Here is a 57,671-nt window from a genome sequence, read left to right as displayed (position 1 = left end):
GCTTCCGAAAGCGCATGCAAACTAGAGACGGAAGAAAACTTTTGAATCGCAGAAGACGACACGGAAGACATATTTTAATCGATCTTTAATGAAAAGATTCGGGCGTTTGCATGGTTGCATTTCCGAAAGCCTCTCGTTTGTTAAAAAGCGGACAGTTTCAGTTTGTCATGAGGAACGGAAAATGTGTGACTGGCGATTTCTTAAAAATTTATGTTTTTTATCATAAGAGATCGTTTTCAAAACTTGGCATTACTGTTTCCAGAAAATTCGGCAAGGCTGTCGATAGAAACTATTTCAAAAGAATTATAAGAGAAGTCTTTCGTTTGAATCAATGCAAACTCACTTCGGTTCTTTTGGTCGTTTTCCCTAAGATTTATAAGAAAAAAGTCTCCTTTCGGGACGCATGTATCGATTTCGAGTCACTGCTTCCCTTTCTTATTCCTACTATTACTACGAGTGTTCCCGAATGTAATTCAGGGATGAAGACACCCGCTCCTTCATCGCTTCCGGAGCGTAGTTAAAAGCTAGTTCAGCGTGTTTAAGAGCCGCATCATGTATATCCACATCCAGATAAAATTGAGCTATCATCATTTCAATTCGCCATGTTTTTTCATTCCTATGACCACCAAAGTCAATAAGGTAATTTTTCAGAGGAAATAGGATATCTTCCGGGTTCTTTAAAGTATTTTTTCTGTAACGTCTAACCAATTCCTGAAATTCCAAAACAGCTATCGTAAAGCAATTTTTATCCGGATTATCTCTTTGAGAGTCTGTCAACCATTGTTTAATCTCATTGGACTCTTTCGAACCCATTTTCCCCTCATCAATGAGAAGACGAAATTTTTCTGATAAGAAAAATTCATCTTTGAGATTGACGCCCTCCTGAAGAACTAGACGCATGATCTCTTTAGAACCAATGTCTTCAGATAACAAATAAAGTCTTTTTAATTCATCAACGGATAAAGATCCCAATCCACTGCCGATGTTTTTTAACAAACGATTATTATCGATAATGCGTAAAAAAATATTCACTAACTCTTCCGGTAAATCATATGCCATTGCTCCTCGACAACGATAAATCTCGTTTTCATCGGAATCCAAAATAATGATGCACGGCAGCTCATCAACGGAAAAAGATTTCTTCAATTCAAGATTTTTTTTTGATAATTCAAAGGAATATTTTGAATGACGAGGAAAATTCAGCTGCAAACATAGAAATTCTTCTTTAAGCTTTGAAAATAATGATTCATTCGAAAAAATGTCCTTTCTTAATTTCATACTCCATGGAGACCAATCGGAACCGTCAAAAAACATTAGTATGTACTTGTTCTCTAAACGACTTTTTTGCAAAGCTTCCCGATAATCAGTAATCCAATGAGACTCCTCTATTTGACAAGCAAAAGAATCTGATGAACCGATCATAATAAAGACCGATACCAATAATTTTTGATGAAAAAAAAGAAACAACGGTTTTTTCAGAAAGCTCATATAACACTCTCACTAGAAATAAAAGGCCAAAACAATCCCTCTTATAATCGATAAAATTAAAAAAGCAGCTCCAAGTGTATAGACTTTTTTTCATTTAAAACACACCAAAAAATATTTTAAAAAAACTTCATTTATCAACTTTTCTTGTCTTAAGATATCATTTATTATAGGATTCATACTAAAAAACGTTTTAGTTTTAAATGAACGGACACAGGCGCATCCCAAACTTTCCGTTGTTTTTATACAACACTGAAACTCGTCGAAAAGAACGATTCATTCCCCGCGATACTTCCGTTTTAATGTATACCTGCGGACCTACCGTTTACGATTACGCTCATATAGGTAATTTTCGGACATATGTTTTCGAAGACGTTTTAAAACGCACACTACAAACATTCGGTTATGATGTTAAACAAGTCATGAACTTAACCGATGTCGATGATAAAACGATTAAAGGAGCAACTAAACAAGGTGTTTCTTTAGATACGTTTACGGCTCCTTACATAAGGGCATTTTTTGAGGATATCGAAATTTTAGGAATTTCTCCTGCAGCGGAATATCCCAGGGCCACGCATTACATTCCGCAAATGATTGAAGCCATCGATATTTTAAAAAAGAAAGGACGAGCCTATTCCGGAAACGATGGATCCGTATATTTTTCGATCGATAAATTGGATACGTACGGTCGACTCTGTAAACTGAGTGATTCTCATCACTCACACGCCGGAACATCTTCATCCGATGAATATGATAAAGACAACGTCTGTGATTTCACTCTTTGGAAAGCTTATGATCCCGAAAGAGACGGAGAAATTTATTGGGATAGTCCTTTTGGAAAAGGTCGACCCGGATGGCACCTCGAATGTTCCGTTATGGCAATGCAAATATTAGGTGAAACTATTGATATTCACGCAGGCGGAGTCGATAACATCTTTCCTCATCATGAAAATGAAATTGCTCAATCCGAAAGTCTTTCCGATAAAACCTTCGTTAAATATTGGGTTCATTCGGAACATCTCTTGGTCAACGGAAAAAAAATGTCTAAAAGTTTAGGCAATTTCTATCGTTTAAAGGATCTTCTCAATAAAGGATTTTCCGGCAAAGAAATCCGTTATGCTCTTCTTCAAAGTCATTATCGAACACAACTTAATTTCAGTGAAAAAATGTTAAAAGGCTGTAAACAAGCCGTTAAAAAATTGCAGGATTTTATTGAAAGAATAGAAAGCATTCCCGAAACAAAACTTTCCGAGAATCAAACAAGGACCAACAGCGATACGGAACTATTTTTAAGAACGTTTGCAAAAACCATGGCTAATGATCTTAACGTTTCCGAAGCTCTGGCCGCATTATTTCAATACATCAAAAAGATAACTGATCTTGAACAACTACTCGGTTATAATGAAGCCGTTACGATCTTGGGAGCATTGAAAGAAGTCAACCGAATTTTAAACGTGCTTTCCTTCAACAAGGGCAATTCGATAATTCCGACAACCATCCTTGAACTCATTGCCGAGAGAGAGATTGCCCGAAGTAATAAAGATTGGAAAAAATCCGATACTCTAAGAGACATGATCGCGGAAAAAGGATTTTCTATCGAAGATAAGGTTACGGGTTATCGAATCAAAAAAATAGAAATCTGAACTCTAATTATCTATTTTCATCATCGGGAAATAAAGAACATCTTTGATGGATGTCACATTCCCAAGAAGCATAATTAATCTGTCCAGCCCGATACCGATGCCACCGGCGGGAGGGATCCCTTGACAAATGGCCTCCATGAACTCCTCATCCAAAGGATGAGTCTTCGATTTATCTTGGCTTTGCATTTTCTTATTAAACTGATCTTCCAAAAGCTTTCTTTGCAATAAAGGATCGTTTAATTCAGAATACGCATTGCATAATTCCTTTCCCAGACAAAAACTTTCGAATCTTTCTACAACATCCTCTTTATTTTCTCTATGCAATTTACACAAGGGTGTAGTTTCTATAGGATGATCCGTAATATGGTGAGGCTGAATTAAACAATGCACCACTAATTCATCAAATAACAAAGCCATCAGTTCTCCTTTTGAAGCCCTATCAATCTCAGGGTGAGGCAACAGCGTTTGTTCTTTCAAAATATTTCTTAAAGTTTCCGGAGAAGATTTATTTATATCGATACCGGCATATATATGAATACTTTCTTCCATGGTCAAGCGTTTCCAAGGAGACTTAAAATTCAGCTCAATTTCTTGAATATCACCCGACACATCTTTAAATTGGGAATAAATAATCTTTGTCGTTCCTGTCAAAGAACGAACCAAATATTCCATTAGCTCTTCCATGAGTTTCATCATGTCATTATAATCCATATACGTACCATATGCTTCCATCATAGTAAATTCAGGATTATGAGTACGATCAATGCCTTCATTCCTAAAGACCTTACCAATCTCGTAAACGCGACGCATACCTCCTGCTAAAAGTTTTTTTAAAGAAATCTCCAAAGAAATGCGTAAAAACATATCGACATTCAAGGCATTAACATGAGTTTTAAACGGATCAGCCTCGGCACCACCGTAGGAATTTTGAATTATCGGAGTTTCCACCTCTATAAAATCCCTTTCATCCATAAAACGGCGAATTAAACCAAAGATTCGGCTCCTTAATAAGAAGGTTTGATAAACCTCTCTTGAGGAAATAAGATCCAGCCAGCGCTTTCTGTAACGAGAGGCCTTGTCTACAAGACCTGCATGTTTATCGGGTAGTGATAATAAAGACTTGGAAAGCAATTCTACTGACTCAGCCAAAACAGTCAATTCACCGGCATGCGTTCGAAAAAGAAAACCGCGAACACCTATGAAATCTCCCAAATCGAGTTTTTTCTCTATAAATTTAATAGACGTAACGTCTGAGTCGAGAGCCAACCCCGACACTTTCGAAAATTCTCTATTAAACATCACTTGAATAAGAACATTGCCATCCAATAACTGAGCAAAAGCATTTTTACCCATAGCTCTGAACAAAACTACTCTTCCGGCCACGGTTACTCGAGGAGTAGTTTTAGCAAATGCGTCTTCACTGCTGCCGACGATTGCCTCGTCAAAAGACTCTCTTATCTTTTTAACGTCTTGAACACCTTCATATATATGAGGGTAAGGATCGATACCGAGATCTCGAATTTCTCTAAGTTTATCTACACGATACAAAAAATCCTGTTGAGAATGGTAAGACGGCTTAAACATAACAACCCTCGGTTAAACGAAAAAGTAGAATCCAGAAGCGGTTATTAAATCGGAAAGACTTCAGGATTCATAAGCAATCGATACAAAATACAGAAGATCTTCGTTTTTTAAAAAGGAAAATCCATTCAATCCAAACGGATAACCTTTTAAGGTTAAAGCGTTCTGATATTTAATCGGCAGATTTAATTATCCAAACCTAAATTCTTTTTGAGGTAATTAACATATGCTTCTCCTCCCCCATGTCTAAATCCTTCTCTAAGAATAAGATCACCTTTTTTGTCAACTATAATTAGAGTAGGAAATCCAGTTACTCCATAGCGTACTCTTAATTTTTCATTTAATTGCACAAGGTCTTCGGGTAAAGAAGTTGTATGAGGGAAATCAACCTCCACCATACACAAATGTTGTTTCGCAAAATGTTTAAAAGCCTGTGTAGAAAAAATGACATCTTTCATTCGTTTACACCAAATACACCAATCCGAACCCGTAAAGAATAAAGTAAGATATTTATCCTCCTTATCGGCTATTTCTTCAGCTTCTTCATAACTCATCCATTGTATCTCTTCAGCGGCTTGCTTAGATGCCAGTATCGAGCTATTTTTAGCTTTTTGCTTTTTTGTTACGCCAGCCACACCGAAACAAGGTTGGTTCACAAATACAGACAGTACTAACAAAAAAAATAGTGACTTCATTCTCTCTCCTTTATTTTTTTGTCGCGAAATCCTATGATCCGCGACATTCATCCGAGTAAACGTATACCTCAATTGACAAACGAAATACAAACTATTTTCATGAGCAAGAACACTTCATCTTAAGGAAATTTCATGAATGTTTCCGATTCGATCCTTGACGTTTTTAAAGAAAATGCTTTTTTTTTCTTCAATGAAATGGTTTTATACTGGGAAACGGATTACTTGCTCAAAAACTCCGATTTAAAACCTCTTTGTATTTCGGATGTCAAAACTAAACCGACGCAGGAAAAATTGCCGCAATCGATAAAACGGACGGATAGTGAAATTCCGGTTCCGGCAACCAAAAGCCGAAAAACCGTTTCATCAAAAAATTCGGAACTATCGAATGAAGGAGATAATCGTCGAGATTTATCGACTAATTGGATTTTAAACCCCATGACGCATTGCCCTTCTACCGAAGATTTTTTAAACTTAGAGTTTAAATGTTTAAAAAGCATAAATTTAAGACAACTCCGTATTCCGGTTTGCCTGTATCTTTTTGCAGCCTCAACCTTGGAAATTCTTTTTTTTCAAAGATTAGTCAAATCAGTTACACAATTTTTCGTCCCCTGCCGTTTATCTTTGTCTCATGAAAAACAATTTAATTCGGAAGAGCACTTTGGAGACCATGAATTGATTCTCATTAAACAAGAGACTCTTATCGTTAATTTTCAAGATACTATCATCCATCAGCCTTATGAATATAAACAAAAAATTATAATTCCTTTGTTGTCTTTCGAAGATTATCAAAAAGATGTTCAAACCAAAAAAGCATTATGGATACAGTTACGACAACTAACTATGTCGGTTACGCCGAAGTAATCGTTAACGCTCTTATTAACCAAACTCTTGACTACGGAATACCTCGAGAGCTTGCAGATTCCATTAAAGAAGGATCTTGCGTAAACGTTCCTCTAAGAAACAAAAAAAAAGCCGGAATTGTAGTATCGCTTAAGCCTACTTCCCAATGTTTATCAAAAATTCTACCGATTACGGAAACCATTGAAAACAACATCGTTCTCACCTCCGATCTCATTGAATTGGCTTTATGGATCAGCCGTTATTATTTTGCTCCGCTCGGACAAATTTTAAAGTTGTTTCTCCCGGGATCCGTAAGAGAACCGGGTAATTGTCGACCTCAGGAAACAATTCAACTAATTAAAGATAAACAAGAAATTCTAACACTGATAGCCAGCAATAAACCTAAAGTAGGCAGTCAGGAAAAAATTTTAACAGTACTTTTAGAAAACGATAAACCTTGTCTTTCCTCAACTGAAGTTCTTAAAAGATCCGGAACAGTCAAAACTTCTTTAGTAGCTTTAGAGAAAAAAAATTTCATACGCATTACGAAAACAAATCACCCGGATCCTTGTAATTGTCGACCTCAGGAAACAATTCAACTAATTAAAGATAAACAAGAAATTCTAACACTGATAGCCAGCAATAAACCTAAAGTAGGCAGTCAGGAAAAAATTTTAACAGTACTTTTAGAAAACGATAAACCTTGTCTTTCCTCAACTGAAGTTCTTAAAAGATCCGGAACAGTCAAAACTTCTTTAGTAGCTTTAGAGAGAAAAAATTTCATACGCATTACGGAAACAAATCACCCGGATCCTTTTTTTCAAAACCTTGAATTTTTACCGATTTGTCCCAAAGAATTAAATCCTGAACAAATTCATTCCTTAGCGAAAATTCGTGCTTCTCTTGAAAATAACATTTTTGAAACTCATCTTGTCTTTGGAGTTACCGGAAGCGGAAAAACGGAAATTTATCTTCAAGCTATAGAACATGCTAAAAAATTACATAAAAGTACTATCATCCTAGTTCCCGAAATCGCTTTGACAGTTCATATGGTTGAACAATTTAAAGCTCGCTTTGGAACATCAATAGGAGTTCTTCATCATAAATTAAGTGATGAAGATAAAAATAAGACCTGGTGCAATGCTCTCAAAGGTAAACTTGATATTATCATGGGGCCCCGTTCAGCTTTATTCTGTCCCATGCAAAATCTCGGATTAATCATAGTAGACGAAGAACACGACATGGCTTACAAACAACAGGAAATGACTCCGTGTTACCACGCTAGAGATACCGCAGTTATGCGAGGGAAAATAATGGGAGCTACCGTTGTCTTAGGAAGCGCAACTCCAAGCTTAGAGACTTTTATGAACGCCAAGACAGGGAAATACCATCTTTCCGTTCTCAACCGGCAAGCAGAAACGCAAGACTCAAGTATTGTTTCTCTGATCGATATGAAACAGGAATTACCGAAAAATCCTTCCTCTGCTCTTCTCTCATCTACCGTCCTTAACGGAATTCAAGAAAGAATCGAAAAAGGAGAACAGAGTATTATCTTTTGTAACCGAAGAGGTTATTATACACAAGTATCCTGTAGAGAATGTGACACGGTTTTAAAATGCGAACATTGTGATATTACGTTAACCTTTCATAAAATAACCAACGAGTTAACCTGTCATTTATGCGGTTACTTACTAACGCCTCCTCCGAAATTTTGCGGCACGTGTAAAGGAGAAGTGAAACTCAGTTATACTGGTGTAGGAACTGAAAAAGTCGAAAGAGCTCTTCATGCGATATTTCCGAATATTCGTACTATCCGTATTGATTCCGATACTATACGTCAAAGAAACAGTTACGATGAGACGTTTAAACGTTTTGCTACCGGGAAAGCTGACGTCCTCATAGGAACTCAAATGATTGCCAAAGGTCTTCATTTCCCTTCCGTTACTTTATCCGTCATATTAAATGGGGATTCGGGTTTGCACATTCCGGATTTCAGAGCCTCCGAATATGTCTTTCAAGTTATCACACAGGTGGGAGGTCGAGCCGGAAGAAGTTCATTGCCTGGAGAAGTCTTAATACAAACCTTTAGTCCCGCGAATAAAACAATGGCTTTAGCTTCAGAAAGAAATTATTTAAAATTTTACAATGAAGAATTGGAAAATCGCCGTTGCTTCAATTTTCCTCCCTTTTTTCGCTTAATTAAATTCGTTTTTATGGGTAAAGATGCCGAATTAACTCGTAGAGAAGCGGAAAAAACACGTCGCAGTGTTGCTTTAGCTTGTAGAGGAGAAGAGACTATAGTTCATCCGACTATTCCTTGCGGTCATATTAAAATCAAAGATTTATTCCGTTATCAATTTCTGATTAAAACCCGTAACATTATGACCACAAACCGAGCCATTCAAAACGCTATGATAGAGTGCAAGCCTTGCACAAAAATAAAATTTTTTATCGACGTAGATCCCATTACTACATTTGTCTGAGGATTTTTTTTAAAAATTCGTCATACAATTTATGAAGCTTGTCTATTTCATCCTTGGTGTTAAACGCATGCAATGTCACTCTAACTCGACCCTGTTTCGAAAAAACTTGAGGGGAAGCGACTGGGTTTACCAAAAAACCTCGCTCAAAACAAAAATTAACAAAAGCGATAGCAGTATCGATAGTCCCCATATTTAACGACTGAAGAATACCGGGACTTGAAAAAGCGAAAAGATCTAAAAAATGTCTCCGTAATACGAGTAGATAATCACGTTGACGATCCGCTTGTAGCATCAAATCATAAGCACAATCGACAGCCACAAGATTATATAAAGGGAAAGCAGTGGAGAATCTAGAGGGATAAGAAAAATGAATCAAATATTCCTTCAGCTCTGCACCACCCAAAACGGCCGCTCCGAAAGTACCTAAGGCTTTTCCAAAAGTTACTACCACTCCGAAAATCTTGTCGCATAAATTCTGAGTAAAGCCCAAACCATTACCGAAAACACCTATGGCGTGGGCTTCATCCACAATTAATTTGGCATCATATTTTTGTGACAGCGCAATCAATTCCTCAAGAGGTGCCAAACTGCCGTCTTGTGAATATACCGAACTCACACCTATAAAAATATTCCTTCCATCGGGTCGAAATTTTATGAGTTGTTCTTCCAAATGCCCTAAATCGTTATGACTAAAAAAACCGTGCTTCCCCTTACCGAAAAGAACTCCGGACTTTAGGGAGATATGAACGTCTTCATCAAATAACAAAACATCTTTTTCGGAAACGGATAGAAAACATAGAGATTGATTGGCCATATAACCGCAATGACAAATCAGAGAGGTTGGATATCCATGAATATGAGCGATTTTATCTTCCAGAATATTCAAAAATTCCGCGTTTTTGGAATTGATACGAGAACCGGATGCTCCTTGAGTCGGTCCGTATATTCCCGAAAGAACACCATAACGGTCGGTAATCTTATCATATAATTCCTGCGAATTCGCTAATCCTAAAATATCATTCGAACGAAAATCCACCCCTTTGGGATTTCCAGGAAGAGGCGACACGGACCCCCTCAATTTTCCGAGATTAAGAATTTGATTGAACATCACGCAATAAACATCGGTTAAGATAAAAACAAAAGACGATTAAACAAGAAACAAGTCTCTAAGACACATGATCGTAGCTAAATGGGGAAAAAAAATCGAGAGAATAAACAGACAAGCATCAGTTCGAATCCATGCTCTCGGCTATCTTAGCTAATTCCTTATAATCGATTTTTCCTATCCCCAATACAGGAAGTCGACTCAATTGTTTAATGTAAGAAATTTTGATGAGATTACTTGTTTCTGCGTTCTTAAAAGCCGTAGCCACTTCATCGGGACTAATCTGAAAAGTAGTAAATAAATAAAGCTTGGCTTTTTCTCCCGGATATTCCAAGCCGTGAACCGCTAAACCCAAATTCTCTCCGGTAGACATTTTGTCCTTAAACGCATCGATAAGAATCTCTTCCACGGCAGCTAAGCTAATCATTTCACCTCCTATCTTAACGAATCGCTTTTGTCTGCCTTTAATAATTAAAGAACCGGTAGGGTCAAGAATTCCCAAATCTCCGGTTTTATACCACCGGTTACCTTCAAAGTCTATGAATGAACTGTCATCTAAAGTACCGTCGCAGTTCAGATAACCCTTAAATAAAGAAGTTCCTTTTATTATAATAAGTCCCATACACCCTTGAGACAATCGCTCAAAAGTTTCAGGACAAACGATCGCCAGACTCATATCTTTTATTTGAAGGCCCACTCCTCTTAGATTAGAACCTCTAGGAACAATCGTAATTACGGGAGAACATTCGGTTACGCCGTATCCTTGAATAATGTCCGTTTTAGGATTGATCGATTTCACCATCTCATAATGTGCCGCAGCAGCCGGTTCTCCCCCCAAGACAATTAATTCCACCAAATGAAGTTGCTCAGGATCCTTTAAACCATGAAGCAAATACATAAGAAAAGTTGGCGTCAAACAAATAATAGTCACTCCGTATTTTTCGATCGCACGAGCCAATGTTTTACCGTTAAGCGGATTCGGTTCGAAAACAATACGAATTCCAGCCAAAAGAGGTAACAAACAAGTGATATTGAAGCCTAAGGCATGAAAAGGAGGAAGTGCAGATAAAAAAATAGCTAGGTCTTCCTGAACCTTTAGATAATCCCCACTCGATCTTTGATTCGACAATAGATTATTATGAGTCAAGGGTACGCATTTAGGACTACCCTCCGTTCCGCTCGTAAACAATAAAACGGCTATATCAGTTTTACTAAACTCAATCTTGAATATTTTTTTTATGACATCGAAAGAACGAAAAGAAAGAAATCCGGCACGTAATTTTTGAAAAATAGATAGGGAAGACTTGATGTCTTCCAAATAAACCATGTTAAAGGGACTACTGGGAGGAAAGCCTTTTTCTTGTAATTTCGAAAGAAAAATCTTTGAGGTAATAATTTTATCGAAATCAACTTCGTCCTTAATAAAGGCCAATTCACGTTTCCCCATTGTCCAATTGACCATAACCGGTAATTTACCGGCTAACATCACAGCAAAGTAACAAATAACGGCTGCTGCCGAAGCAGGTAACATAATTCCGATCTTTGTATCAGGAAGTTTACGTAAAAACAAAGCAATCGCTAAAACGGTTCGTTTTAAATCCGAATAAGACAACCGTCCTATGGTACTGTCTATACAAGCATCACTACTTTTAAACGAATCGCAGATGAAAAAAAAATTTTCCAAAAGAGAATCGAATTCAAGACGAGACGAATTGAAAGAAAATTGTTCTTTGCGATTCTTACTTCTCCAAGAAAAGTTGTCTTTCTTCATACATGAATCTCACTTATAAGGAACAAGGTTCAAAGGTTCTGCTTCTCCATCTTTATTGAGCCACGATGCCAAAAAAATATTCAAGGATTTTTTATCTTGAAAATCGGACAATAAAACGCGAGGAACACTGAAAACTTCGATAATCACTTCCCTTTTCGGAACGAAAAATATAAAATTTCTGAATATGACTTTCAATGCCTGCCAGGCTCCTTTCTTCAAATCCAAAGTAGCATTCGTTAGAGCTCTGGAAAAAAAACTTCCCCATAAGCCCCTTGTACGGAGCAAAACAACATTAGCTTTAGGAGCAGATTCGAGTAATAAAAATGCTGCCGATTGCTCAAGAAACTCTTCTTTACCGTCGTGACTAAGTTTTCCCGACGGATAAATTAAAATGTTATCTTTTGAATGTAAAGCGTCAACCACCGATTTTTGATACCTTCGAATTTGTTCGAGTTTTTTTTCGGATTGACCGCCAGGTAGTACGACGGGAACGGGAAAGGCACGAGTCAGCTTGAGAAAGAAGCTGACTACGGGAATTGAAAATAGATATTTCGAAGCCAAAGCCCTAGGCTGAAATCTTTTCCATAAAAGCGAGACGAGAATCACGGGATCGACTTCCGAGACATGATTGGCAAGGAAAATGGTGCCTTGCCTCGGATTTTCCAATGCAAAATCCGGATCGTTAAAAATAATACGATACCGCAAGTTCAGAAGAAATCTGACGCAATAATAACCAAAAAAACCAATAACCCGAAGCATAGAAAAATTAACAACAATTCATCATTTTATAGAATCAGATTCTCCGGTAAAATCACAGGAAAAACGACGGAGAAGACCTTATTTCTCCTTTATGACATCGGTAACTATGACTCAACTATTCAAAAACAATCAAGAAATAGCTGAGAACGTCATGTATTTCATCATGTCTCTTTTGCCTGTTTATCAGAAGAAGCTTCGAGAAAATACGATTGAAATCCGGAAAAAAAAAGACGGCTCTTATGTAACATCCGTCGATTATGCCATACAATTCCTTATAAAGTCTTATCTAAGACAACGAGGAGATTTTCGTCCTGTCATAGGTGAAGAAAACCTCTTGGAACTTGAAAAACATTGCGATTCTCTAATAGAAGAGATACGTGAAATAATTTTCGATTTAGATAAAAACACATTCCTGAGAATTATGGAACCGGATCCCATTATCGATAAATACGATGCATTTTGGACTATAGATCCTATAGACGGAACCTTCGGTTTCTTAAAACACAAAAGTTTTTCGGTAGCCTTAGCGCTGATTGAAAACGGTTATCCTACAGTCGGAGTCTTAGGCTGTCCGAGTTTCAAGCAAGACGAAAAATATATCATATACTCAGCCTCCGCTCAAACACAATCTCTTATGTATACACTACGACAAGACGGAACTTGCCATAAAAAAACGTTATCTACCGAAGCCGGTTCCGATGAGTTTTTTTATTATTGCGAACCACCGATGGCCTCCCTTAATCAAAGACATTCAGAAACCAGAAGATTACTCAGCAAAATACATGAAAATTTAATTCCTTTACGCTTAGATGGACAATCAAAATATGCTCTTGTCGCGGAAAACATGGCTTCGGTTTTCATAAGACTCCCCGCAGTCAGCTCTCCATGCAAAATCTGGGATCACGCTGCCGGATCATTAATTCTCGAAAGATCAGGAGGAATCATTACGGATTCAGAAGGTCAAAAACTCAATTTCCAAAAACCGCCGAATTTACTAAACAAACCGATTATTCTAGGTAGTCTGAATTCCGAATTACACGAAAAAATTCTTAATTTGCTGCAGAACTAGCGTGAGACCTTAAGAAACTTTCTTCTGCCATTTGATTGGCAATCTTAACCGGAGGCAATTGTCTTTCTTCCGAACTTTGAAGTATCAAATCCAATTTATCGCTGATACACCACGTTTTCTCACGAACGACTTGAGAATTGTAACCTGACGAATTCAATTCCTGAGCAACGTTAATCAATCCTCCCGAGTTAACCAAATAATCGGGGGCGTATACAATACCCGCTTCAAATAAACGATCCCCGACGATCTCTGAATCTAACTGATTATTGGCAGCGCCGACGATGGACTTACAGGAAAGATATTTCACATTATCCGTATGAAAAACACCTCCCCGTGCACAAGGAGCCAAGATATCGCAATCAACATACAAAATATCGTCAACATCAACCGCTTTGGCACCGAAATATTTAACTGCATCAGCAACTTTCTTTTCGGAAATATCGGATACGATCAGGTTGGCTCCCGACCAAAAAAGTCTTTCGGCCAATCGCATACCGACCGCTCCAAGCCCTTGAATAGCTACAGTTTTCTCTTTGAGACAATTGCTCCCCCAAAGTTTACCTGCCACGGTTCTCATTCCCAAATAGACCCCGTAAGAGGTAAAACGAGCAGGATCACCGCTGATTTTTTCTAACCCGACTACATAATCAGTAAAAGAACGAATGATTTCAACAGAAGAACAATCGACACCCATGTCTTCGGCACAGATATAACGCCCCTTCAAAAAATCGACACCCTTAGCAAAATCTTTCAATAACTCGTTCGTCAATATTTGATTTTCTTCCAGAATGATTACGCTCTTACCACCCCCTGTTTCCATGCCGGAGATGGCGGCCTTATAAGTCATACCTTTTGACAGTTTTAGGACATCATCCAAAGCTTCCTGAAAAGATTGATAGTTCAGAGCTCGAATTCCTCCAAGAGAAGGCCCTAAATTCGTATTGTGTATCGAAATAATCGCATTCAACCCCGAATTCGGACAACGTAAAGACACGACTCTCTCGTAACCTTCGACATTTATTTCTTCAAAAGAGATTCTTATACTCATAAGATGTAGCGTATCCATTTTCCAGAAAGATAATTTTCCTAGAAAAAGACAATAAAGTCAAATAAACTCTAGCTATCTTTGAATGGATAATTCTCTTGTAATCTTCGATCGGTTTACTATAAAATCACCGCTACTCAATGAATTTGTTGTATATTTTTTTTAAAAAACCAAAAACGCAGACATATTTCGGTACATCATGAAGCATACATCCGTTGGCCATCCTTGGCATAGTCCATCAATCACCGATAACAATTTCGCTACTGTTTCTTGTTATGTAGAAATCACTCCAACAGATTCGGTTAAATTCGAGTTAGATAAAAAAACCGGACTGCTTAAAGTAGATCGTCCCCAAAAATTTTCCAATCGATGTCCTTGTCTGTACGGCTTTGTCCCTCAAACTTACTGCGGAGATATGATCGGAGCTTTTTGTTCGGAAAAATCCAACCGTTCAGGAATCAAAGGCGATGACGATCCTCTGGACATTTGCGTTCTCACAGAAAAGGAATTGATTCACGGAAATATCTTACTTCAAGCGAAACCTATCGGCGGCTTTCGCATTATCGACTCCGGAGAAGCCGACGATAAAATCATTGCTGTTTTAGAAGGTGATCTGGTTTACGGCGGTATCAATGATATTACGGAGTGTCCGAAAGCCATTTTAGACATGATCAAACACTATTTTCTGACCTATAAGTCAACTCCGGATTACATCATTAACGGCGGTCAAGCAAAGATAGAAATTGCCGGACTGTATTCTCAAAATGAAGCGAAAGAAGTAATTCAATTATCATATCTCGATTATAAAACGAAATTCAGCTTGGATTCTTAGTCGGATTTCGGCTTTTTTAAAAATGCTTCTGCATCTTTAATAACCTGTCGTATCGATTCGAAATTAAAGAGTTTTATCGCCTCCGCGTAAGACACCCATCGTCCCTCTGCTATTTCCGATATATCTGGGACATAGTCGCCTTCAACCTCCGATAGAAAGTAGTTAACTGTCTTGTTGCACAACCTTCCCTTATAAAGAAAAGAATAACTTTCTTGAAGCTGGGCTTGCCCCAAGAGACGAACCGTAATAAATCCCGTTTCTTCAAAAAGTTCTCTCTTAGCGGTTTCTAAAGGTAACTCTCCGGTTTCAGGATGTCCTTTAGGAAACCCCCAATGATTCCCATACGTATGCCTAACAATAAAATACTTCATTAAAGAGTTCGTCAACTTCACTGGAATGATACCGTAGGAACAATCTTGAAACGATTCCATTACGGCTTATACTTAGAGAATAAAACGATAGAGTTATGACCGCCGAAACCAAAAGAATTCGACATAGCGACATCTATAACGAAATCCTGAGCTTGATCCCGGACTAAATCAATACCTTCAACTTCGGCAATAGGATTATCCACGTTAATCGTCGGATGTATCTTATCCTTAACAATGGCTTGCAGTGTAGCAATAGCTTCTATCCCACCGGCAGCTCCTAAACAATGTCCTATTAAGGATTTCGTTGAATTCATCTTAACTTTAGTCATATGATCCCCAAAAACCTTCCTTAAAGCCACAACCTCGGCAATATCCCCTAAAGGAGTAGAAGTACCGTGTGCATTAATATAATTGACTCTTTCAAGGGGAATGTCGGCGGCTTTCAAAACTCCTCGAACACAAGCCGCAATCCCTTCACCATCATCTCTGGGTGACGTCATATGAAACGCATCGCAATTGACGTGTGCTCCCAAAATTTCCGCTATTATAGGGGCTCCTCTGGCTAAAGCATGATCCAAGGTCTCCAAAACCAAAACGCCTGCTCCCTCTCCCAGAACAAAACCGTCTCTATCTCTATCCCAAGGCCGTGAAGCTTTGGTCGGTTCATCATTTCTTTCGGATAAAGCTTTATTGGCTATAAAACCTTGAAGACCGACAACATTAACGGCAGCTTCAGCTCCTCCGCAGAACATAAGATCGGTATAACCGTTAGCCAAATAGTTATAAGCAGCTTCAATACAATAATTACTTGTAGCGCAAGCTGTAGAAATGGAATAATTCGGCCCCATGAAATCGAAATCCATTGCAATCATAGCTCCAGCCATGTTCGAGATAATAAAGGGAATGAAAAACGGAGAAAGTTTCTTTTTCTCAAGCAACAAACGCTTCAAACCTTCTTCCAACGTCAATAAGCCTCCCATACCGGCACCTATAATGACCCCACAGCGATGCTTATTCTTACTCTCTCTATTCTCTTCCCATCCCGCCATGTGAGCAGCTTTTTTCGCTGCAACAATAGCATATTTAATGAATGGATCGACTCTTCTAGCCTGTTTTCTGTCGAGATACGGCTCGGACTCAAAATCGTCTATCCAACCTGCAAACCGAGTAGGAGCATCCTCGCAAGGAAAGTGGGTGATGGGTCTTATGGCACTCTTACCGCTCAATAACATCTCGTAAAAAGCATCCACTTCATTTCCCAAAGCGGAAACCAATCCCATACCAGTAACTACTACTCGCTTTTTGCTCATACCAAACCTAAATTATAAAACTACAAAGAATTATAAGAGTTCCATTTAACCACTAAACCGTCTTTCCATAACTCTTCCACACGATATTTATCCCGCACGGAAGGAATAAATACATGAATTATAACGAATCCATAATCGATAACCACCCATTCACCGATAGACATGCCTTCAACGCAAAGAGGAATCAATTGTTCTTGTTTCAAATTTTGAATAATCGATTCCGTAATAGCTTTAACATGGACACCGACATTGCCTTCGGTAAAAATAAAGAAATCCGTCATTCGACAAATGGACCTAACGTCGAGAACGACCGTATTAAAGCCCTTTTTATTTTCGATCGCCGAGCCTATCGTTTTAAGACAACCGAGTAAGTTCGTTTCCATAAGCTTCGAGAATAAAGGATTATAAAGGATACTGTCGACACATTTTTTTATCCCCTAAATGGTAACCCATCCCTTACAAAGGGAAAACTTTTTGAATTTACGATCCGCTTTGACCGCAATAGATTTCGTTCCTGCGAACAAAAACGGTAAATCCGAGACACTATTCGAAAAACATAAAGATTTCGTTACATTAAAATAACGCATATACCTTCTTAACTCTCGAGCTTTTCCGTGCCCATCTAAAAATAAACCCGGCTCTCGATAAATTCCTTCCGAGTTACACGCATAAACGGAAGCGGAAAATTCCGAAACTTTAAATAACCGAGCAAATCTACTCACAAGAAAGTCCGGTGAAGACGACAATATAACTACAGGAAAACCTTCGGAAAGAGCATGATTTAAATAATTCAAACTCGGTTGATAAAAATTCGGCTTAAGATTATCTATCCACTGATCCACTAACTCCAAAAGCTTTTCAAAAGACATTCCTTTCAAACAAGTTTCAAAAAAACAAGAATATATTCGTCTCATGTCTCCGGAAAAAAAACGATAAGAACAGTAAGCCGTCAAACATGCAAAAAGAGATCTTAATCCGAATCTTCTTCTCAAAAAATGATATTTATAAAATCCAATACTGGAGTTAAAATTCAGCAAAGTGTCATCCAGATCGAAAGCATAAATCCAAGATTCTTTACGGTTCATACTTGAATAACTATTTTCTCAGATCTGAAATGTGCTTCTCTAAATCTGAAATACTTTGGTTAAGAGCGTTTAATTTCTCTTTTTCTTCATAGATCAATTGATCGTAATACATAGCTTTTTCAAAATTGCAACCAGAACTACCGGACAACTTTTTATACTTTTCAAGCTGTTCTTTCAATTCTTTCCGTCTATCCTTCTTTAATACCAAAGCTTCTTTTAATTTAGCAAAAGCAACCTCATCTTCGGAGGACAACGATAACAAAATCTTTTCTTCGTTTTCCGATACATTATTTTTCAAATTGTTTAATAATTTTTCTCTGGCCCCTCGTTCCGACTTCGAGAAACAATCGATTTTCACCAATCGAACCGTCAATGCCTCAAGCACCGATTTAATTTCAGAACAATCAACTCCTCCCGACAACATCATCTGTACTTTTTGTACTTCCGCGTCGAATTCGCATTGTTTTTCGGCTCGCAGAGCTTCTTTTTCCCGATCTTTTTCTTGTCTAAGCTTTTCTTCCGAAAGTTCAGCCTCTTCAATCAAGGAATAACAATTCCTCAATTTTTCTCTCAGAGAAACAACATCCGAATGCACAAGGTCCAGTTTTCGCATCCATTTCGAAACATTCCCTAATTCGGTCCTACAATCATTTAAGGAAAGTGCACTCGAAAGAAAATTCTCTCGAATTATACCTAATCTCTCTTCTACTAAACGAGTATTCTCACCCGAAGCCTGTCTTTCACCGATACGCTCTTGTTTGATTTCTTTCTCAAACTCACGCAGTTTATCCCAACATTGACTCAACGACCCTCTTACTTCCGAAAAACACGATGTATTTAAAGTTAATTCTTTAGCTAAATTTTGTAACAATCGAATTTCATTTTTTAAAACGAAAAGATTTTTCTTAATCTTATCTCTTGAAAATCCGGTATTAAAATGATCTTCTGCAAAACGAATGATATCACTCTTAAAGGATTCACTGACGGCGGTAATTAAATCCCGTCGTTTCGGGAAAATGAGATCTCCTACAACGGATAATCGTTGAAAGAATCTATTCCTCAGCTTGATCCTCATATCGGTTTTGATTAATTCCTTTCTCAAATTAACCAACCGTGATACGAAAATATTCAACCAAGATAGATCGACATAAATGTCGGAATAATAGAGCCTTTCTTTGTCCTTCAAAGAAGAGATCTCATTAACGATAGCAAGAACGAATTTATCTCTAGAATCACAGAAGTCGTTATGAGAATTAAAAAACTCACCCACATCCTTCTCTAAATGAGCAACGGCAATCTCAATCTGCTCGCAAACGAATGCCGTTTCTTCATCCATAAAAGCTTTTAATTTTCTAGCCTCGGTATTCAAATCAATATAAGTTTTCCAAAAACAATTACGTGCAAGCCCGGATAGATCTTTAAATAAAGGCAGACAATATTTTTTAAGTCCCCAGAAAACACGAATATCAATTCTCAAGTCGTTACTCAAAACTTGTTGCATGAATTTTAAACACTCACGCACCCTATCTTCGATATCGGTTAAAGAATTCAGACATTGCAACATACTCTCAATTGAAGAGTTTTCCATATTATCTACGTTCAATTGAGGGACTACTTCTTTCATACTGGAAACAACTCTGAAATCGGGTAAAAAAGGCAAACTAAGTTGACAAAAAAAAACGAAAATCACAATTGTAAGGCTCTCTGGAGTTTTCCGTCAAACAGTTTGAATGTCTTTGGTCTTGTTAAAATGCAATCGGTTTATTGATTTCGATTTTATCGTCGTTTTCTACAAGAGGTTTTATGAGTAGAATTTCTTTTTTCGAAGCATTGAATTTATTCAAGTACGCATCTTTGGAAGATTTAAGAGTGTTAGCCGCAAGAACCCGCGAATTTTTGAATCCCGGTAACCGGGTTTTTTTTATCGTCGACGCCAATCCGAATTACACTAATATCTGTACCGTTCACTGTAGATTTTGTGCTTTTCACAGAAACGTGACTCATCCGGAAGCCTATCTTCTGACTATCGACGAATTGAGAGAAAAATTAATCACTTACCGCGATGCAGGGGTCAGAACCGTTTTATTACAAGGGGGAATACATCCTAAAGTATCCTTCGATTATTTAAAATCCATTTTAGAAATGACCGTTAATGAATTTCCCGAATTGCACCCCCACTATTTTTCGGCAATTGAAATTTCTTCGGCAGCGACCGTTTCAGGAATTTCCGTCAAGCAAGCGCTCTCAATACTCAAAGATTGCGGACAAACGACGATCCCGGGAGGAGGAGCTGAAATCTTATCAGAAAAAGTAAGGTTAAAGATTTCGCCCAAAAAAATGAAGCTTAACGGATGGATTGATTTTCATAAGCAAGCACATAAATTAGGCTTTCTGACAACCGCTACCATGATGTTCGGACATTTAGAAACTGCGGAAGACGTGATTATACATCTGGACACTCTCAGACAATCACAAGATGAAACTTCCGGATTTTCCGCATTCATACCTTGGAGTTATAAATCTCCGAATACACCCATGAAAAAATTAGTTTCCCAAAAATCTTCCGCCGATTTTTATTATCGGATCCTAGCGATATCTCGAATCTATCTCGATAATTTTCCTCACATAGCAGCCTCTTGGTTCGGTGAGGGGAAAGAAGTAGGCAAACGAGGATTGCATTACGGAGCCGATGATTTTGGCGGCACTATTCTTAACGAAAGTGTCCATAAATCAGCCGAATGGGATCTCACCGCTTCCAAAGAAGAAATCATACAAATGATCGAAACGGAAGGATTCGTTCCTATCGAAAGAAATTCTTTTTATCGACCCGTTTTGACAACATCGGCACTTCAAGAACAAAGATGATAATCCATGGCTATAAAATCAGCTATAGCCGCAATGTCCATTAAAGACCCGTCCAAGGGTCTGAATAACGTATGTTTCTTAAACCAAGTAAGCTGTCTTTTTATGTAAGACCTACTAGCCTTTATGAATTTTTCCATAGCCGCTTTATAATCATCATCGGTACCTTCGGTCGACAAAAAATCAATCCACTGTCTATATCCTATCGCCTTCTCTGCAGAAACGTTAGTTTTAATCCCCATGGAAAGTAAGTTTTTTACTTCATCTAACAAACCCTCTTGCATCATACGCCGACATCGTACTTCGATTCGTCTATATAATTCCTCTTTCGGCAACGTTAAACACCATGCTCTATAGTTATATTCCGCATCGTTTTCAAGAGACAAATGTCTTCGGTGATCACTCACTTTCATTTTGGTAAGCGTAATGATTTCAAAAGCCCTTATAATCTTATGACGATCATTAACCGTAATAGTATTTGCGTAATCAGGATCGATTTCTTTCAAGCGCCGATACATCTCCTGACATCCGTTTTGAAACAATTCTTGTTCCAACTCCTTACGTAACATGTAATTCGCCGGAGGACCTGTAGGAGGGCCGGAAATAAATATGTGAAAATAAAAACCGGAGCCTCCAACCACTATAGGAACTCTTCCTCGATTCAAAATCGCTCGACAAGCCTGTCTGGCTTCATAGTAAAAATCGACAACATTGAATGGGTCCGCTACATGTCTTACGTCAATCAAATGATGAGGAATACGCTGACGCTCATTCAAAGAGACTTTAGCGGTTCCTATATTCATGCCCTGATACACTTGCATGGCATCCGCAGATATAATTTCACCGTTCAATAGCTCTGCCAATCTTAAAGAAACATCCGTTTTACCGACACCCGTGGGACCTGCAAGAAGGATAACGGTATTTCGAAACAATCGAAGAAAATTCTTATTCAAACTTAATTCCGTCTGCAATAGGCCTTCGGCTGTCTGACTCGAACTTAAAGTATTCACGTTTATATAAATCGACCGTAACATTCTTGTTCGTGTTCGCAAATCGTTAACGCTTTGTCAAAACCGGAAATCCTTAAAACATCGGCTACTTGTCCCGTCGCTTCGCATAAGCAAATCGAGCCACTGAAAGAAGACAACTTGGTATTGAGAGACAATAACAAACGAATCCCAGCGCTACTTAAATAGCTTAGATGTTGCATATTAATAACGAATTTATATATCTCCTTCTCAACTAAAACCTGAAACCGTTCATCCAAATCGAAAACAGACGTCGCATCCAGTCGACCGCTCAACTTACAAACCGCAACGTCTTCGTATACTTCAATCGTCGTGTCCATCGATCAACTCCTTTAAAAGATCGCAAATATTCCGAGTCATTATTTATGATCCGAATAAAACTTACAACCACACACATGCACGCAAAATTATTTGATCGCATTCTAGCCAAGGGCCCTCAATACGGGATTTTAAAAAGTTTTTTATATATAATTTCAAGTTGCGCATTATCGACAATCGTATTTGTCTTCATCTTTTCCGATTTATTTTTTCTCAAAAAAGGACCTTTAGTTAAAAATTTGTTCCTTATATATCAAAGTCCTGCCGAAGAAATCTCTCCGAGCTTTTTTTTTCATTTATTGAATCTCCGTTCGAGCGATCCTCAACATATTCGTATGTTCAACACCCACGATGCTAATGAAAAACTATTATCCACGGGTTTGTTTTCTTACGTAAAAACAAAGAAAAATTTCGATACCGGAGCCGTCATTATTGAATACTCCCTAAAAACTCCTTTGGCAATCCTAGGTAATAGAACATTTCGATTTATAGATTCCTCCGGAGAGGTTTTCCCGGCACTGCCTCAATTTTCATCCAAAAGACTGCCTAAGATTTTTTTTCCGGAAACCGAAAACTCTTTCCCTAAAATCGAATCACAACTCTTACGTATGGCAAAAGAATTAATCAAGGATTTCGGACATGAGGAACTCGTGACCGTCGATTTAACAACTGCTCACGAATATCCCTACGAAATCGTGCTTACTTTGAAAAACAATCAAGTCGTTAGATTAACGACAACGGATATGCAAAGTAAAATCAAGGCCTATCGCACTCTTCATAAATATTTGGAAAAATCATTGCCGACCGATATTCCCTTGGTTTACGATCTACGATTTTCAAAATCATCGCTCATCTCACGTAATCAGCCGAAAGATCCATAGAAAGATATTGACAATCGATCTTTCAAGTCGTCTCTTCTAGGTGAACTACGTTGACTTTTTAAGTAGTCTAGGTATAATCCCATGCATAAAAAACATCGGTATTTAGAGACCCAGCAGTTATAGTGGGTTGTACTAACTTTCCGAATCAATCTAGGTGTTTTTATGGAAGAATTTGTAGCTTATATAGTAAAAAATTTAGTATCGAATCCCAATGCAGTCGAAATTCGATCTTTGACAGAAGATGAGACCATAAAATTGGAAATTCGAGTCGCTCCCGATGATGTAGGTAAAGTAATCGGTAGAAGAGGCAATACGATTCATGCATTGAGAACGATTGTACGTCGTATTTCTTCTCGAGTTAAGAAAAAGGTCGAAATCGATCTCATTCAACCTGAAAATGCACACTTAGAAGAAGAAAACGATCCGACCGAAGGATCTTGCCTTCAAAAGTATGCTCGAGAAGATTTTGAAGAAGAGGAAGAAATTGCAGCATCGAAATTGGAAGGTTGCTGTCAAGAGCACTCTCATTGAGTACCGAATTTTCGGTAGCTCTTAAAGCGATTGAATTCTTTGAGCCCAATCGCTTTTTTTAACTCGCGTCTGTCGAAGAGTGTTTGTTCAAAAGGCGATTTTTATAAAGCCCTCCTATCACCAATGACTCGCATACTTTCTTAATATCAAAGCCGACTGATCTTAGAGCTTGGGGGAAAGCGCTGTGTTTTGTCATACCCGGAATCGTGTTAACTTCAGACAACCACCAATCGTTGGTCCGTTGATCGAAAAAGAAATCAATTCGACATCCACCGAAGCAATTTATGGCATTATAACATTTTTCTGCCAATACACTCCCCTTATCCAGTACTTCTTGAGGAATATTTAACTCGAACACGGCTTTTACTTCCTGACAGTCTCCGAATCCGTATTTATTGTTGTAACCAATAAAATTTCCTCCTCCAGCTCTTTCTGAAGGGCCCGCTTTAACCAAAAAACCGCTTTTAAAATCACCTAAGAACGAAAATTCCATTTCTTTACAACCAAGCCGGCTTTCTTCAATAAATACGTGAAAATCGTATTCAAAAGCTTTGAGAAGCATTTTTTCCAATTCCCGGATATCGTTTATAAGGAAAATACCGATGCTTGATCCTAAATGAACCGTCTTTAAAACAACGGGAAAAGTAAAAGAATCTGTAATCTCTGTTAAAATCTTATCGGGATCAAATAGCCATTGGGTATACGTAAAATCATAATAAGGAACAACAGGAATACCTACTCCCGATGCTAATCTTTTCGTTAACAACTTATCCATCGACACAGCTGCCGAACGACAATCAGGCCCTGTATAAGGTTTGTTGATGAACTCAAAAAATCCCTGTAACTTACCGTCTTCCGAATAAGGACCGTGTAAAATAGGAACCATACAATCGCAATTATTAATAGCAGACATTATCGCCGGCGATCCGAAAGATTCTCCCCTTCCGATCGGAACGGTCTCATAAGAAACATCCTTTAAAAAGTCTTCGGCATTCAAAAGCCATCTTCCCTGCTTATCAATACCGAAACAAGCAATCTCATAACAATCATTATTCTCTAACCCATTGTATACGTTTCTTGCGGACATTAAAGAAACCGTATGCTCACAAGATCGCCCTCCAAAAATAAGACCGAGTTTTAATTTCTTAGGTTGAAAGACAACCAATTCATTGTGAACGGCATTAACATCGCCTGCACCTAAAGTAATACAGACATCGTGTTGCATCAAGACGGTTTTCAAAAATTCATCCAATCGTTCACGAGTTACATAATGTACTTCTTCCAAAAAAACCCGAGACAATCGTTCGGCTAATATTTGACCGGAAACCCCTTGTATTTCTTCCTCTCCTGCTGCATATATATCCGTCACAACAACAACATCAGCATGAGAAAATACTGCGAGATAATCATCCATGACCTCTTTCACTCGACTATACCGATGAGGTTGACAAACCGCTACTATTCTACGATTACCGACTGCCGTTCTTAATGCTTTCAAAGATGCAAGAATTTCTCTAGGATGATGTGCATAATCGTCAATCAATACTAAAGAAGAATCTTCTCTTCTTCGTTCAAAACGTCGTTTAACCGTTCCGAAACCCGATAAAGCTCGTCTGATGGATTCTTCTTGAACGCCTAAATGTAAAGATAATCCAAAAACTGCAGCGGCATTTAAAATATTATGCCTCCCTGACATAAACAGCTCAACATCACGATAAATCTTCCCTTCAAAGATAAAATCAAAACAAGATTTCCATCCGTTTTGTTTCCAATCAAGAATACGCAAATTACAATCTTTGGAAAAACCGAATGACACACCGGCATTAATGTCTATCGAAGCCAAACCGGAATCATCACCGCAATAAAATAACAAAGACGGATCTTGTACCTTAAGCATAAACTCTTGAAAAACAGTTTTTAAAGACTCGATATTCGCATAATTGGAGATATGCTCAGAACAATCCAAATTAGTTATGATGGCAGCATCCGGATGATAATTCCTAATTGAACCGTCACTTTCATCGGCTTCCGCAATAAAAATACGACCGGAACCTTTCTTTCCGTTCAATTCTTCATAAAGACCACCCAAAACAAAAGAAGGATCTTTTCCGGCCTTTTTAAAAACGGAGATCAACATCGCGGTCGTTGTCGTTTTTCCATGACTACCTGAAACTAACACTCGGATATTATGTTTCATTAACTTCATTAGCAACTCGGAACGATGCAAAAGCGTATATTTTTTTTCTATTGCCGTTCGATATTCTTCGTTAACCAAGGGTATCGCAGAACCATAAACGACAACGCTATTTTCGGGAATATTATCTCCATCATGTTTTCCGTAACATTTCGCTCCTTTATCAATCAAATGAGAGAAGCTTTCAACCAAATCGCTACCGGAAACCGAGCACTCTTGATCCAAAAGAATATGAGCCAGAGCGCTCATTCCGATACCGCTTATTCCTATAAAATGATAGTTCGTCATTTAAATCCGTAGCCCATGATCGAAAAAGATAATAAGAATTAATAAATAGCTCATCATTATCAATAAAGGTAAGGAAAAAACGCAATCACAAACACTTCTCAATAAGAAAAAGTAAAAAATGTTTTAAATCAGGATTTCGTTTGAAAAAGCAAGCGATCTATAAATTCAGTAAAAGGTTCGATTTTTAAAGATTCTCGATAACGACGTAAACACAGTTTCTCGAAATGAAGAGATTTTTTACAAATGACATTCGATAAATATTCAATTAAATCTTCGGCATGCAATAAATGTTGTTCAAAAAACATTCCTCCTTTAATCACGTTCGTAAAAAAATCAGCATTTTTCTTTTGATGGGCATAAGCGCCCGGATAAGGAATCAATACTGCAGGCAATTCGTTTTTGATAAGATCCTGAAGAGTTCCCGAACCCGCTCGACATATTGCGATATCGGCGATACGCATGACCGCATCCATGTCATTTTCAAAAGCCTTTACGACAAAAGGAATGTTCATGCGTGAATACGAAGCACATGCTTCTTGAATAAGATGATCAGAGTGACCAATCAAATGAATCACTTGAAAATGAGAGTTTCTTTTCCGCATTTCGAAAACGACCTTAAACATAAGTCGATTAATCCATTCCGATCCGGATGAACCGCCGAACACCAAAATAGTAAAACGATCTTTTTCCAGATTTTCATAATCATCCGATAATTTTCGTTTGGGAGGCGTAGTCATATTGGAACAGGTATAAACGGCTTGAGCAGGAACTTTAAAATTACGACGACATTCGGGAAAAACAATACCGATACCCTTAGAGAATCGACCCATAATTCGATTCACTTGTCCCGGTACAATATTCTGTTCATGTAAAATTAAAGGTATACGAAACAAGGCACCGATTATCAAAGCCGGAAAACTATGATAACTGCCGAAACCCAAGATAACATCCGGTCGAAATTTTCTAATAAATCGCATGACGGACCAACAACCTGATGATAGAGCCAAACATGTTTTTGCAAGAGACCAAACGTTTTTCGAGTTAAATGTTCCGGAAGAAATTTCTCTGAAAAAATATTTTTCGGAATTGAAAAATCGATTCGATAGCAATCCTTTGCCTAAAAAATAAATATCCCAATCGTTATTTAAAAGCTCATCGGCAGTTTCTTGAGCCGGTTTTATATGTCCGACTGTCCCACCTACTGAAATAATTGCCCTTTTTTTCATAACAATAAACCTTTAACAACAAGAAAACTCCCCAGATATTGGCAACTAAAGAAGATCCTCCTTGGCTGAAAAACGGCAAATTCACTCCTTTGCTGGGCAATAACCCAGAGACTACCGCGAAATTTAAAAAAGCCTGAAAAGATACTAAAAAAGTAATTGCCGTGGCTAAACAAGCGCCTCTTACACTCGAAGCTCTATCGGCAATAGCAAAACCGGAATAGATAAAAAACATATAGAGCAAAATCAAACACAAAACACCTATAAATCCGAACTCTTCAGCATAAATGGCAACGATATAATCGTTTTGAGCTTCCGGTAAATAAGTCAATTTCTGAAGACTAGCTCCAGGCCCCTTACCGAAAATCTTTCCCGAACCTGCAGCAATTTTGGCTTGATAAGGTTGATGGCCTTTGCCCTTGATATCAAGCTCCGGATGCAAGTAAACATGCACTCTTCCTCGAACATAAGGCAAGTTATAAGCCATGGCTCCTCCTAATAAAAACACAAGGGATAAAGGTAATAACCAAAATCTTAGTTTTATTCTATTAACGAAGAATAAAGGCACAAGAGACGAACAAATGACGGCAGCAGTCCCATTGTCCGGCTCTACCGTAATCAAAAAAATCGGAATAAATAAAATCACGAGTAATTTTAAAAAAAAGAAAAAAGAAATCGCATCCGAAGAACGAGACGTTATTTTTTCAATATACATCATCGGTACTAAGTATTTCATGAATTCGGAGGGTTGTATTGTAAACGAACCGACACCAATCCATCTTCGAGCACCGTTACGAGCTATTCCTACATTCGGAATAAAAACGACTCCAAGCAAGACAACGAAAAACCAGAAAAAAAGAGGAGATATCCGCAATACGTCTTCATAACCGATTTTCCATATCAGAAAACCGAAAAACAACCCCATGAAAGCATACGTCAGTTGTTTAAATAACATACGATGAGTCCCGCAACTAAGAGACTTATCGAGAACCTCGGCGGAAGACGTTTCGAAAACCATAACCAATCCAAGAGAAAAGATCCCCAGCAGACAAACTATTAGGAATAACTTCATACGACACTTCTTATCCCAGCTTAATTATGGGCTTATTATTTACCTGACACGAAGTTGATCACCCGGTTTTAAATATCTGGCTTTATACTCATCCAAATCGTTTAACTTCAAAAGATCGTCCAATTTCATTTTGTGTCTTAAGGCAATAGTCCACGGACTGTCTCCTTCTTTCACGACGTAATATTCGTTATCACTTAAGCTCTGCTTAATAATACGATCTCTTAAGCCGGCATCGGATTCGGAAGCAACGGGAACCTTCAATACCTGACCTATTTTTAATTGAGTGGAAGGTAAACGATTCACTTTGACAATTTCGGAAACGGTCGTATGATTTGCTCTGGCAATACGTTCTAAAAAATCACCTTTTTTAACAACAATTTCTATGTAATCCTTTTCGTCGCTGAAAGAAGTTTTGTTCGAAACACCTGAAACATCGTTTTTTTTCTCTAAAACAGTCAGCCTTTCATCTTGTACCGTAACCGATTGCTTATTCTCGTTAGAGGATATCGCAACAGAAGACAATTTTCCACTTGCGACTAAAGGAGAAACCTCAGGTTCTATAAATCGTTTAATCAATGCTTGACTTTCTTCGGAAGAAACCGTAATCGAATCCAAATCAACAATTTGTTCTCGAGACTTTAAATCCTCTTTCGAAGACCGGCTTTTATGTTCGGACCGAACGGCTGTTATTAAAAGAACCAATAACAAACCTACGTTAACAGTAACGGCTACAATAATAGTGTCTCTTCGATTCATATTTCTTCTCCCTTCAATCCAAAAATCAATTTCTTAAACACTTTTCCTCTCTCTTCATAATTCGCGAATTGATCAAAACTGGCACAACCCGGAGAAAATAAAACCGTATCTCCCGGCATCATCAAATTTTTGATAACATCAATAGCGTCGGTAAGAGCCGGCACCTTTATTAAATCACAATATTCCTTTAAAATCGTTTCGATTTCATCAGCAGATTCTCCTATAACCAAAACAGTCCTTACCCTAGACTTCAAATAAGGTCTCAACAAAGAAAAATCTCCGCCTTTATTTTTACCTCCCAAGATTAAAATTTGAGGCGTATTTACAGAAAGAACGGCTTTTTGTACGGAATCGACGGTAGTTGATTTACTGTCGTTGATAAACGTGATGCCATATTTCTGCAAAACGGGTTCCAATCTATGCTCCGGTTTCACAAACGTACAAACAGCTTCCGTTAAAGAAGTTTCGGAAATTCGAGTAATATGCTTGGCCAACTTATAGCCTACCGCATAATTCTCCAAATCATGAGGATATAAAGAATCCGTTAACTTTTCTTCGGCTTCCAATATATCTAAAAATTCCTCTACGCACTCGGCAACGGACACTTCCGAAGCGAGCATAGGGACACCCTTCCCAACGTACAAATCACCGTGAGGAAGAATATAATTCCGTATTTTCGTTTTAGCTTCGATATATCGCTCCATAGAGCCGTGATAATCCAAGTGATTTTTCGACAAATTCAATACGGCAGCCGCAGATAAAAACGGAATGTTTTCCATAAAATGGCTTATTTGAAAAGAACTCATTTCCAAAACGAAACATGAAATGTCCGGATAATCGCAAACATTCAGAAAAGGGGTCCCTATATTACCTGCAGATAAAGTCTTTACTCCACAGATATTCAATAAATGCTCGATAAATAATACCGTTGTCGTTTTCCCGTTCGTACCGGTAACTCCTAAACAATGAGTTAACGGATATTTCAGACGCCTATGCTTAAAAGCCATCTCAAATTCGGTAGTAATCGGTATTTTTTTAAAAATAGCCTGTTGAATCCATAGATGATTGTCTTTTATACCGGGTGAACGAACAATTACCACTACGTCTTCCGGAATGTCTTGATCATCACGGAGAACGTCCAAGCATCCGTCTTTGCATTGTAAAGCCGATAAAACTTCATTGCTCGAGTCGATGCATAACGGTCTTTCACCACGAAAAACCAAATAACGCAGAACAGATTGTCCGGATTTGCCTAGACCTAAAATAGCGATTTTATTTTGCTTCATACATACCTAAAAACCGACTATCAATCCCAAAAAACATAATAACATGCTAAAACCCCAAAAACAAAAAACGACCCTTTTTTCGGACCATCCCAGATATTCAAAATGATGATGCAGAGGCGAACAAAGAAAAATTCGTTTTCTTCTCCATTTACAAGAACAAACCTGTATAATCACAGATAAGGCCTCGGCAACGAATACACCTCCGATAATAGCCAAAAATAATTCCCTCCGCAAAACAACGGCAATGAAACCTAACAAATTTCCTAACATTAATGATCCAGTATCTCCCATGAACAAGCGGGCTGGATAATGATTGAATATCAAAAAACCAAAACATCCACCTAAAACGGCTGCTGAGAAAACCGCAAGTTCGATAGCATTTACGGTTTCAACGCAAGAATATGTTCCTCCGAACTTCATATTACCGATTACCCACGTCGTAAATAAAAAATATCCGATAACCGGAATAGCCGTTCCTATTGCCAACCCATCCAAACCGTCCGTTAAGTTAACGGCATTGGAAGAACCTATCATGACAAACATAATTAATAAAAAGGCACATATCTTACCTAGACTTCCTTGAATATTCAAAGGAGTCTTTCGAAAAGGCACATATAAACCGGAAGAGGCAGGAACGTAATCTCCGTTTACCGATCCTAAATAAGAACTGCTTTCTTGCTGGGAACCGAAAATGGAAAATAACGTAAAAAATGCAACGGAACCAGCAATTACGGCTTGACCCAGAACTTTCTTTTTAGCGGAAAGCCCGTGGGATTTCTTGCGTTTTAATTTCAAAAAATCATCTCTGAATCCCAACAAAGCAGAAGATAAAATAACAAAGATCAACATCCGATTTATAGGATTCGAAAAGTCGCCGCAAAACAGTAGAGTCGTCAAGAATACGACAGCCATAAGAATACCACCCATAGTCGGGGTATCATTCTTATTTTTATGTAAATCCGTGAGAATCTCACAATATTCTTTTTCGACTTTGTCTCCGATCTTAAAACTCTTCAGCAATCTTATAGTTTTTTTTCCGAAAAACGAAATCGTTAAAAAAGCGAACGTAAATGCAGAGAATACACGTATAATGTTTATCGTATGTTCCGAAATGAAAACCGATTGGGAATCGATAATCCAACGAATGAATGATAAAAGCATATTTCCGATGCCCTAAATAAATGCCTACAAATAATTAAGAAAAGTTTCCAAACAGCAAACCCGAGATCCTTTTAAAAATACGACATCTCCGTTTTTGACCATTCCAGATACTCTTTTTAAAGCAGGTTCCGTGAAATCGTGAAATTCCGCTTCGCAATCAAAATCATGACATATGGATTTTACGGGAGACCAAAATTTGCCTATAAAAATTACGACACATGCTTTCGAAAGAGCCAAAGCCCCTACCTTACAATGTCCTTCTTCCGAATACATACCGAGCTCTGCCATATGTCCTAATACCAAAACGACTTTACTTCCGATCTTGGGGATGGGAAGAGCTTCAAGAGCGGCTATCATAGCCTCCGGACTGGCATTATAAGCATCATTGATAATAATCACGCCGTTTTTTTCCGTTTTCTCAAAACGCATTGACGGTAACTTCAGTTTGGGAATGACCGATTCAATTTCTTCTTGGGAAAGACCGACAATCCAAGATAAAGCAATGGCAATCAAAAAATTCATATAAGCAGGCTTATAAGGGAATATAACTTTCAAATTATAATCCATAGAAGGAGTTCCTATAATCACTCCTTGATCGTTAATCCCTCGGTAAAAAAAATCCGCACCGGAATCGGTTAGAGAGAAAGAAAATTTTTCTGCTTTTGAGGGACGTTTTAAAAAGTCATGAAAAAACTCACTATCTCTAGGGAACAATTGAACTTCGGTTTTTTCCGAAGAAAAAATTTGTATCTTTTCCAGGAAAATATCCCTAATGCCACCCGGATAAAACAAAGCATGTTGCTCAGAAACATTCGTCACAACAGCTATCTTCGGAATTCCTATTTCTATTAAAGACCGCATATTACCGGGTTCCGAAGAAGCCATCTCTAAAATTAAAAAATCTTCACTCCCTTGCGACATCAAAATACTCAAAGGAAATGTAATCTGTGAATTAAAACTCTTAGGATTTGAAAAAACATCGTAAGCGGATGAAAACAAAACGGATGTGAAATCCTTAACGGTTGTTTTACCTAAACTTCCGGTAATACCGATCAGACTCGTTCCGTTCTTGTTCAGGAATTTCTTGGCAGCATCTCTCATAGAAGACACCACATCGGGAACGAATATCAATTCCAAACCGAAATCGGGTCCTTTATAATCCGAATCGACTACTGCGGCCACCCCTCCTTTTAAAGCAACTTCTTTTAAAAAATGATGACCATCATGTCTCATTCCCTTAACGGAAAAAAATAAATCTCCTTTTTTAACGGTGCGACTGTCTATCGTAAATCCCGAGATCTCTTTTTGCATACATGAAAAAAATCCGTCACAAAGAAACTCGTTAACCCAATCAACAAGCAATATCGAGGCCATAAAATGTTTTCCCTTTATCCAATTTTAATAAATCCAAACCGAAACACAATAAAACAAAAAAACGTTCTATTTTTTCCACTTTTAAAAATTTGCTCTTTTTAACCAAGGGTGTTACAATCAGCCCTTCATTCATGGACGGATTTCGCTTTTTGAGTTTAGGGTGGCATCGCCAAGCGGTAAGGCCGAGGCCTGCAAAGCCTCTATCCCCGGTTCGATTCCGGGTGCCACCTCATTTTCATTTCTTCGAAATGGTCGTTCTTCCCTAACCATAGGGATTGCTAACTAAAGTAAAAATTAATACACTGTACTTTGCTCAAAAACTAAAATCCACAATGAGGTCGTTATGAATATGCCAAAACATCTTATTTTCGGAAGGGAAGCAGGAGAGAAACTTGCCGCCGGGATTCTTAAACTTGCCGATGCGGTGGCTCCTACTCTAGGACCGAAAGGATGTAATGTTGGTTTACAAACTTGGAATTCTTCTAAGATCACCAACGACGGATTTACCATTGTAAAAGATTTCGTTTTATCCGATCAGTATGAAAATATGGGAGCGGAAATGGCTCGAGAAGTCGCTTCCAAAATTAAAGAGATGAGCGGTGACGGCACTACTACGGGAATCATTTTGCTATCCTCTATCGTTAACGAGGGGCTTAAAAATTTATCTTCAGGAATGCCTGTCAGAAAGATTAATGAAGGCATCCGTTTAGCGGTCGAAGCCATCAACGAAAAGATCATTAATTCATCCACGCAGATTAAAGATAATTCTCAAATCAAAAGTATTGCCATGGCCGCGGCATCCGGAAACGAGTCTATAGCGAGCGTGATAGCCGAGGCCTTCGAAAAAATCGGGCAAACGGGATTCGTATCGGTAGAAGCAGGCTCCACGATGGAAACGACCGTAGAAATCGTAAACGGTTTAGAAATTAAAAAAGGTTATGCGGGAGCTTATTTCATAACAGATACGGAAAAAATGTTAGTTGTCATGAACAGTCCTTACGTTTTGATTACGGATAAGAAGATTTCTTCCGCTCAAGAGATTTTACCGATTCTCCAATCTTTTGCTTCTACCGGAAAAGAGCTGGTCATCTTTTGCGATGATATGGACAATGATGTTCTCTCCACTTTGGTCGTCAATAAGTTGAAAGGCATACTTAAAGTAGCAGTAGTTAAAGCTCCCGGTTTCGGAGATCAAAAGATGGATAATTTGGAAGATATTGCTATTTTTACGGGAAGCAATCTCATTTCCGAAAATACCGGTACATTATTAAAAAATGTTACCTTAGACAGTTTGGGACGTTGCGATCGCATTGAAATCTCTTCGTCAACAACTAAGTTAATCGGATCTCATTGTCTCAAAGACGTTCTGAGCATGCGTTTGAGGCAGTTTGAGGTTGCGATTGAAGAACATCCCGAAAACAAGCAACAATTTTTATTAAGAAAAACTAGATTGGAAGGCAAGGTAGCCGTTATTAAAGTCGGAGCTTCCACAGAAATTGAGCTGCAGCAAAAAAAACAGGTCTTTGAAGATAGCGTGAACGCTACGAGACTTGCTATAGAAAGCGGATTCGTTGTCGGAGGCGGATTGAGTTTATTTAAGGCCGCTCTAGCTTTGCAGGATTTAGTCTCGCAACAAAAAGATCACGCAGTAGCCGTAGGCATTCGCTCCGTAATAAAAGCTTGCGAAGCTCCCTTGCGACGGATTATCCGAAATTCCGGATTGGAAGATTCCGTAATACTTAATAAAATAAATCATGCAGCGGATGAAGATATCGGATTTAACATGAATTCAGGGCATCTTGAAAATCTAAAAGAATCGGGCGTTTTAGATCCCACGTTAGTCATAACGAATATCCTAACCCATGCCTCTTCGATGGCACAGGTAATTTTAATGTCAGAAGTTCTTATTGGGGACGACAAGGATGATGATTAACCAGTTTTTAGAGAAGGATTTATGTCATCTAAGTTATCGAATAGTTTCAGACTTGCGCACCTGTCCGATATTCATTTTAATTATCTGACTTTTAATATTTTCAGCTGTTTCAATAAGCGATTTAAAGGTCTTCTTCGAAGAATTTTTTGTAATCTTCAATTTGAAAACGATTTTTTGTGCGCAAATTTACCGAGCTATCTTAAACAGGAAAATGTAGATTTAGTTTGTATAACAGGCGATCTTACTTTAACGGCCCTACCTAAGGAATTCCTTAAAGCCAGAGCGTTTGTCGACGAGATTGAGAATCTCGATATTACCGTAGATGTGATCCCTGGGAACCACGACGTCTATACTAATTGGGATTTTAACAAAAAAACGTTTTATCGTTATTTCCCGAATGATTCTCTTCAAAATCAAAAGGTATCTTTCAAAAATCTTAATGACTTTTGGTGCTTAATTAGTCTTGACTGTTCTTATAAAAACACCTGGTGCTCAGCGAACGGCATTATCTCACCGGAACAAATTACAACTATTGAAAACTTTTTATTTTCCATTCCGGAAAGAACGAATGTCGTTATCAGCAATCACTATCCATTACTTCCGGCCAAAAAAAGTTATAGAGACTTAATTAACGGAAAACTATTAAGAGATATGCTTAAAAAATTTTCTAACATTAAGCTATACCTACATGGACATGATCATCAAGCATGTCTTTACGAATTTAAGGATGGAAACCCGAATCTTATCGTTAACGGAGGGTCTACATCTTTGAAATCGAACTCTCAATTCAATCTTATCGATCTACTTCCTAATGGGTGTCGTATTACAAATATCCCTATAGCAACCATCGAACAAGATCAAAGATTCGTGCTCAAAGAACCTTCCTACGAAATAGAGTTTTAAAAACCTTTTTCAAGAATTTTATCGGCAACAGCTCCGCAAATATCAATCAATCGTTCCGAATCAACCATTGAAGGAGCGTCAGCCATGGCTACCAGTTTTTCAACCCAAACTTGTCTTTTAAGCTCTTCTTTGTTGCGAACACGCCTCCTCATCTTTTCAAGAAGACTCTTATCCTTAGATCTAGATCCAACACTTATTTTCAACTTTTTAATCATGATATTATGAATAAAAAATCATAGAAAATTTTTCAATATGAAAATCATGAATACACCTGTTTATTTAGCAACCCTTGCCTCATAAGCACCATTTCTCGTATCGACCTTAATGACATCGCCTTCTTCTACAAAAATCGGTACCATCACTTTGGCCCCCGTGTTAGTAACACACGGTTTTAAAACACGACCGGAAGCCGTATCACCTCTTACTCCCGGTGACGTTTCCGTAACGGTCAGCTCCATAAACACGGGAGCTTCTACGATAATGACTTCTCCGTTATAAAAAATAAGCGTGTATAAACACTCTTCAAGCAGCCAATTTTTTATATTTTCCAATTTGTCCCAGAAAACCTGCTCCTGATCAAAAGTTTCGTCACTCATAAAAGTGGCTCCTTCCTGATCCGTATACAGTAATCTCATTTGAACCTCAGCAACATCCGCCATCTCAACGGATTCTCCCGATTTGAACGTTTTTTCAATTACCCTTCCGGAAATCAAACTTTTAATTTTAATCCTATTGAAAGCCTGTCCTTTTCCGGGCTTGACGAACTCATTTTGCAGAATAATATAAGGTTGTCCCTCTAATTCGATTTTTAGACCGACCCTAAAATCACTGGTATTAACCCGAACCATAACTCTTTTCCCCCGAAGCAGAATTTAATTTCGTTAAGCACAAAAAGCTACATACTATAATGGTTTCAAATAAAAGTAATCAATGCGATAATCCAGCTTCGGATGTCGAAACGGTTTAATACCCAAGAAAAAAACAGCATGACCAATTCGTTTTTTGATAATGAATCCTTGAATTTTCACAATGATGCCGAAGATATTAATGAAGAACGGATTGCCAGAGAAACACTCGAACGTTATTCAGGATCGGACGTCACCCAATTCCGTTCCTATCTTCTTTTGACAAATTTTTCACATTATATTCGGGTATTCGCCGAAATGTGTCAGATACCCATTAATGAAGGTTCCATGTTTACAACAGCTCATTCTGTTGAATTGGATATCAGTATCTTGGATTTTAGGCTAGGATCTCCGAGTGCCGCTCTTACGGTAGATCTCTGTTCTTTTTTGCCCACGACTAAAGCAGCTTTGATGTTGGGGATGTGCGGCGGTCTCAGAAAACATTATTCCATCGGAGATTATTTCGTTCCAGTGGCAAGTATCAGAGGCGAAGGCACTTCCAATGCTTATTTCTCGCCAGAAGTTCCGGCTCTGGCTAACTTCGTGGTACAAAAAGTCACTACTGAAGTATTGGATCAAGCACATGCTCGCTACCACATAGGTATTACTCACACAACAAATATCCGCTTTTGGGAATTCAATAAAGCCTTTAGAAAACAGCTTTATGATACAAAAGCACAAGTAGCCGAAATGGAATGTGCAACGTTATTTGCAGCAGGATATAAAAGAAACTTACCCATTGGTGCTTTGCTTTTGATTTCGGATCTTCCTTTTCGAAAAGAAGGGATCAAAACAAAAGAAAGCGGTAACTATGTTCTTAAAAATTACAGTAAGGACCATATCCAAAAAGGCATCGAAATCATAAAAGCCTTAAGTCAAATCGTGATACAAAAATCAAGCGAGACACCAGACAAAAAAGGAGACCTGCCTCACATGGAAATAGGCGAGACGGAAGATCCCCTTTCATCCCTTTAATTACAAAATTCCCTTTAAGAAAGAATTCTTTCTAAAATTCCATGAGTCGTAAATCCAAATTCTTCCGCTAAGTCTGCCGGAGCTCCGGAAACACCGAAACTATCCATGCCGATAGCAAGTCCATCTCTTCCGATATATTTGTACCAGCCTATATCCGAACCCGCTTCAATGGAAATTCTTTTGCCCGAATTACCTCCTACTACGGATTCCTTATAGTCAATAGTCTGTTTTTCAAAAATTTCCCAACAAGGCATTGATACGACGCGCACATCTTTGCCTAATTTAATCAACTCTCTGGCGACTTCCAAAGCTTGAATTACTTCGGATCCCGTAGCAAAAATCGTATAATCCGGAGCATCGGATTTTTCTCTTAAAAGGATGTAAGCACCGCGACCCACTCCTTCTTCATAAGAAACAGCGGTCGATTCCAAAGTCGGTAAGTTTTGTCTCGACAGCACCATAACAGTCGGCCCGTCATAACATAAAGCTGCAACCCATGCCATTTTTATTTCATTGGCATCTGCAGGACGAATGACGTTCACTCCCGGGATTGCTCTCAAACTCATGATTTGCTCGATAGGTTGATGAGTAGGTCCGTCTTCTCCTATGAATATTGAGTCATGAGTAAACTGATAAATCACTTGTAATCCGGAAATAGCAGCTAATCTAACGGCATTTCTGAGATAGTCGGAAAAGACCAAAAAAGTTCCTCCGTAAACAGTGAACAATTTCATATAGGCCAATCCATTCATAATTGTTCCCATACCGAATTCTCTAATTCCGTATTTAATATTATGGCCGGAAAAATCGCTTCGAGAAATAGTCGCACTTCCCTTTAAATACGTACCGTCTGAACTCGATAAATCGGCAGAACCGCCGTACAAGTTAGGGATTCGTTCGAAGATAAAATTCAGAATCTTGTTAGAAAAAGCTCTTCCGGACACCGAAGGAGTCGTTTCCAATTCGGCAATCTGTTCACATAAAATATCAGAGACCGCATCAGCTTGAAAAACTCGTAGCTTATTATGAAGTTCCGGATACTTCTTACTCCAGGCTTTGAGCAAATCATTCCAATCGTTTTCTCTTTTTTTGTCTTCGCCGTTTTTATTTTTAAAAAATTCTTTCACTGATTGAGGAACATAAAAACATTCCTCGGACAACTTCCAATAATCTTTCGTTTCCTTAACCCCCTCTTCGCCCAGAGGTGAACCGTGAGCTTTATTGCTGCCTTCTCTTGAAGAGCCGCGACCTATCACGGTATGAGCTATAATTATTACGGGTTTATTTTGGCATAGTCTCAGTTCGGTAATAATTTTATGAAGAGCGGCTAAATCATAGCCGTCGATTTCATAAACCAACCACCCATAAGATTGAAATCGCATCTTGGTGTCTTCTCTCGAAACTTCGGACAATGGGCCGTCAAGAATGATATCGTTCGAATCATAAATAAGTATTAGATTGTTCAATTCCAAATGGCCTGCAAAACTGCAGACTTCATGACTAACGCCCTCCATCAGACATCCGTCTCCGCAAAGACAAAAAACTTTCGAATCGAAAATATCAAAGCCTTCTTGATTAAACTCGGAAGCCAAAATTTTCAGACCCAAAGACATTCCCACCGCATTCCCCAACCCTTGTCCGAGAGGGCCTGTGGTAGCTTCCACACCAGGTGTTAACCCAAATTCGGGATGACCGGGAGTTTTCGAGTGTAATCGACGAAAATTTTGAATATCTTCGATGCTGAGCTCGAAACCTACCAAATGCAAACAAGAATAAAGTAACATGGACCCATGTCCGGCAGATAAAACAAATCTATCTCTATTCAACCAATGAACATTTTTAGGATTGATTCTTAAAGCCATACCGTACAAATAAGCAGCTATTTCGGCACATCCCAATATCATGCCCGGATGGCCTGAATTAGCTCTTTGAATGGCCTCAATCCCTAGTTGCTTGATAACCCCAGCTATTTTTTCCAACATCTCTAAATCAAGATCTTTCATAAATGTCTTCTTACCCTTATTGGACGACTTCGATTTCTCAAAGACGCATTCTTTAAAACAAAAACCGACAATATAAGTCGTCCGTCCTTTAAATCCAAATACTGACTACAACAAAAAAATTACCCGAAATTCAAAAGCGCTCTCCGCAAAGAGAGCAATAATAAGAATAAACTTGAAAGAAACCTAAAAATTAATAAAAATTCTTCCTTGTGTTGATTCCGATCACTTAATGATTCCGTTAATATGCTTAGCAATGCCGTTAGAACAAAATTTTTGAAATTCTTTAAGGATCGGGGACATACGATAGTTCCTTCATCTCCTGTTTTTCCTCATAATGATCCCTCCATTCTGTTCACAAATGCCGGAATGAATCAATTTAAAGATATTTTTCTCGGTAAAGAACAGATCAATTATAGAAGAGCAGCAACGTCTCAAAAATGTATCCGAGCGGGCGGGAAACATAACGATCTTGATAATGTCGGCCATACCTCTCGCCATTTAACTTTTTTTGAGATGCTGGGGAATTTTTCATTCGGCGATTATTTCAAACAAGAGGCTATTGATTTCGCTTGGTCCGCTTCTCTGGACGTTTTCGGTTTCGATCCGAACAAAATAACGGCAACGGTTTACTGCAAAGATGATGAATCTTTCGATTTATGGAAAAGACATCTTCCTGAAAAAAGAATCATAAGATTAGGAGATAAAGATAATTTTTGGTCGATGGCCGATATAGGACCTTGCGGCCCCTGCTCCGAACTTCTTTATGATAGAGGTCCTGCATTCGGAGCCGCCGCTTCCCCCGAAGAAGATCTCGAAGGAGAAAGATTTCTTGAATACTGGAATCTCGTGTTCATGCAGTATAATCGAAACGAACAAGGAGAAAACGTTCCGCTACCTAAAAAAAGCGTAGACACAGGGGCCGGATTAGAAAGGGTGGTTTCTTTAATCAACGAACGGGCTTCGGTATTTGATTCCGATGTTTTGAGAGATTTGATAGCTCGAATTGAAATGATGTCCGGACAAACCTACACGCAAAGCGATCATGGATTAGACCCTTGTTTTAGAGTTATTGCCGATCACGTCCGTTCTCTATCTTTTGCCGTTGCCGATGGATTAAGACCCGGCAACACTGATAGAAGTTACGTTATAAGAAAAATCCTCAGACGAGCGGTTAATTACGGACGTCGTCTCGGGTTTAAGCAACCTTTCTTGTCCGAGCTCGTTCCCTCCCTAGTCCAATTGATGGGAGGAGCTTATCCCGAATTGGAAAAATCCAAGACCGTTTTGCAAGAAGTTTTTCATATTGAGGAAGAGAACTTTTTTAAAACTTTGAAAAGAGGAGGCTCTATTCTCAATACGGTTTTGGAAAATTCCAAAACATCCGGCCGAGTATCGGGAGCCGATGCCTTTAAGTTAAAAGACACCTATGGCCTACCTTTAGAAGAGATCGTACTCTTGGCTAAGGATAATCGTCTTACCGTCGATATGGAAGAATATGTCGCACTTGAACTCAAAGCCAAGGAAATTTCAAAATCAACTTGTAATAAATCCGATATCATTGCCGGCGACATCTATACCGGATTGACGCATACGAAATTCCTGGGTTATAATCGAACCGATCTCGCTACCGAAATTTCTGCGATTATTTCCGAAAGTACTCTCGTTTCCGAAATGCAAAAAGGACAAACCGGCATTCTGCTTCTCAATGAAACTGCTTTCTACCCGGAAAAAGGAGGTCAGATCGGAGATAAAGGACATATCGTCGGGCCATACGGAATTTTTAAGGTTTGTAACACTTATACTCCTTCGGCAGGAATCATTGCTCACGAAGGAGAGCTTATTCAAGGACGTTTATCGATACGTGATAAAGTACAAGCTTCCGTAGACACGGCTATTCGAAAATTAATCTCGACTAATCACACCGCCTGTCATCTATTGCACAAAATTCTTGAAACTATTCTTGGTGAACATATCAAACAGGCTGGATCTTTAATCGACGATAAAAAGCTACGCTTGGATTTTACGCATCCGAAAGCTCTTTCGAAAGAAGAGCTGTCTACCATAGAAGATGCAGTTAATGAGAAAATCAGAGATAACATTTCCGTAAATATTTATGAAGAAGAGTATCAGAAAGTTATTGAAAAGAAAGATATTAAGCAATTTTTTGGAGATAAATACGGTTCCGTCATTCGAATCGTCGATATTGGATTTTCAAAAGAATTATGCGGAGGAACTCACGCGACGCAAACCGGAGAGATCGGGTTTTTCAAAATAATAAAGGAAAGCGGCATTGCAGCCGGTATCAGAAGAATAGAAGCCGTAACCGGAAAACAAGCCGAGACAACCATTAATTCGAGTCTTGACGCCCTTTATAAAATCGCTTCGGTTTTATCATCACCTGTCGATCAATTAAATGAAAAACTCAAAGATATTATCAATGAAAATAAAGCTTTGAATAACCGTAATGCATGCTTAGAAGAACAATTAATCTCTCTTCACATTAAAAATCTTATTCCGGAAATGAAAATATTAAAGGGATTGAAGAGTTTTTATTTACATCTTCCCGAAGAAAAAAATGCTGCAATTCGCAAATATGCCGAAATCTTACATACGATTGAAAAACACGATATCATATCTCTTATTTCTTCTCATAAAGACGGTCGTTGCATCGTACTTTCAAGCATTTCTCCCAATCTCGTAAATAAAGGATTTCATGCGAATGATCTTCTGCAATACCTCTTGCAAGAACATGACGGTAAATGGGGCGGAAAAACTCATATGGCACAAGGTAGTTGTCGTATCGATCACTCAATAATTCTAGCCGATTTCATGGAAAAATGGATTCTAACCCACTAAAACTCGATTCGTTTTTATTAAGCAATATTCGAATAAAGCTTTCCCAAGACAAAAGCTTGTTAATTGAAAATATAACGGGGGCTTCGAAAGCTTTTTTAGCTTCTTGGATTTTTAAAAATACGGATTCTCATGTTATTTTCATTACCGACGACACCGGTATGGATACGTTATCGGAAGACATTTTTGCTATTTCCGGAATACGTCCTAAAGAGTTTCCGTCATCGGATAGAGAACTGTCAATCAACATGATCAATGTCGATGCAGTAGGACAACGAGATCAACTATTATGCGATTTCTTAAAGACTACCCAGCAACATTTCTGTATCACAGGTTTAAAAGCTTTGCTTGAAAAAGTTACAAATCCGGAAACTCTTCTGAGAGAAAATCTCACGTTGAAAATTGGTGAGAAATCCGATCCGGAAACCGTTTATGAGTTATTACTTGAACTCGGATACTGCCAAGTTTCGGTAACCGTGGAAAAAGGTGAAATGACATATAGAGGTGGCATCATTGACGTGTATCCTCTTTCCGCCTGCGAACCTTTTCGCATTGAATTTTGGGATGATACTATTTCTTCGATTCGATCATACAATCCCTCCGATCAAATTTCTACGGGACAAGTTACGGAAATCATGATCACTTCAGCCCAACCCATTAAAAATCACGGAGAGCTCACCGGATCCGTTTTTGACTATTTATCTGAAAATGTGACGATTATTTTTGACGACCTAGAGTTACTCGAAAATAAATATTCCGAATTGGCAGGCACTTTAAACCGCCTCCCCGGAATTTTCCGGACAATGACGGATTTATTGAAAAAAACGTTAAATCATCCAAAAATCTTCTTATCTCATCAAACAATCAATCAAGAATCCGTAAAAAGTAAATCCGAATTCTTATTAAATGCATTTTTAGTAGACATCCCGTCAACCCGAGTATCCTCTCCTTTTCTTTCTTCAGAGCAAATTTTTCTCAGTGAACAAAAGGACGATTTTTCATTAAAATCGATCTTAGAGATTGTGCAAGAGAAAGCAATGTTTTCTCCGGACTTAATCAATATTTTTCTTTACCGCAAAAAAACTCTTCTATCAACTGCTTCGCTTCCGGAACAAGATATAAAAAACGTTCGAGTACACATTAGGGAAGAAAATTTATCATCCGGATTCTATTTTCCTGAAAAATCGGTTTTTTTTATTTCTACCATTGAATTTTCGTCACAAAAAGTATTGAGACGACAAAAACAGAGAAATTACCGCTCGTCTTCAAGAGAAGAATTTTTTGTACCCATTCCCGGAGAAATCGTTGTTCATATTCACAACGGCATCGGGAAGTTCAAAGGCATTAGAAAAACAGTGCATCCGCAATCCAATCTCGAAAGCGAATATCTGGAAATAGAATATGCCGACAACGGAACTCTTTTGGTCCCGATGTCTCAATCTCACTTAATTATGAAATACGTCGGCACGTCGGAAAAAAACCCTACTCTACATAAGATAGGCAGTTCTAAGTGGAGCCGATGTAAACAAATGACGGAACAATCTTTAGTAGAATATGCAAGGCATCTCATACAGATGGAAGCCGAAAGAAATTTACGCAAAGCTTTCGTTTATCCCGATCACGGATCCGAAGTCCGTCTTTTCTGTGATTCATTTCCTTACGAAGAAACAACCGACCAGTTAAAGGCAATTGAAGATATTTTTTCCGATATGTGTTCGGACAAAATCATGGACCGTCTGATTTGCGGTGATGCGGGGTTCGGTAAAACCGAAGTAGCTATGCGAGCAGCCGTAAAAGCCGTATTTGACGGTAATAAACAAGTAATTGTCATGACGCCGACGACTCTACTGGCTATGCAACATTATGAAACTTTTACGGAACGTATGTTAGGACTGCCCGTTCGTATTGCCCTGTTATCACGATACTCCTCAAATCAAGAAATTAAACGGAATTTAGAAAGAATTCAAAGCGGAGAAGTCGATATCATCATAGGAACGCATCGAGTTATCAGCAAAGACGTAACATTAAAAAAGCTAGGCTTGCTTATTATTGACGAAGAACAAAGATTCGGTGTTCGTGTCAAGGAACATTTAAAACAACTATTTCCGGAAATCGATTGCCTAACATTGTCTGCTACTCCCATTCCTAGGACTCTCTATATGTCACTGGTCGGTGCTCGAGATCTATCGATTATAAGCGTGCCGCCTTCAGACAGACTTCCCGTTTCGGCTTTTATCTGTAAACACGATCCGGAAATCATTAAAGCGGCATTACGTCACGAATTGCTACGTGATGGGCAAGCCTATATTATTCACAACAGAATAGAAACCATTTTTGAATACGCTCAATTCATTCAAGAACTGATTCCCGAAGTAAAAATCGCAGTCGCTCACGGTAAAATGACCTCAACGGAGATTACCGAAGTATTTCGAAAATTCAAAACGAAAAAATGCAACGTCCTTATAGCCACCGCAATTATCGAGAACGGTATCGATATTCCGAATGCCAATACTATTATTATCGATAAAGCCGATCATTTCGGTCTTTCGGATTTATATCAAATGAAAGGTCGAGTAGGTAGATGGAATAAAAAATCCTATTGTTATTTTATGATCTCTTCCAAAAACGACCTGTATGGAGCAGCTATCGAACGTCTGGAAATTTTAACCAAGCATGAGCATGGGAGCGGTATGAAGGTCGCTATGCATGATTTAGAACTGCGCGGTTCCGGAAATATACTGGGAACGGATCAATCCGGACACATCAGCGCTATTGGCTTCAGTTTCTACTGTAAATTATTAAAAAAAACCGTGAAAGCCCTGGAAAATAAACAAAAAATATCCTTATTGAGAGAAGAAATTAAAATAGAATTTCCGGTTATTTCCGAAATTCCCGAATCCTACATACCGGAAAGTTCATTAAGGCTTGAACTTTATCAAAAATTAGGAAATGCAGAAACTTTCGATGAAATCGAACAAGTCATTTTCGAAATTCGAGATAGGTTCGGTCCTCTGCCTACTTCCGTCCTTTGGTTAATCGAATTGAATAAACTAAAAATTTTTGCAATGAAAAATAATTTTACTTTCATTAAAGGTGACTCTAAACTGGTGCGGGCCGACCAACAACACGGTAAGCAGGAAAAAATAAAAAATGCCTTTTCTTATTCCCTACAACAAGAGCCTGAGGGATTTTTTCAAACCATATCGGAAAAGTTAACCGCACTGTTCCCTTCCAGATCCGAATAGCTGCTTTTTCCTAAACAAGAGATCGTATTTCTATGTCGGAGTTTTTGAAAGCCTTGAAAAATCGGAGTCAAAAGACTCCTATATGGTTTATGAGACAAGTCGGACGCTATCTACCCGAATACCAACAATTAAAAAAGGAACACACTCTCAAAGAGTTATTTCACAGTGAAGATTTTATTGCCGAAGCGACTTATCTGGGTCCTCGGATATTGGACACCGATGCTGCTATATTATTCTCGGATATTCTAACCGTTTTGGACGGTTTTTCCTTAGCATATGATTTTTTGCCGTCATCGGGGCCCATAATAGATTATTCTCTGCAGGAATTAACTTTTACTAATGAACCGGAAATAATTTTTCGCCCGCTAATCAAAGGTATTCTATCACTAAAAAAAGAACTCAAAGTTCCTTTAATCGGGTTTGCTGGATCCCCTTTCACAATTGCTTCTTATTTGATAGACGGAGGCGCTTCCAAAGACTTTAAAAAAACGGGAATTCATATGAGACGTTATCCGAAAGAATTTTCGATTATGATAGATATTTTAATTGATGCAACAATCACTTATCTCAAACTTCAAATTCAAGCCGGCGTCGATGTTATTCAATTATTCGATTCTTGCAGTCATCAACTTTCCGAAGAAGATTTTTTAACTTATTCCGTTCTTCCGAATCAAAAAATTATACGGAGTTTACGTGAAAAATATGACACACCTATTATTCTCTTTTGTAGAAATTCTTCTTTTTATTTTCGAGAATTGATCCAAACGGGAGCGGATTGTTTGAGCATCGATTGGTTGACTCCTCTAAAAAAAATCAGGACCGGTATTCCCCAACACGTCGCCCTTCAAGGGAACATGCCTCCTTTGCTTCTCTGCGCTTCTCAACAAGAAATACAAAAATATCTAGATAAACACCTCTTGAAAAATTCGAACTATATTTTTAATACGGGACACGGTTTAGTACCGGAAACTCCCGTAGATAACGTGAAATTCACCATCGACTATATTAGAAATGGATTTTAATTTTCTTAAAGGGCTGGAACAACCCGTTCCTCGTTACACCAGCTATCCGACCGTTCCGGAATGGCATCAAAGCGATGAATCCGACTATCTCAAGGCCCTACAAACAATCAAAAAAACCGACCCACTCTCCCTTTATTTTCACATCCCTTTTTGTCGTTCTATGTGTCTTTACTGCGGCTGCTCCGTCATATTAAACCGTAATCCTGCTATCGAATATAACTATATCGATTCTTTGAGAAAGGAAATTCATCTGATCCGATCGATATTAACGGGCGTTCCGACAGTCACTCAAATCCACTTCGGAGGCGGCACGCCTTCCGGGTTACAATGTCAATCCTTAATCAAGCTTTTCAAACATATTCAAGAAGCCTTTATTATCGCCCCCGATAACGAAATCAACATGGAAGTAGACCCGAGAACGGTAATTGACGATAGCGGAGCATTTTTACAACTCCTCAAAAATCTAGGCTTTAATAGAATAAGTTTAGGTATTCAGGATACGAATCATAGAGTACAAGAAGCCGTTAAACGTAAACAAACATACTATCAATCGAAATATGCTTACGACCTTTGTAGAAAATTGGATTTCGAAAGCATTAACTTTGATCTCATATATGGACTTCCCTTCCAAACTTCAAACTCTTTTTCAGAAACTTTAGACCTTATTTTACAAATGAGACCTGACAGAATAGCCTTGTTCTCATATGCCAAGGTGCCCTGGTTAAAAAAACACCAACAAGCCATAAAAGACGATTGGTTACCAAGCATGGAAGAAAAATTTCGTATCTATTCAAGATCCCGAGATCGATTAATACAAGCGGGATATATAGCAATCGGAATGGACCACTTTGCTTTGCCTAAAGACTCTTTAGCCATAAGTTATTTGAACAAAACGCTTATTCGAAATTTTCAAGGATATTCCTTACCTCTTGCCGACAATCTGATTGGCTTTGGAATTTCTTCAACGGGATTCATCAATAATACCTATGTACAAAACACAAAATCTCTTGCATCATACGATGAATATTTACAAATTGATCGACTTCCGATTGCAAAGACTTTCATACTGAGTCCTGAAGATACCCTTAGAAAATGGGTCATACATAGATTGATGTGTCAGTTTGAAATTGAAAAATCGGAATTTCAAACTTCATTCGGGACTCCTTTCGATGATCATTTTGTTCAAATAAGACGCAAATTGATCGAAATGGAATCCGTCGGATTATTGAAGAATACCTGTGACCGATTATTCGTTACTCCTTTAGGAGAACTATTCGTAAGAGTAATCGCTACTGCTTTCGATGATTATTTAGCTAATAAAACAAATAATACCCCCATTTTTTCTCAATCCATATGATAAAAAAAATCGTTATTTTAGGAGCGGGGATATCCGGCTTGACTACAGCATGGCTTTTAAAGAAAAAATACGAAAATCATGTGCAAATTACGATTTTAGAAAAATCGTCGCGAGCCGGAGGAATGATCCGTACTGAATATATCGATAATTTTGTCCTGGAATCAGGACCTAATGCATTTCTCGTTAAAGGAAAAGGAGAAAAAACTCTAAAACTCATCAACGATCTGGATATAAATCGACAATTGCTTCCTTCCGAACCGACGGCACGCAAACGATACCTTCATTATCAAGGAAAAACATATCCCTTTAATCTTTTCTTACTATCCAAAATGGGATTATTTTCTTCTTTAATCAAAGATCTTCGTTGTAAAAAGCATGATTCGAAAGACGAAACTTTAAAAGAATTTTTATACAGACATTGTTCGCAAACATTCGTTCAGACCATTCTTTCACCTGTCATCACTGCCGTAAAAGCAGGAGATATCGATTTACTTTCTTCCCAGGCAACGTTTCCTACCCTAAAAAATTGGGAAAATCATTACGGTTCTCTCATTAAAGGAGCCTTGTGTAACCTTTGCAACTGGAAATCCATGCAAAAAAAAACGGGGACCCCTAGTTTATTTTCCTTAAAAGACGGGATGAATATTCTCACAGACACTTTATCTCAGAAAATGTCCGCAAATCTGAAAACTTTATTTCATACCTCTCATATATCCTTTAACCCCGACCAAACGGTTTCCATTCACTCCCCAGAAGAAACCGTTACTGCTAATCTCCTTATCAGTTGCGTTCCTTTATCGCAACTGCAACCCTTGCTGCAACCGCAAATTCCTTTAATTAACCGTTTGGCCGAACATATTGTTGAAAACCGATTGACTTGTGCCTCTTTTGGATGGTCAAAGATTCCTCTTCTTAAGCGAAGAGGTTACGGAATGCTGGTTAAAGATTCTTCGGATACATTAGGTTTTCTATGGAACTCCGATATATTTCCGGATAAAAACAAAGGGAAGACCCAAATATCAGTGTTAATGTCAGGAACAAAAGGGCAAGAAGAAGGCTCTAAATCTCTCTCTGATTACTTGAAAATTTCATTAGAACCTCAAGTCGTGTCAGTGTCGAAATCGAAACACGGGATCCCTCAAAGACTGCCTGGATTTATGTCGCTTTTATCTCGGACAACCCAAGAACTTCCGAGTCAATTGATTATTTCGGGTCAAGATGTTACCGGTCCGGGAGTCAATACTTGCATTTCCAATGCTTATGAATTAGTCGAAAACGGAATCGTGTCTGATTCCTTTTTAAAGCCATAAGCGCTTTTTCCGGAAAATCTGAATCTAACATCAGGAATATGGGACAACAAAAGATCTTTTTTAAAAATGACGATTCGCAGCCATTTCTTCTTTCAATTTTTCCAAAATAACCGATAGCCTTTAAGCAATCCTCCAATTAAGATTCATCCGATAAACATTTGGCGGGTTCTATGCAAGTACGATCATACAAATAAACATAAAGCCCATTTGTTTCTCAAACAACAACAAGCAAAAAATCTCCGAAAATAAAGAGAAATAATCCGAAAACAACTCCGAATCGGATTCTCTGAGTCCTAACAAAAAAAATGCTATCGAAATCAAATGTATTGGAACATAGCGTATGAGCTCTGAAATAATCGTTTAGATAAAAATGAGTAAAAATTTGCTCATATATCTAACTCAAACTTTTTTAAGAAAACATTTCACAGATATTCATCAACAAACTTTCTTCAAAAGAAAAATCAATTCCGAGACGAATATTTCAGGAGGATTTCCGGATAATACTTTTCATATCATTTTTTCTGCTTTTTCATAATTTGAATTAAGAATGCAAAACGAAGTATACGTTTCGGTCAATTCAATAGAAGCAGACCAATCTCGTGATGTAGCTTACCAACGATTCGAATAACCGCTTTTCAATCACCGCACGCTTCATAGATTCGGGTTAATCCGTTTTCTGATATCCCTAAAAATGACTACTTACATAGCAATTACAGACCTGAAATACCCATAAACACCTTCTCAATCGCCAATCATTGTCAAAACAATGAGCAAAACAATATTTCATCAGGTTGAAACGGGATCTCAACGAGAAAAATTAGAATAAAGACAGCTATCTGCACTCACAGTCTTTTGACCGTTTTCTTAAATTTGAAAGAAAAAATTATTCACAACAAAAAATCAATATTAACTTGCTAAAACAAAATAGATTAGAAAAAATTATTTATAATTTAAATGTACTGAAACAATAAAAAATAGTTGCGTGAATTTAAATAAAAAACTAATTACAAATTAAAACAGAATACCGTTTTAAAACATAGAGGAAGACATTCCATGGCTCTTAAAGACACTTTTAAATTAATGAAACACTTGCTGGATTCCTTACAAAAGGACTTAGCAAAAGCAGAAACAGGCAATAAAGCCGCTTCTCAACGGGTCCGTACCTTATCTATAAAATTTGAAAAAACGGCTAAAATTTATAGAAAAGAATCCATTAAATCGGAAAAATCCGGCTCCTTAAAGAAAGCCGCAAAAATCAAAAAAATGGATAAGAAAACCCCAACCTCGAAAAAAGTTTGTTGCGGAAAAAAAATGAGTGCACACCATTCAAAAGCTTCTTGCAGTAAAAACTCTAAAAAATTACCGGCTAAAAAATACACTGTCAAACCTTCCAAACCCATCAAATCTAAAAGAAAGTAAGTCATATCTTTAAAAAGAGCCCGTTTTTAATTAAGACGGGCTTTTATTTTTTTCGGGACTTATATACAAAGTTACCCTAACCCAAAAACCCGTTGTTAATGTTCTTTTGAAATTCAGTCATTGTCCATAAGCCCCAGAAGCTGAGGTTCATTTCCTTGTCGGCTTGATCTGTCAGCCACTTTTTTGCTGCTGCGGAGTAACCTTCACCATCCAATAAAATTACCGTAGGAATGCCAGTGTTGATGATGTTATAAAGCAGAAATGGGTATTTCTCATCCACAGAGCCTTTAGACTGCTGCCACTTGCACTCTATAATGAGATCGTCAGGAAATTTAGCGCGGTTGATAACAAGGAAATCCACCTTTCGCACCGTCTGATAAATGGTGCGTCCACAAGGAAGTTGCTTTAGATATTGCTTTCCTCCTATGGATTTCCGGTTATCAAAGGCTTGGGCTTTGTGATTCCAGAATTCTGTGTAGCTATGGGATTGCAGGGCTTGCTCTACAAAGCGTTCCAACTGGTTTCCCGTATGGTTAGCCTTGCCACCGCTATTAGTAGTTTCTGATGATGAGCTCATTCTCTTTGCCCCGTTGATTGGATTTGCACGATACCATACGGGATGCCATAACATCTTCAATGCTATAGATTTTATAAAGTTTTCTTACAAATTCAGTATCGGAGTTGGAAAGCATGAAATAACCGCCGGACTTGTTTATATCATGGCACAACTGTGCTAACTTTTCATGCTCTGCATCTGCGAAACCCTGCCCACTATACCCGTCATACGTCTTATGGTACGGCGGGTCAAGATAGTAAAAATCACCCTTAACAATCGGGGTTTGGGTAAACGGACGTTGCTGTATATCAATTCCCTGCAACAACTTGGAGGCATTGCGGAGGTTATCCTCATCCAGAATAGCCGGGTCTTTATAGCTACCCATAGGCACATTAAACTTTCCACTCTTATTGACACGGTAAAGCCCATTATAGCATGTTTTATTCAGGTATATGAATAATGCAGCAATTTTTACAAACTCTTTTTCACCGAACAAGCTATCCCGTGCCTTCAGGAAATAGTCTTTATCATGGTGTTGCCCATGAATTTTAAGCTGCTTAATGAGCGCGTCCACCTCATCACGCACCGCTTGAAAGGTGAGAACAAGGTGGAAGTTAATATCTGTGAGGCAAGCCTTGCGGGGCTGCACTTCAAAAAACAACGCTCCGCCACCAATAAAAGGTTCGTGGTAGGTGGTGTATTCCAGTGGTAGCCTTGCCTCCAGTTGCGGAAGTAAGGAACGCTTGCCTCCAACCCATTTCAGAAACGGACGTGCAGCAAGCAGCAATGTTTCAGGCTTTTGCTCATCGGAAATACCCGTTATTACCTGTTCAAAGGGGAGGGGTAGGTGGTCATGGTTTTTTGGCTTCCGGCTCATGCTGCCCTCGTTAGTGTTTTATAAGGTCAAGAATTCTGATTTTGACGTATTCCCCACGACCATGTTCTACCCTGTCATGTGGATAAAGCGAGCCTATTTTATTATAGGAACGGAAATCATCAGTATAAAGCTGCGTACCTATCTGCACATGCTCCACGATATTTTTTTTCAATAGTACACATTGTGACATTCTCTACCACGTTTGCACGGGCTTCACCGCCACGCTGTACCAACCCTACAATAGCAGTTTTAGCTTTGGTAATGCGCCCTTGCGTTCCTTCAATGCGTTTGCCTGGCATGTTTATTTTCTTTACGCCGATATAGGTTTCATCCACTTCTACCGTGCCGAAAAGCTGGTTATTGCCCTGCTGCATGGCTTGGCGAATACGATGATCCATAAACCACGCTGTTTTCTGCGTAACACCAACATGCTTTGCAAGCTGGATGGAAGAAATACCCTTAGTGCTGATGGTTAACAGGTAGATAGCCACAAACCATTTACGAAGGGTCAACTTACTTTCGCCAAAGATAGTATTGGTTTTGATAGTAAAATCCTGTTTGCATTTAGCACAACGAAAACGACCGCCTTTCATGCGGTAAATGCTGGTATGCCCGCAGTGAGCGCAGTATTCACCATTGCAAAAACGAGATGCTTCAAAGTGTTTAATGCAAGTTTCTTCATCCTTAAAGAAGGCAAGAAAATCAATGAGTGATTGGCACTGTGTTTCCATACCCCCCTTATATAGGATCATTTTAAGGTAGTTAAGTGCTAATTATAAAACATAATGAACTCGCATTTTTTATTTATCTAGGGTAACTTTTTATATAAGTCCATTTTTTTCTATGGAAAAATAAATGTCTTAATTAAGATCTGGAAAAACTTTATTCGGAATACATTCATCATGGACGATCGAACAATCGTCTGTCCTTATTACGGGAGCTGCGGAGGATGTTCTTATCCTCATGACACCTATTTTAAAGACGGTATCGATAGGAAAGAAAAGGATCTCTTAAGTCTTTTTTCCAATCTCTTAGAAGCAAATAGTAACGTTCACCCCCTTATCCCTTGTAGTCAACCGAAAAACTTTAGAAATAAAATGGAGTTTTCATTTTCGGACACCCTGTCCGGCGAAAGGTATCTCGGTCTATTATCTTTGGGCCAACCGAAACGTACTTTGAATATCGATAGCTGTCTTCTGGCTGATAGGGCAATCATCAGATGTCTCCAAATAACCAGAAACTGGTGGGATCAAAACCCTAAAATTCGATCTTATTATGCTCCGAAAAATAAAGGCTCCTTATGCTCTTTGACCGTAAGAAAATCTCCTTCAACCCAAGAACTCATGGTCATCTTAACTACATCGGGAAACCCTCAGTATACTTTGAATGAAAAAACGATACTTTCGCTTGTTGAAGATTTAAAAAACGGAGCGCCTTTAACATCTTTTATTTGGAGAAAGAAATACGCGCGCAAAGGCGTCCCTACGAGCTATATTCAATCGTGTCTCTACGGGAAAGATTACATCATCATCGATGTCGATCTTCCTGAAACTTCAATTAAACATAAGTTCGTCGTAAAACCCGATGCTTTTTTTCAACCGAATAATTTACAATTTTCCAATCTCTTCAAAACTATTTTAACATTAGCCGAACTACGTAAAGATCAGGTTCTTTTTGACCTTTTTTGCGGTTCAGGCACTATAGGAATAATGCTCGCTCCTTTCGTCAAACAAGTCATAGGAGTTGAGCTCAACAAAGATGCCGTATGTTCGGCGAATATGAATCTCGTTATCAATCGTATTGAATCAATGACGGTAGAACAAAACGATGTTAAGTCATTTATAAGAGGATCGTCTCTGAAGCCGGATGTCCTAATTTTGGATCCGCCGCGTTCAGGACTGCAATCTAAAATTATCAAATATCTTTTAAGATTCGACGCTCCCAAAATCATTTATGTGTCCTGCAATCCCAAAACACAGTTTGCCGATTGTCGAGAACTCGTTGATGCCGGTTATCGAATAACGGCTATGCAACCGATTGATCAATTCCCCTATTCTCCTCACCTAGAAAATATTGCCGTTTTACAAAAAGATTCGTCGGTTACTTTAAATAATTAGTAACTTAGCCATTTGATAACCGAGTTTTTCCAGTAAAAAAAGTTTTTATTCCCTAAAAAAGTCATTCTTAGGTATCCTTCCTCGTGACAGATGTCATTCGAAATGATGACATTCCATGACGTGCTGTTGGATAATCGTCTGAGCGGTTCGAAAGTTCTGTATGAACAATCGGTCTTCGTGAAACGATGGTGTTCTTTTAGATAATTTTTCACGGAAGGGTCACAATGATTCATACCTTTATACTTTCGGTAATCTCTTTATTAACCGTATCGAATTTTAAATTGTTTGCTGAAGAACAAGCACAAGGTGCCCGTTCTTTATTTTCTTCATCCACGTTACAACCCGTGGTTATGATTGGCATTGCATTAGTTTTCTTTTATTTCATTTTGTGGAGACCAGAGAAAAAAAGACGACAAGCAGCCGTAGAAAGACAAAAATCTCTTAAAAAAGGAGATAAAGTCACAGCGATGGGTATTATAGGCACTGTAGACGAAGTAAGAGAAAATACTGTCGTTCTATCTATAGAGAACGGAAAAATGGAAGTTTTGAAAGCCGCAATTGCCGATACTTTTAACAAAACGAATGAGACCCCTAAAGAAAACGGTTGAATCATTATTTTTTAATTGTTTTTAGATAATAAAGTTGTTAATTCTTCTCATGTATTATCTTTTTTAAGGTCTTCATATGTTTTTGGGGCTTCAGAGCCTTAAGCTTATCGGTATTTCAAGTATCGTATTTGCTCTCGTATGTGTTTTTTTGTGCTTTTTCATCCTTTTGGTAAAAAAGTATCTTTTAAGTTCTAAGCCCTGCAAAATTAAAATCAATGACGATGATAGTTTAATAAAAATTGTACCGGAAGGTATTTCCTTGCTTAACGCTCTTCAAAATGAAGGCATAGGAATACCTTCTCCTTGTGGCGGTAAAGCAACTTGCAAACAATGTAAACTGCAAATTACCGACGGAGTCGGTACTCCTCTTGACATCGATAAGTCCACATTTTCAAAAAAACAACTAAACTCAGGATGGCGTTTATCATGCCAATACAAAATTCATCACGATCTTTCGGTACTCGTTGAAGAACGATATCTTACGGCTTCTACGTGGACAGGTACCGTCGTCTCCAATGCAAATGTAGCGACTTTTATCAAGGAATTAGTGATTAAGTTGAACGATTCGTCCGTCATTCCCTATAAACCGGGCGGATACTTACAAATATATGTTCCCCCATTTACAACAAATACTTCGGATTGGAAATCTACGATGGATTCTCTTTATTATTCGGATTGGGAAAAATTGGATATATTTAACAGGAAAATCGATTTTTCCATGTTAACTCCTAACGCTGATTCAAGGGCATATTCTCTTGCTTCTTATCCGAAAGAAGCTCCTTTCCTAAAATTTAACATACGAATTGCAATACCACCGATGAAAGACAATCGCATTCAAGAAAATATACCGTGGGGTTTGTGTTCGTCATATCTTTTTTCTCGCAAACCTGGAGATTTTATCACAATGACAGGCCCTTACGGCGAATCTTTTATGCAGGACAACATAAAGCCTCTTATTTTCCTTATAGGAGGAGCAGGATCTTCATTTGGGCGTAGTCACATATCCGATTTACTCAAAGATAAGCATTCTCAAAGAGATATCAGCTTATGGTATGGTGCTCGATCCTTAAAAGAAAACATTTATGGACAAGATTATCTGGAACTGGAAAAAGAATTTCCCAACTTCCATTACCATTTAGTCCTATCGGAACCGCTCCCTGAAGATATAGCAGACGGATGGGACATCAATAATCCTATTAAGACTAACTTTTTATTTAAAGCCTTTGAGCTGGGGCAACTGAAATTACTGGAAAATCCTGAAGATTACCTATTTTACGTATGCGGACCACCCATGCACAATAAAAGCATTCTTAAATTATTGGAAGATTACGGTGTTCCTCGAAGTTCGATTATATTGGATGATTTCGGAAGCTAGTTATAGACTTTTTTTAAATATCCAAACTTTTGAAAACAAAATTAACAATTAATCTTAAAGCCTTTGGGAACTTATCGTTCTTTTCTCAAAGACGATTCGTTGATCCGTTTTATGATTGATAATGAGTTTTGTATACGCCGTTTATTGATATCTCGACACAAAAGAAGAATAAGCAGCCACTAAGAAGCAATTAACACCAATACCCAAACCCAGAGACACTAATACGCATGTAACTCTTCATTAATACGCATGTAACTCTTCATTTAAAAGCTACACGCCCGTTGCAGCAGAATATAGAAGATTATTTTTACAATTAAATTTCATTAAAACCATATTGTATTTAAAAAATTATCTTTAAACAACAAATACAGCCATAAAATTAATACTAAAGAATAAACAAAATCTATTACTTATTTAAGGGTAAAAAGAAACGTAATTTACAACAAGAAAACAAACTGAAAGATATAAAAGAAACAAAAACTGAAATGATAACGCTATAAAACTTAATAAAAAAAGCTTGGCAACAACCTACTCTTCCATACTCTTGTGCATAGTACCATCGGCGATAAAAGGCTTAACTTCTGAGTTCGGAATGAGATCAGGTGTATCCCTTCCTCTATAGTCACCAAGCTAGCTATTAATATATTTAGTAATGAAGCATTCACCTACATTAAATGACGTTTAAGAACAAAAGTTCACGAAAAACTATTAAACTTAAATGGATCATCATAAATTCAACGAGAAAGCTTATTAAGCTTTCTCTATGATAAAAAACCAAGTCAATGGACTTATTAGTATTGGTTAGCTAAATACATTACTGTACTTACACATCCAACCTATCAACCACGTGTTCTACATGGAGTCTCATAGGGATACCTTATCTTAAGGGAGGCTTGGCATTTAGATGCTTTCAATGCTTATCCTTTCCGAACTTAGCTACTCGGCTATGCTCTTGGCAGAACAACCGACACACCATAGGTTCGTCCATTCCGGTCCTCTCGTACTAGGAACAGCTCCTTTCAAGTATCCTACGCCTGCAAAGGATAGAGACCAAACTGTCTCACGACGTTTTGAACCCAGCTCGCGTACCGCTTTAATTGGCGAACAGCCAAACCCTTGGGACCTTCTCCAGCCCCAGGATGCGATGAGCCGACATCGAGGTGCC

49 protein-coding genes, 1 tRNA gene and 2 rRNA genes (1 of these 52 running past the window's edge) are annotated in these 57,671 nt (G+C 38.2%); 23 read left to right on the top strand and 29 right to left on the bottom strand.

Features of this window, described 5'->3' with window-relative positions; all coding sequences use genetic code 11:
- Window positions 1-89, top strand: the 3' portion of a protein-coding gene (gene rpmH / locus RSA43_04270; protein ID MEG2496491.1) for a 50S ribosomal protein L34. The gene continues 49 nt to the left of window position 1, outside the view; the window shows 89 of its 138 coding nt (coding positions 50-138); its start codon lies beyond the left edge, outside the window; the stop codon is at window positions 87-89.
- 21 nt (window positions 90-110) lie between these two features.
- Window positions 111-521, top strand: a complete 411-nt coding sequence (rnpA, locus tag RSA43_04265; GenBank protein MEG2496490.1) for a ribonuclease P protein component — start codon at window positions 111-113, stop codon at window positions 519-521.
- Here rnpA and RSA43_04260 read toward each other — a convergent pair.
- On the bottom strand, window positions 451-1,422 hold the full coding sequence (locus RSA43_04260) for a hypothetical protein (protein ID MEG2496489.1): 972 nt from the start codon (window positions 1,420-1,422) through the stop codon (window positions 451-453). The two genes, rnpA and RSA43_04260, sit on opposite strands and share 71 nt — an antisense overlap.
- A 266-nt stretch (window positions 1,423-1,688) precedes the next feature.
- On the opposite strand from RSA43_04260, the gene cysS reads away from it, so the two are divergent.
- Window positions 1,689-3,128, top strand: coding sequence for a cysteine--tRNA ligase (cysS, locus tag RSA43_04255; GenBank protein MEG2496488.1), 1,440 nt, complete (start codon window positions 1,689-1,691; stop codon window positions 3,126-3,128).
- A gap of 3 nt (window positions 3,129-3,131) precedes the next feature.
- Here the strand turns inward: cysS and lysS are convergent, their stop codons facing one another.
- Complete coding sequence (lysS, locus tag RSA43_04250; GenBank protein ID MEG2496487.1) at window positions 3,132-4,712, bottom strand: lysine--tRNA ligase; 1,581 nt, start codon at window positions 4,710-4,712, stop codon at window positions 3,132-3,134.
- Window positions 4,713-4,894: 182 nt separating this feature from the next.
- A complete protein-coding gene (locus RSA43_04245; protein ID MEG2496486.1) occupies window positions 4,895-5,404 on the bottom strand; it encodes a thioredoxin fold domain-containing protein in 510 nt (169 codons plus the stop codon).
- A gap of 132 nt (window positions 5,405-5,536) precedes the next feature.
- Between RSA43_04245 and RSA43_04240 the strand changes: the two genes are divergently transcribed.
- Window positions 5,537-6,265 (top strand): hypothetical protein, encoded by a 729-nt coding sequence (locus RSA43_04240; protein MEG2496485.1) that lies wholly within the window; start codon window positions 5,537-5,539, stop codon window positions 6,263-6,265.
- Window positions 6,220-8,727 (top strand): primosomal protein N', encoded by a 2,508-nt coding sequence (gene priA / locus RSA43_04235; protein MEG2496484.1) that lies wholly within the window; start codon window positions 6,220-6,222, stop codon window positions 8,725-8,727. Before RSA43_04240 ends, priA begins: the two co-directional genes overlap by 46 nt.
- On the opposite strand, the gene RSA43_04230 is transcribed toward priA, so the two are convergent.
- The 3 genes from RSA43_04230 to RSA43_04220 form a co-directional block, all read right to left on the bottom strand.
- Complete coding sequence (locus tag RSA43_04230) at window positions 8,714-9,793, bottom strand: aminotransferase class I/II-fold pyridoxal phosphate-dependent enzyme (protein ID MEG2496483.1); 1,080 nt, start codon at window positions 9,791-9,793, stop codon at window positions 8,714-8,716. The two genes, priA and RSA43_04230, sit on opposite strands and share 14 nt — an antisense overlap.
- A 160-nt stretch (window positions 9,794-9,953) precedes the next feature.
- On the bottom strand, window positions 9,954-11,603 hold the full coding sequence (locus RSA43_04225; protein ID MEG2496482.1) for an AMP-binding protein: 1,650 nt from the start codon (window positions 11,601-11,603) through the stop codon (window positions 9,954-9,956).
- 9 nt (window positions 11,604-11,612) lie between these two features.
- On the bottom strand, window positions 11,613-12,269 hold the full coding sequence (locus tag RSA43_04220; protein MEG2496481.1) for a lysophospholipid acyltransferase family protein: 657 nt from the start codon (window positions 12,267-12,269) through the stop codon (window positions 11,613-11,615).
- A 199-nt stretch (window positions 12,270-12,468) separates the two neighbouring features.
- Here RSA43_04220 and RSA43_04215 point away from each other — a divergent pair, with 199 nt between their 5' ends.
- Window positions 12,469-13,431: an inositol monophosphatase family protein gene (locus RSA43_04215; protein ID MEG2496480.1), complete on the top strand. Its 963-nt coding sequence runs from the start codon at window positions 12,469-12,471 to the stop codon at window positions 13,429-13,431.
- Here RSA43_04215 and RSA43_04210 read toward each other — a convergent pair.
- Entirely contained in the window at window positions 13,412-14,479 is a 1,068-nt protein-coding gene (locus tag RSA43_04210) for a Glu/Leu/Phe/Val dehydrogenase dimerization domain-containing protein (protein ID MEG2496479.1), read from the bottom strand. The genes RSA43_04215 and RSA43_04210 overlap by 20 nt on opposite strands.
- 196 nt (window positions 14,480-14,675) lie before the next feature.
- Here RSA43_04210 and RSA43_04205 point away from each other — a divergent pair, with 196 nt between their 5' ends.
- Window positions 14,676-15,308 carry an inorganic pyrophosphatase gene (locus RSA43_04205; protein MEG2496478.1) on the top strand — a complete coding sequence of 211 codons (633 nt, stop codon included), beginning with the start codon at window positions 14,676-14,678 and terminating at the stop codon, window positions 15,306-15,308.
- On the opposite strand, the gene RSA43_04200 is transcribed toward RSA43_04205, so the two are convergent.
- Genes RSA43_04200 through RSA43_04180 form a run of 5 tightly spaced genes read right to left on the bottom strand, consistent with a single transcriptional unit; the run spans window position 15,305 to window position 19,698 of the window.
- Window positions 15,305-15,739, bottom strand: a complete 435-nt coding sequence (locus RSA43_04200) for an NUDIX domain-containing protein (GenBank protein MEG2496477.1) — start codon at window positions 15,737-15,739, stop codon at window positions 15,305-15,307. The genes RSA43_04205 and RSA43_04200 overlap by 4 nt on opposite strands.
- Entirely contained in the window at window positions 15,739-16,989 is a 1,251-nt protein-coding gene (gene fabF / locus RSA43_04195; GenBank protein ID MEG2496476.1) for a beta-ketoacyl-ACP synthase II, read from the bottom strand. Before fabF ends, RSA43_04200 begins: the two co-directional genes overlap by 1 nt.
- 20 nt (window positions 16,990-17,009) lie before the next feature.
- Entirely contained in the window at window positions 17,010-17,372 is a 363-nt protein-coding gene (gene rsfS / locus RSA43_04190; GenBank protein MEG2496475.1) for a ribosome silencing factor, read from the bottom strand.
- A gap of 54 nt (window positions 17,373-17,426) precedes the next feature.
- Complete coding sequence (locus RSA43_04185) at window positions 17,427-18,074, bottom strand: haloacid dehalogenase-like hydrolase (GenBank protein ID MEG2496474.1); 648 nt, start codon at window positions 18,072-18,074, stop codon at window positions 17,427-17,429.
- Window positions 18,075-18,084: 10 nt separating this feature from the next.
- Window positions 18,085-19,698, bottom strand: coding sequence for a hypothetical protein (locus tag RSA43_04180; GenBank protein MEG2496473.1), 1,614 nt, complete (start codon window positions 19,696-19,698; stop codon window positions 18,085-18,087).
- 179 nt (window positions 19,699-19,877) lie between these two features.
- On the opposite strand from RSA43_04180, the gene RSA43_04175 reads away from it, so the two are divergent.
- Window positions 19,878-20,939 carry a CofH family radical SAM protein gene (locus RSA43_04175; protein MEG2496472.1) on the top strand — a complete coding sequence of 354 codons (1,062 nt, stop codon included), beginning with the start codon at window positions 19,878-19,880 and terminating at the stop codon, window positions 20,937-20,939.
- Here RSA43_04175 and miaA read toward each other — a convergent pair.
- Window positions 20,924-21,946, bottom strand: a complete 1,023-nt coding sequence (gene miaA, locus RSA43_04170; protein MEG2496471.1) for a tRNA (adenosine(37)-N6)-dimethylallyltransferase MiaA — start codon at window positions 21,944-21,946, stop codon at window positions 20,924-20,926. The two genes, RSA43_04175 and miaA, sit on opposite strands and share 16 nt — an antisense overlap.
- Before the next feature lie 2 nt (window positions 21,947-21,948).
- A complete protein-coding gene (locus RSA43_04165; protein MEG2496470.1) occupies window positions 21,949-22,284 on the bottom strand; it encodes an STAS domain-containing protein in 336 nt (111 codons plus the stop codon).
- Between the two features lie 45 nt (window positions 22,285-22,329).
- On the opposite strand from RSA43_04165, the gene RSA43_04160 reads away from it, so the two are divergent.
- Both RSA43_04160 and RSA43_04155 read left to right on the top strand, forming a co-directional pair.
- A complete protein-coding gene (locus RSA43_04160; protein MEG2496469.1) occupies window positions 22,330-23,163 on the top strand; it encodes a cell division protein FtsQ/DivIB in 834 nt (277 codons plus the stop codon).
- Between the two features lie 162 nt (window positions 23,164-23,325).
- Window positions 23,326-23,694: a KH domain-containing protein gene (locus tag RSA43_04155; protein MEG2496468.1), complete on the top strand. Its 369-nt coding sequence runs from the start codon at window positions 23,326-23,328 to the stop codon at window positions 23,692-23,694.
- Window positions 23,695-23,752: 58 nt separating this feature from the next.
- Here the strand turns inward: RSA43_04155 and murC are convergent, their stop codons facing one another.
- The 7 genes from murC to murF all read right to left on the bottom strand — a co-directional run bounded on the left by murC (window position 23,753) and on the right by murF (window position 33,048).
- Window positions 23,753-26,176, bottom strand: coding sequence for a UDP-N-acetylmuramate--L-alanine ligase (gene murC, locus RSA43_04150; GenBank protein MEG2496467.1), 2,424 nt, complete (start codon window positions 26,174-26,176; stop codon window positions 23,753-23,755).
- Between the two features lie 128 nt (window positions 26,177-26,304).
- The gene (locus RSA43_04145; GenBank protein MEG2496466.1) at window positions 26,305-27,402 is read right to left on the bottom strand and encodes a UDP-N-acetylglucosamine--N-acetylmuramyl-(pentapeptide) pyrophosphoryl-undecaprenol N-acetylglucosamine transferase; all 1,098 of its coding nucleotides are present in this window, start codon (window positions 27,400-27,402) and stop codon (window positions 26,305-26,307) included.
- Window positions 27,329-28,471 (bottom strand): putative lipid II flippase FtsW, encoded by a 1,143-nt coding sequence (gene ftsW, locus RSA43_04140; protein ID MEG2496465.1) that lies wholly within the window; start codon window positions 28,469-28,471, stop codon window positions 27,329-27,331. Before ftsW ends, RSA43_04145 begins: the two co-directional genes overlap by 74 nt.
- Window positions 28,472-28,510: 39 nt before the next feature.
- A complete protein-coding gene (locus RSA43_04135) occupies window positions 28,511-29,227 on the bottom strand; it encodes a LysM peptidoglycan-binding domain-containing protein (GenBank protein MEG2496464.1) in 717 nt (238 codons plus the stop codon).
- Entirely contained in the window at window positions 29,224-30,513 is a 1,290-nt protein-coding gene (gene murD / locus RSA43_04130) for a UDP-N-acetylmuramoyl-L-alanine--D-glutamate ligase (protein ID MEG2496463.1), read from the bottom strand. Before murD ends, RSA43_04135 begins: the two co-directional genes overlap by 4 nt.
- A 6-nt stretch (window positions 30,514-30,519) precedes the next feature.
- Window positions 30,520-31,674: a phospho-N-acetylmuramoyl-pentapeptide-transferase gene (gene mraY / locus RSA43_04125; protein MEG2496462.1), complete on the bottom strand. Its 1,155-nt coding sequence runs from the start codon at window positions 31,672-31,674 to the stop codon at window positions 30,520-30,522.
- Window positions 31,675-31,698: 24 nt separating this feature from the next.
- Entirely contained in the window at window positions 31,699-33,048 is a 1,350-nt protein-coding gene (gene murF / locus RSA43_04120; GenBank protein MEG2496461.1) for a UDP-N-acetylmuramoyl-tripeptide--D-alanyl-D-alanine ligase, read from the bottom strand.
- 159 nt (window positions 33,049-33,207) lie between these two features.
- Here murF and RSA43_04115 point away from each other — a divergent pair.
- The 3 genes from RSA43_04115 (at window position 33,208) to RSA43_04105 (ending at window position 35,884) form a co-directional block, all read left to right on the top strand.
- Window positions 33,208-33,278 (top strand) — tRNA-Cys (locus tag RSA43_04115).
- 119 nt (window positions 33,279-33,397) lie between these two features.
- Complete coding sequence (gene groEL / locus RSA43_04110; protein ID MEG2496460.1) at window positions 33,398-34,981, top strand: chaperonin GroEL; 1,584 nt, start codon at window positions 33,398-33,400, stop codon at window positions 34,979-34,981.
- A 21-nt stretch (window positions 34,982-35,002) separates the two neighbouring features.
- Window positions 35,003-35,884 carry a metallophosphoesterase gene (locus RSA43_04105; GenBank protein MEG2496459.1) on the top strand — a complete coding sequence of 294 codons (882 nt, stop codon included), beginning with the start codon at window positions 35,003-35,005 and terminating at the stop codon, window positions 35,882-35,884.
- Here RSA43_04105 and RSA43_04100 read toward each other — a convergent pair.
- Window positions 35,881-36,099 carry a hypothetical protein gene (locus RSA43_04100; GenBank protein MEG2496458.1) on the bottom strand — a complete coding sequence of 73 codons (219 nt, stop codon included), beginning with the start codon at window positions 36,097-36,099 and terminating at the stop codon, window positions 35,881-35,883. The genes RSA43_04105 and RSA43_04100 overlap by 4 nt on opposite strands.
- 60 nt (window positions 36,100-36,159) lie before the next feature.
- The gene (gene efp, locus RSA43_04095) at window positions 36,160-36,732 is read right to left on the bottom strand and encodes an elongation factor P (GenBank protein ID MEG2496457.1); all 573 of its coding nucleotides are present in this window, start codon (window positions 36,730-36,732) and stop codon (window positions 36,160-36,162) included.
- Between the two features lie 102 nt (window positions 36,733-36,834).
- Here efp and RSA43_04090 point away from each other — a divergent pair, with 102 nt between their 5' ends.
- The gene (locus RSA43_04090) at window positions 36,835-37,764 is read left to right on the top strand and encodes an AMP nucleosidase (GenBank protein ID MEG2496456.1); all 930 of its coding nucleotides are present in this window, start codon (window positions 36,835-36,837) and stop codon (window positions 37,762-37,764) included.
- 14 nt (window positions 37,765-37,778) lie between these two features.
- Here the strand turns inward: RSA43_04090 and tkt are convergent, their stop codons facing one another.
- Complete coding sequence (gene tkt / locus RSA43_04085) at window positions 37,779-39,767, bottom strand: transketolase (GenBank protein ID MEG2496455.1); 1,989 nt, start codon at window positions 39,765-39,767, stop codon at window positions 37,779-37,781.
- A gap of 243 nt (window positions 39,768-40,010) precedes the next feature.
- On the opposite strand from tkt, the gene alaS reads away from it, so the two are divergent.
- The 6 genes from alaS to RSA43_04055 all read left to right on the top strand — a co-directional run bounded on the left by alaS (window position 40,011) and on the right by RSA43_04055 (window position 50,973).
- On the top strand, window positions 40,011-42,623 hold the full coding sequence (gene alaS / locus RSA43_04080) for an alanine--tRNA ligase (GenBank protein MEG2496454.1): 2,613 nt from the start codon (window positions 40,011-40,013) through the stop codon (window positions 42,621-42,623).
- Window positions 42,605-45,865: a transcription-repair coupling factor gene (gene mfd, locus RSA43_04075; GenBank protein MEG2496453.1), complete on the top strand. Its 3,261-nt coding sequence runs from the start codon at window positions 42,605-42,607 to the stop codon at window positions 45,863-45,865. The genes alaS and mfd overlap by 19 nt, the downstream gene beginning before the upstream one ends.
- A gap of 32 nt (window positions 45,866-45,897) precedes the next feature.
- Window positions 45,898-46,887: a uroporphyrinogen decarboxylase gene (hemE, locus tag RSA43_04070; GenBank protein ID MEG2496452.1), complete on the top strand. Its 990-nt coding sequence runs from the start codon at window positions 45,898-45,900 to the stop codon at window positions 46,885-46,887.
- Window positions 46,877-48,244, top strand: a complete 1,368-nt coding sequence (gene hemN / locus RSA43_04065) for an oxygen-independent coproporphyrinogen III oxidase (protein MEG2496451.1) — start codon at window positions 46,877-46,879, stop codon at window positions 48,242-48,244. Before hemE ends, hemN begins: the two co-directional genes overlap by 11 nt.
- Entirely contained in the window at window positions 48,241-49,554 is a 1,314-nt protein-coding gene (gene hemG / locus RSA43_04060; GenBank protein MEG2496450.1) for a protoporphyrinogen oxidase, read from the top strand. The genes hemN and hemG overlap by 4 nt, the downstream gene beginning before the upstream one ends.
- 1,053 nt (window positions 49,555-50,607) lie before the next feature.
- On the top strand, window positions 50,608-50,973 hold the full coding sequence (locus RSA43_04055) for a hypothetical protein (GenBank protein ID MEG2496449.1): 366 nt from the start codon (window positions 50,608-50,610) through the stop codon (window positions 50,971-50,973).
- A gap of 76 nt (window positions 50,974-51,049) precedes the next feature.
- Here RSA43_04055 and RSA43_04050 read toward each other — a convergent pair whose 3' ends face one another.
- The 3 genes from RSA43_04050 to RSA43_04040 all read right to left on the bottom strand — a co-directional run bounded on the left by RSA43_04050 (window position 51,050) and on the right by RSA43_04040 (window position 53,137).
- Entirely contained in the window at window positions 51,050-51,550 is a 501-nt protein-coding gene (locus RSA43_04050; GenBank protein ID MEG2496448.1) for a hypothetical protein, read from the bottom strand.
- Entirely contained in the window at window positions 51,525-52,406 is an 882-nt protein-coding gene (locus RSA43_04045) for a DNA adenine methylase (protein ID MEG2496447.1), read from the bottom strand. Before RSA43_04045 ends, RSA43_04050 begins: the two co-directional genes overlap by 26 nt.
- 119 nt (window positions 52,407-52,525) lie before the next feature.
- Entirely contained in the window at window positions 52,526-53,137 is a 612-nt protein-coding gene (locus tag RSA43_04040; GenBank protein MEG2496446.1) for an IS1595 family transposase, read from the bottom strand.
- A 171-nt stretch (window positions 53,138-53,308) separates the two neighbouring features.
- Between RSA43_04040 and rlmD the strand changes: the two genes are divergently transcribed.
- The 3 genes from rlmD to nqrF all read left to right on the top strand — a co-directional run bounded on the left by rlmD (window position 53,309) and on the right by nqrF (window position 56,506).
- Complete coding sequence (rlmD, locus tag RSA43_04035; GenBank protein ID MEG2496445.1) at window positions 53,309-54,523, top strand: 23S rRNA (uracil(1939)-C(5))-methyltransferase RlmD; 1,215 nt, start codon at window positions 53,309-53,311, stop codon at window positions 54,521-54,523.
- 224 nt (window positions 54,524-54,747) lie between these two features.
- Window positions 54,748-55,131 (top strand): preprotein translocase subunit YajC, encoded by a 384-nt coding sequence (yajC, locus tag RSA43_04030; GenBank protein MEG2496444.1) that lies wholly within the window; start codon window positions 54,748-54,750, stop codon window positions 55,129-55,131.
- Between the two features lie 76 nt (window positions 55,132-55,207).
- Entirely contained in the window at window positions 55,208-56,506 is a 1,299-nt protein-coding gene (nqrF, locus tag RSA43_04025; protein MEG2496443.1) for an NADH:ubiquinone reductase (Na(+)-transporting) subunit F, read from the top strand.
- 515 nt (window positions 56,507-57,021) lie between these two features.
- Here nqrF and rrf read toward each other — a convergent pair.
- Window positions 57,022-57,136, bottom strand: a 5S ribosomal RNA gene (gene rrf, locus RSA43_04020).
- A 140-nt stretch (window positions 57,137-57,276) separates the two neighbouring features.
- Window positions 57,277-57,671, bottom strand: a 23S ribosomal RNA gene (locus tag RSA43_04015); the annotation flags it as partial.

It is taken from the genome of Victivallaceae bacterium (assembly GCA_036659455.1).
In the GTDB taxonomy this organism is placed as follows: domain Bacteria; phylum Chlamydiota; class Chlamydiia; order Chlamydiales; family Chlamydiaceae; genus JAVXCN01.
Note: the sequence above shows the minus strand (reverse complement) of the source record. Positions and strands in the feature narration are given on the sequence as shown.

What these genes read in the sequence shown, in the direction of transcription:
- rnpA (MEG2496490.1), top strand. Translation starts at nt 111, where the DNA reads ATGGTTGCATTTCCGAAAGCCTCTCGTTTGTTAAAAAGCGGACAGTTT.
- RSA43_04260 (MEG2496489.1), bottom strand. Translation starts at nt 1,422, where the DNA reads ATGATCGGTTCATCAGATTCTTTTGCTTGTCAAATAGAGGAGTCTCAT.
- cysS (MEG2496488.1), top strand. Translation starts at nt 1,689, where the DNA reads ATGAACGGACACAGGCGCATCCCAAACTTTCCGTTGTTTTTATACAAC.
- lysS (MEG2496487.1), bottom strand. Translation starts at nt 4,712, where the DNA reads ATGTTTAAGCCGTCTTACCATTCTCAACAGGATTTTTTGTATCGTGTA.
- RSA43_04245 (MEG2496486.1), bottom strand. Translation starts at nt 5,404, where the DNA reads ATGAAGTCACTATTTTTTTTGTTAGTACTGTCTGTATTTGTGAACCAA.
- RSA43_04240 (MEG2496485.1), top strand. Translation starts at nt 5,537, where the DNA reads ATGAATGTTTCCGATTCGATCCTTGACGTTTTTAAAGAAAATGCTTTT.
- priA (MEG2496484.1), top strand. Translation starts at nt 6,220, where the DNA reads ATGGATACAGTTACGACAACTAACTATGTCGGTTACGCCGAAGTAATC.
- RSA43_04225 (MEG2496482.1), bottom strand. Translation starts at nt 11,603, where the DNA reads ATGAAGAAAGACAACTTTTCTTGGAGAAGTAAGAATCGCAAAGAACAA.
- RSA43_04215 (MEG2496480.1), top strand. Translation starts at nt 12,469, where the DNA reads ATGACTCAACTATTCAAAAACAATCAAGAAATAGCTGAGAACGTCATG.
- RSA43_04210 (MEG2496479.1), bottom strand. Translation starts at nt 14,479, where the DNA reads ATGAGTATAAGAATCTCTTTTGAAGAAATAAATGTCGAAGGTTACGAG.
- RSA43_04205 (MEG2496478.1), top strand. Translation starts at nt 14,676, where the DNA reads ATGAAGCATACATCCGTTGGCCATCCTTGGCATAGTCCATCAATCACC.
- RSA43_04200 (MEG2496477.1), bottom strand. Translation starts at nt 15,739, where the DNA reads ATGGAATCGTTTCAAGATTGTTCCTACGGTATCATTCCAGTGAAGTTG.
- fabF (MEG2496476.1), bottom strand. Translation starts at nt 16,989, where the DNA reads ATGAGCAAAAAGCGAGTAGTAGTTACTGGTATGGGATTGGTTTCCGCT.
- rsfS (MEG2496475.1), bottom strand. Translation starts at nt 17,372, where the DNA reads ATGGAAACGAACTTACTCGGTTGTCTTAAAACGATAGGCTCGGCGATC.
- RSA43_04185 (MEG2496474.1), bottom strand. Translation starts at nt 18,074, where the DNA reads ATGAACCGTAAAGAATCTTGGATTTATGCTTTCGATCTGGATGACACT.
- RSA43_04180 (MEG2496473.1), bottom strand. Translation starts at nt 19,698, where the DNA reads ATGAAAGAAGTAGTCCCTCAATTGAACGTAGATAATATGGAAAACTCT.
- RSA43_04175 (MEG2496472.1), top strand. Translation starts at nt 19,878, where the DNA reads ATGAGTAGAATTTCTTTTTTCGAAGCATTGAATTTATTCAAGTACGCA.
- RSA43_04165 (MEG2496470.1), bottom strand. Translation starts at nt 22,284, where the DNA reads ATGGACACGACGATTGAAGTATACGAAGACGTTGCGGTTTGTAAGTTG.
- RSA43_04160 (MEG2496469.1), top strand. Translation starts at nt 22,330, where the DNA reads ATGATCCGAATAAAACTTACAACCACACACATGCACGCAAAATTATTT.
- RSA43_04155 (MEG2496468.1), top strand. Translation starts at nt 23,326, where the DNA reads ATGGAAGAATTTGTAGCTTATATAGTAAAAAATTTAGTATCGAATCCC.
- murC (MEG2496467.1), bottom strand. Translation starts at nt 26,176, where the DNA reads ATGACGAACTATCATTTTATAGGAATAAGCGGTATCGGAATGAGCGCT.
- RSA43_04145 (MEG2496466.1), bottom strand. Translation starts at nt 27,402, where the DNA reads ATGAAAAAAAGGGCAATTATTTCAGTAGGTGGGACAGTCGGACATATA.
- ftsW (MEG2496465.1), bottom strand. Translation starts at nt 28,471, where the DNA reads ATGAAGTTATTCCTAATAGTTTGTCTGCTGGGGATCTTTTCTCTTGGA.
- RSA43_04135 (MEG2496464.1), bottom strand. Translation starts at nt 29,227, where the DNA reads ATGAATCGAAGAGACACTATTATTGTAGCCGTTACTGTTAACGTAGGT.
- murD (MEG2496463.1), bottom strand. Translation starts at nt 30,513, where the DNA reads ATGAAGCAAAATAAAATCGCTATTTTAGGTCTAGGCAAATCCGGACAA.
- mraY (MEG2496462.1), bottom strand. Translation starts at nt 31,674, where the DNA reads ATGCTTTTATCATTCATTCGTTGGATTATCGATTCCCAATCGGTTTTC.
- murF (MEG2496461.1), bottom strand. Translation starts at nt 33,048, where the DNA reads ATGGCCTCGATATTGCTTGTTGATTGGGTTAACGAGTTTCTTTGTGAC.
- groEL (MEG2496460.1), top strand. Translation starts at nt 33,398, where the DNA reads ATGCCAAAACATCTTATTTTCGGAAGGGAAGCAGGAGAGAAACTTGCC.
- RSA43_04105 (MEG2496459.1), top strand. Translation starts at nt 35,003, where the DNA reads ATGTCATCTAAGTTATCGAATAGTTTCAGACTTGCGCACCTGTCCGAT.
- RSA43_04100 (MEG2496458.1), bottom strand. Translation starts at nt 36,099, where the DNA reads ATGATTAAAAAGTTGAAAATAAGTGTTGGATCTAGATCTAAGGATAAG.
- efp (MEG2496457.1), bottom strand. Translation starts at nt 36,732, where the DNA reads ATGGTTCGGGTTAATACCAGTGATTTTAGGGTCGGTCTAAAAATCGAA.
- RSA43_04090 (MEG2496456.1), top strand. Translation starts at nt 36,835, where the DNA reads ATGTCGAAACGGTTTAATACCCAAGAAAAAAACAGCATGACCAATTCG.
- tkt (MEG2496455.1), bottom strand. Translation starts at nt 39,767, where the DNA reads ATGAAAGATCTTGATTTAGAGATGTTGGAAAAAATAGCTGGGGTTATC.
- alaS (MEG2496454.1), top strand. Translation starts at nt 40,011, where the DNA reads ATGCTTAGCAATGCCGTTAGAACAAAATTTTTGAAATTCTTTAAGGAT.
- mfd (MEG2496453.1), top strand. Translation starts at nt 42,605, where the DNA reads ATGGATTCTAACCCACTAAAACTCGATTCGTTTTTATTAAGCAATATT.
- hemE (MEG2496452.1), top strand. Translation starts at nt 45,898, where the DNA reads ATGTCGGAGTTTTTGAAAGCCTTGAAAAATCGGAGTCAAAAGACTCCT.
- hemN (MEG2496451.1), top strand. Translation starts at nt 46,877, where the DNA reads ATGGATTTTAATTTTCTTAAAGGGCTGGAACAACCCGTTCCTCGTTAC.
- hemG (MEG2496450.1), top strand. Translation starts at nt 48,241, where the DNA reads ATGATAAAAAAAATCGTTATTTTAGGAGCGGGGATATCCGGCTTGACT.
- RSA43_04055 (MEG2496449.1), top strand. Translation starts at nt 50,608, where the DNA reads ATGGCTCTTAAAGACACTTTTAAATTAATGAAACACTTGCTGGATTCC.
- RSA43_04050 (MEG2496448.1), bottom strand. Translation starts at nt 51,550, where the DNA reads ATGAGCTCATCATCAGAAACTACTAATAGCGGTGGCAAGGCTAACCAT.
- RSA43_04045 (MEG2496447.1), bottom strand. Translation starts at nt 52,406, where the DNA reads ATGAGCCGGAAGCCAAAAAACCATGACCACCTACCCCTCCCCTTTGAA.
- RSA43_04040 (MEG2496446.1), bottom strand. Translation starts at nt 53,137, where the DNA reads ATGGAAACACAGTGCCAATCACTCATTGATTTTCTTGCCTTCTTTAAG.
- rlmD (MEG2496445.1), top strand. Translation starts at nt 53,309, where the DNA reads ATGGACGATCGAACAATCGTCTGTCCTTATTACGGGAGCTGCGGAGGA.
- yajC (MEG2496444.1), top strand. Translation starts at nt 54,748, where the DNA reads ATGATTCATACCTTTATACTTTCGGTAATCTCTTTATTAACCGTATCG.
- nqrF (MEG2496443.1), top strand. Translation starts at nt 55,208, where the DNA reads ATGTTTTTGGGGCTTCAGAGCCTTAAGCTTATCGGTATTTCAAGTATC.